The sequence below is a fragment of the Mobiluncus curtisii subsp. curtisii ATCC 35241 genome (assembly GCF_000146285.1).
Lineage (GTDB): Bacteria > Actinomycetota > Actinomycetes > Actinomycetales > Actinomycetaceae > Mobiluncus > Mobiluncus curtisii.
In genome coordinates, this window is record NZ_GL385912.1 from 1,127,368 (window position 1) to 1,183,975 (window position 56,608).

Consider the following 56,608-nt stretch of genomic DNA (forward strand, 5'->3'; position numbering starts at 1 on the left):
CTGCGGCTGCTTCACCACCCAGGTCATCGATACCGAGGGTGAGGGTTCCGGATTTGAATTCCTTGACGATCTCACTCGGCCCGTCATCGGCATACAGGATCGCTTCAGCAACCTCAACACTCAGTTCTGCGGAGATCGCTTTGGCCAGCGGTTTGGGTTTGGCGTAGGTCTCCTCACCCGTATCGGGGTTTTCGGTGATGGTGGCGTAGTAGAGCTTGTCCAAACCAATAGTCGCCATGAGTAATGCTCCTTCATGTGTAGGTGTGGTGGGTTGCGACGTCTATCGCGTAATGGTGGAATCCGGTATCCGCTTCGAAGCCGACATAGCTGCGGGCAGTGATCGTCAGTCCAGTGTCGAGCAGGGCGCGGGTGATGCGGTTGCGCAGGTCGAGATAGTTGCTGCGAGTGAAGAGTGCGAGGCGAACTTCCTCAACCTCTATACTGGGTTGGTTATCGGCGAACACGTCGAACATGTCTGTCAGCGGGGTTGCCACCAGATACGTATCTGGTGCTGGCGTTGCCGTATAGAGACCGACTTCGAACGGCATCCCGAGCTTGTCAGCGATGTTCGTGAGTTGTTCGAGGAGTGCGGTCATGGTTTAACCTGCTCAATCCGCGTGGTGAGCGCCGCCTTCATGGCTTCGATTGCACCACGCCGGGTTTGCGACCTAGTGGGTGCAAGGAACGGGCGTGCGGGCTGGTTGGAGCGTCCGTGTTCGAGGACGTTGGCGATCAACGCATTCGCTCTGCCGTCTCGGCGGTTCTCAGCGAAGCCGACCTTAATGTTGTGATCACCTTTCGCGTTCACCTTCACCGAGCTTGTGCCCAACGCTGCGAGTAGTTGTCCTGTTGACCGCGAGGGATTCTTGGTGGAGCGTCCGATCGCGCTCGTGAGGTTTGCTCGCATGCGCGGCTCCACCACCGCGGCTCCCGCCTCCAACACTTCATCCGCCAAGGTTTCGAGCACGCAGCTGGCAGCGTCAAGGGAATCAATGAACGCGTTGGGCAGGCGGATCTGCACTCTAGCCATGGGCCTCTCCTTCGGGCGTGGTCTGGTGGGCAAGAATCTCCACGTAACGGCCGATCAACTCGACGGCGTCAATCACATACCGCCCGTCTGAGCCGCTGATCTGCATATTCGTGGTCACGGACAGTCCGGGAAAAGATCTGATGCGGAAGAGGACATCGGCCTGTGAGTACGCGGCGCGGTTCACCCACGCTCCGCTGGCGTGCCGAACCTCGATTTGCGCCCGCACTGTTGCTCGTACTTCGTCGCGTGTGGTGGTGAACCCCGCCTTATCGCGGATAACCGTTGGCTGTATAAGGTCGATGATGGTGGTCATGGATCCAAGAGATGCCATCGGTCTACACCTTCCAATCCCTATCTAGGCGTAGCAGGTTGTTGACGGCGTTCCATACCGCCCGCGCCGCATCTGGCTTATCGGACCAGAATCCTGCCGTGGAACCATCACGCGACTCGTAGAAATGAGAAGCGAGCATCACGATGCCCTGCCTGGTTGCCCCAGACATCTCGTGTGTTTCGTAGTGGTTTTCGGGCAAGTGTTGGAAGGAGCAGGCGTAGGAGGTGACCGCATTGATCAGCGCGCCGATCAGCTTGTCGTCATCGTTGAAAGTGATGAGCAGGTTCGCTTTCACCTGATCGATAAGCTCTGTTGTGGTCATTGCGGCCACCTCCTCTCCATGTGCGGGGTTTGTTATGCTCCGGCCTTTTGGGTGAGCAGCTTCACGGCCTCGGGTAGGACGAGTTTGCCGTCCAGTCGCTGCGAGGCTAGGAAGCCGACCTGTCCGGTGGTGACGAACAGTTCGTTGAGGCGTTTGAAGGATCGGCCTTGTCGGTCGGCGATCCAGTAATACGACAAGTCACCGAAAGCCACCGTCGAGGCACCAGCCTTGATTTCAGGCACGAAGGTGCTCGTGTGGACTGGGCGGCCAAGGACAAGGTCTGGGGTTCCTGCTGTCAGGGCGGGTTGCCACAGATATTGGCCGTTGCCGTCCTTGAGCTTGCGGATGGTTTTCACGGTGGAGTCGTTCATCAGCCACACCGCGTTTTTACGATACGGAGCACGCAAACCGTAGTGCAGGTCGATGAGCTCATCAGCGGTAATGTCGCTCGCCTTGCCCGTGGTCACAGCCTTCTCACCGCCCCCGGTCGCTGCGAAGATGCCGGTGGGCTTACCTTTTCCGTCCCCGGTGAGGAAGGCTTCTTCTTCGGCCGCTCCGATACGGCGAGCAAACTCCGCCGCCAGGTACTGCTCGACATTAAACGCGGCGTCGTTGAGCAGCTCCTCGCTGATTTTGAGGAAGGTGCCGAGCTTAAACGCCGACAGCGTGACCTGCGTGAAGGCCTCATCCGACTCGGTATAGGGTTTACCTTCATCGAGCCACCCGGCAGTGCCATGCGTGGAAACGACCGGGATCTTGCGATCCCCTGAAGTGGTTTGAATGACCTTCGCCAAGGAGCGCATGATGTTCTGATCTTCCAGTGAGGAGATCAGGGTGCGTTCAAACTCGTCCGGCACCAGATAGCCGCCCTCAGTATCGACGCCTTCAGACAGTGCGTTGCGGACTTCCATCGGAGAAGCGTTGAGCCGCATCGCGTCCCAAAACGCCCGTTTGTACGAGGCGGTCGCGCGCGGTGCAGTCGGCTTGGCTTCATCATCAGGATCCATGCCGGGCATGGAGGTGAGCGGCGTGTTGGTTGCCTTGGCGAGGTCGGCGTCGCGGCGCAGTGCTCGTTCGGAGCGGGCGATCTCATTGGTGAGACGATCGATCTCGGCTTCCATCTTCGCATACTGCGCATCATCTTCAGCAGACAGACAGCCAGTTGTGGTGTCGCGGCGCTCGTCAAGGAAAGCCTTCGCGCGCTCCCAAACATCTGCGCGCTTGGTGCGAAGGTCAGAAACAGTCATAGAGGTTGTCATAAGTGTTGGTCCTTTCAGTGGGGTTGATTGACTAGTTCGGCGTACAAATCACAAACCCGCCGACCAACAGGCACGGCGGGTTGAATGGCGGGGCGTGGTGGTCGCACCAGCTTCGACGGCGGAGATGTGGCGGTCAGATGTGCGACGAGCTTTTGTTCGGATGCGCGGCGGGAGAACACCACACCAAGATCCGCGTTCTTGGGCGGGAACGGAGGGTGCTTCGGATCTTCATCCTCGTCGTCTTCGTCGGGTTCGTCTGGTGACTCGGCCTCGTCCTCATCGTCATCCGGCTCGTTGTCCGGCTCAATCGCAAACATTGGGTCGCGTTGGTTGGTGAGGAGTTCGTCGGCGAAACCCATGTCGATCGCAGCCCGCGCATCCATCCACGTCTCAGCGTCCATGAGCTTGGACAGCTTCGCCCGACTCATGCCCGTCTTTTCCTGATATGCATTCAGGATTGATTCTTTGACCGAATCAAGCATCGACATGGCGCGTGCGAGTTCGTCCTTATCGCCGACCGCCATGGTGGCCGGGTTATGAATCATCAACATCGACACCGGCGACATGGCAACAGTGGATGCGGCCATTGCGATCACGGACGCGGCCGATGCGGCGATCCCGTCGATATTGACGGTCACGTGGCTTGGGTAGTCGATGAGCATGTTGTAGATCTGCGCCGCAGCCACCACATCACCACCCGGGCTGTTGAGCCAGATCGTCACCGGCCCCGACCCAGCGTTCAACTCGCTGGCGAAGATGCTGGGTGTGATGTCGTCATCGAACCAGGATTCTTCAGCGATCGTGCCGCTAATGCGCAAAACCCGGACTGCATCTGCGTCCGGGTCAGTTGATGGCTCTGGTGTGAGCCAGTTCCAAAAACGTCTCATATCCTCCTCCTTACAGAAGATTCACTCATAGGTTCCTCAGCCGGTTCAGGCTCCGATTCAGACCCGGTTGTCTGCGCGTATGCACCTGCGAGACTGAGCGGGAGCATGTTCCCGTTGACGAGGTAGAGGTCGCCGCCAGCCTCGGGACTGATGCGATCGAGGTTTTCTAGTTCGCGGATATCGTTGGCGCTCATCCAGCCGTTTTGCCTTGCCACCGCATAACCATTCATTCGGGATTCGTAATCCCCACGTAGCAAGCCTTCGAGGTTGAACTTCACATACACGCCAGGTTTTTCACGCGAGCTGAGGAGTGTTTTGGTGATGGCCTGTTCCCACCGGATCACCCACGGGTCCAACGTGTACTTCACAAACTCCAACGACTGCTGCTCAATATTGGAAAACGAGGATTTTTCGAGGTCGCCGATCATGTGCGGGGGTATGCGGAAGATTCGAGCAATTTCGTTGATCTGAAACTTCCTCGTTTCAAGGAATTGAGCTTGTTCTGGGCTGACGGAGATGGGCGTGTATTTCATGCCCTCTTCCAACACGGCGATCTTGTTGCCGTTCCGGGCTCCGCCGAACGTGGACTGCCAGGACTCCCTAACGCGCGCGGGGTCTTTGATCGTTCCCGGATGCTCCAACACACCACCAGGTGCAGCACCGTTAGCAAAAAACGATGCGCCGTAGTCTTCTGTTGCTTGGGCGAGGCCGATGGCATTCTTTGCCATCGCAATCGGGCTATAACCAACCAGCCCGTCAAAGCCCAACCCTGGAATGTGCAGCACCTCGCGCGCCGAGAGTCGCACCGTGTCGAAGCGTCCAGCTGGTTCGTCCCAGGTGCGCTGATACTCGTAATAGAGTCGCCCAGCCTCGTCGCGCCCCACCATCATCCGGTTCGGCATCAACGGATACAAACCAATCACTTCATCTTTACCGTTGCGCAGCACTTGGGCGAACGCATTACCCCAAAGAAGCAAATGCGTCATCAGAGTTTCCCTAAAGACAAAGGATGTCATTTCAGGGTTCGGCTCATCATGCAACAGCCGGTATAAGGGATGGTCGAGCGCCTTCACCTTCGCCCCATCACTGCTCTGCTGGTAAACATGCAACGGCAGACCCGCGATAGCTTCAGCCAAAATCCGCACGCATGAGTAGACGGCGGTCATTTGCATCGCGCTGCGTTCTGTCACCGGACGGCCAGAGCTCGTTGCCCCGAAGAAAAAGCTGTAGCCAGAGCTGATCGCGTGATCGTCAGCGGAGCGGGTGGTGTCGCCACGCAGCCAATTCAGAAAACTCATGCGGTGTCCTTTCACATGTAGAATTGGAATATGAAAGCGCCCTCAAAACAGTCGTGGGCACTGATGAGTGTCCTGCTAGCGGCATTTTGGTTGTTGCCGCTCATTTCCATGTGGATCAGCAGGCTGAGCGATCCCAACGCCAAGTGGTTCATCGCGTTGCTCTTCCTCGCGTTTCCACTACTCACCATCGTTTTGAGCGTTATCGATGGGGCACGCCACGGGTTCGGCTGGTGGTGGCTACTGGCCCCGTTCGCAGGGTTCTTGACCACACTGTTCGTGTACTACAACGATTCAGCCCTCATCTACGGCGTCGCCTACTCGATCTTGGGACTGATCGGCGCAGGCATCGGCGCGTTCATCCATGAGCGTGCTCACAGCACGAGTAGGCCGCGTTCGTCATAAACACTGCCGCTGACGTGCCCGGTGCCGTTTCGGATGGCGCGGTCGAGGGCCATGATTGTTGCGACGACGCCGTCGATCTTCTCGGTGCTCTTTTGTTTGTCGGGTTTGATGTTTCCTGCTGGGTCGGTGCGGACGTGAATGTTGTCTACCATCCACGAAAGCACTGGATGCCCGCCATGTGCCAGTTTTCCCTCTAAAGCGAGTTTCATGAGTTCTTTGGATGGTGGGCTCATGTCTTTGAAGCCTTGCCCAAACGGAACAACCGTGAAACCTGCTTCGTCAAGGTTTTGGCTCATTTGGACTGCGCCCCACCGGTCGAATGCGATCTCGCGGATATCGAAGCGTTCACCGAGTTGCTCGATGAAGGCTTCAATTGCGCCGTAGTGGACGACGTTGCCCTCAGTGGTTTGTAGGAAGCCTTGCTGTTGCCACAGGTCGTAGGGCACGTGATCACGGGCAACCCTTAGTTTGAGGTTGTCTTCGGGTATCCAAAACCATGGCGCGACCGTATATTTGTCATCGTCCCCGTAGGGTGGGAATACGAGAACGAAAGCAGTGATGTCCGTCGTGGAAGCCAAGTCGAGGCCGCCGTAACACACGCGTCCTTCCAAATCTGACAGGTCGACGGGTGCTGAGTTTTGGTTCCAGATGTGCATGGGCATCCACCGCACGCTTTGTTTGACCCATTGGTTGAGGCGAAGTTGGCGGAATGTGTTTTCTTCGGCTGGGTTTTGTTTCGCGCTCGTGCAGGCTTGGCGGACTTTCTCGATCGGGACAGTGATCCCTAAGCTCGGGTTAGCCTTATGCCACACGTCCTCGTCGGTCCAATCATCATCTTGCGCCGCCCCATAGATCACCGGGTAGAACGTGGGGTCGTGCTTTTTGCCATCTAGGATGTCTTGGGCTTTTTGGTGTTGCTCATAACAAATGCTATGCGTGTCGGTACCCGCTGTCGTGATGAGGAAGTACAGGGGTTGGGTGCGCGCGTCGCCTGATCCTTTCGTCATGACGTCGAACAAGGCACGGTTGGGTTGGGTGTGGAGTTCGTCGAAGACAACGCCGGAGATGTTGAACCCGTGCTTCGAATACGCCTCCGCGCTCAGCACCTGGTAGAAGGAGTTGGTGGGCTTGTAGATGATCCGCTTCTGCGAGGCAAGAATCTTGACGCGTTTGGACAGCGCTGGACTCATGCGAATCATGTCCGCTGCGACCTCAAACACAATGGATGCTTGCTGGCGATCAGCCGCGCACCCATACACTTCAGCGCGTTCTTCACCATCCCCGCAGGTGAGTAGTAGCGCAATTGCGGCGGCGAGCTCACTTTTGCCCATCTTTTTGGGTATCTCGACGTAGGCGGTGGTGAATTGGCGGTAGCCGTCTTCTTTGACAGTGCCGAACAGGTCGCGGATGATTTGCTCTTGCCAGTCGATGAGCTGGAAGGGCTTGCCTGACCAGCGGCCTTTGGTGTGCTTTAAGGCTTGGATGAACGCGACCGCGAAGTCGGCTTTACGCTTGTCGTAGCGTGAGCCTGTGGCCATGAATCGGGTCGGCGTGTAGGTGTCGAGAGTGCGCATCACGCCCTTCAGGCTCCTTCCTGTGCTGGTTAGTTGGTGTGGGCAAGCGCCCAGGCGATGGCGTGGCCGGCGTCTTCGAACAGTTCCTCAGCCTCAGCAACCAGGGCGAGTTCGCATTCAATGAAACTGCGGGCGTCCGATCCCCAGCCAGGGATGGGCTGCTCGGCGAGTTTGTAGACGCGGGCGTCGTTTCCGATCCGGCCTTTGCCCAGGTGCCGGTATGCCGAGGCGAGGACGAAGTCTCCGTAGGCGATAACCGTGCCGTAGCTGTCGGTCGCGATCTGCAGCTGCTCCATCGTGACCTTGCTGGTATTCATGACCTCGCTCCTTTATTTCTTGTTCGATCATGTACATACAGCCATAGGTGTGCGCGGTTATCCAGTCGCTTTTCGCCGGTTCTCCGCAAGGAACTCAGTGGTCGGATTTGGGCAGGGTTTTCCATGCTGCGTTGCCTTCCAGATTCGCTAGCAGGACTCGGCGCACGTGCTTGTAGTTGTCGCCGATCATGCCCAGGCGCAGCAACCAGCAGCGCATCGCATACTTGTCATTTCCACCTGTCTTGGCAGGCTTCGCGGAGACTCTCGTGGCGGTTTTCGCGTGCTCGATCATGAGCTGAATCAGCACGCTGACCGCTTCAATCACCTCCGCATCTGGGAGCTGGTCAAACCAGGCAAACTCAACGGTCCCTTCCGCCTCATCGATCGCCATGGGCGTAGCAGGAATAACCAGTGCCTTAGCGATGAGTGCTCCCTTGGAGGCGAGCAGGGCGTCGAGCTTCGCGCCTGTGGCCTCGTCCCACCTGGTCGTGGGGAATGTGAGCGTGAGTCCGTAAACCTCACCCGCAGGCGCAAACCCGGCCGCGCTCGCGGCGTCGGTTATCGCGTCGCCGTCTGCGTTGTCTGGGAGGTGGAGCACCCAGTCCCGATCCAACCGCGCCTCACCAATCAGATAGTCAAAGGTGGGCATGCCAGCATACCTGGCTTTCACGCCAAGATGTTCCGCGATGACTTCGGCGAGTTTCTTACGCCCAGCCTTGTTCGGGGTAAACTCGATCGTGGTCATCGGGTCACCTGTTCAAACCAAGAATCAACCAGTCGCAGATAGCCATGCGGGTCGTGTTCGATCGCACCGGCAACCAGGGAGAAGTTCCACTTTCGTGCAATGTCGAGGGCTTCTTCAATGTCCCAGATGTTGATGCCTGCCTCCAGCATCTCGCTGATCTCGATATGTAGATCACTCATGACCATCCTCCATCTCATGTTTCCCCCTTGTCGGGGTTTGTTTGGTCATGTACATACAGCCATAGGTGCGAGTGCTTATCCAGTCCCTGCGCGAGCAAAATTCTTCAGTCTTTCAAGGACGTGGCGAGCAACGGGCAAAGCGATCGCGTTACCCCACAACTTGTACTGGGCACTATCACTGGTTGGATTCTCCAACCAAGTAGTGACTTGGCGTGCGGTTCGTGGTTTCACGCCGCGCGCCAAGTTCCAGGTAGCCCAAATGCCCGTCCAATACTCGATGTCCTCGCTTGTCGGATCCTCGATAGCAAGACCGTCACACCAATCGTCAGGAAACCCCTGCAACCGGGCACACTCGACCGGCGTCAACCGCCTGGGGCACAGCGACGAGCTGGCGACCATGGGCGGATCGGTGTAATCCGTGGCCAGCAGCGCACCTGCCTGATCCTTGGTGACGCGGGTGAAATAGTCGGCCTTGGATGCGGCATAGACGGGCTCCAAGATGACCATGCCGCCCTGATTGCAGGTCGGCTCCCCGCCTTTCAAGTCGAGGGTTTTCGACACTTCCGCTTCGTAGCCGTAGTGGCCGCCACCGCTGCGGGACTGGTGGATCGAATTCAGGCCAAACACCCTGCGTTCTTCTGGGGCGTCGAGGAGGATGGGGACGTTGGTGGGTGAGTTGCCCATCCGGGCAGTCAGCGTCTGCACCACCCCCGAGGAGTTAACGGTCAACCTCGAGTCCTGCGGATGATGATCCAACAACATCACCGAGCTGCTACGGCCTCCAAGGCTTGCTTCAGGGGTGTGGGCATGGTCTTGTTCTTGCGTGCCGCACGATTCAGGATTCCTTGGCAAGCTCGCGGGCTCAAAAAGAATCTCGGGTGCGGATCGGCCTGCAAAATCTGCGACAAGGTAGATGCGGCGGCGTCGTTGGGCGAGGCCGAAATGTTGCGCATCGAGTACACGCCATGCCAGTGAGAATCCCTCACCCATGACACATCCCGCGTACGGCCATCCACCCTCAGGGACAGGCATATCAGGCGTGCTCGGGTCGACGATGCGCGTGAGCGTGGTAAGGACGGTGGCGAAATCGGATCCTTTGTGTGAGGAGAACGCGCCAGGGACATTCTCCCAGATCGCGTAGCGTGGAAACATTCCATGGGTTGCTTTCCTCATCTGGTCAATAATTCGTACAGCATGAAAGAACAGACCCGAGCGTTCACCCGCCAGGCCTGCTTGTTTACCTGCAACGGATAGGTCTTGGCAGGGAGAACCAAACGTGATCACATCCACCGCATCAACATCAGCCCCGTTGACCGTGGTCACATCACCCACATGAGTGAGCTGCGGCAGACGGCGGGTCGTAACGAGAATCGGGAATGGCTCGATTTCACTCGCCCACACAGGACGAATACCCGCCTGAATACCTGCGAGAGGGAAACCACCCGAGCCATCAAACAAGGAACCCAACGTCAACTCACTCACGGTTCACCCCCCTCAACATCGCGCACCAAATCCAAATACGCGTATTCCTTGCCGCCTCGCAGGCAAGTAATCCCGGCAGCGTCCCCTGTATGTTCGGCATAACGGCGCAAAATAACGCTCGCGTATTTCTCATCAAGCTCCATGCAATAGCAGATGCGGTCGGTTGCCTCAGCTGCCATGAGTGTGGAGCCTGAGCCTGCGAAGGTGTCGAGCACGATCGCGTTGGCCTGCGTGGAGTTCCCGATCGGATACGCCAACAAATCCAGCGGCTTGCTGGTCGGGTGGTCAGCATTACGGCGGGGCTTGGCGAAGTTCCAGATCGTGGTTTGTTTCCGGTCGGCGTACCACTTGTGCTTACCCGTCTTCACCCACCCGAATAGCACCGGCTCGTGCTGCCACTGATACGGGGAACGTCCCAATACGAGGGAATCTTTAACCCAAATACAACAGCCCGACAGGTAAAAGCCTGCCTCAACGAAGGCGCGGCGGAAGTTCAAGCCTTCAGTGTCAGCGTGGAACACATACGCGGACGCGCCCTTCTCACACACGCCCACCATGTTCGAAAACGCTGATAGCAGGAAATCGTAGAACTTATCGCCATCCATCTTGTCGTTCTTGATGGACAATCCGGATCCTGATTCGAAGGCGACGTTATATGGCGGATCAGTCAACACAAGATTCGCACGTTTACCATCCATCAACAACTCGACGTCCTCGACGCTGGTGGCGTCGCCGCACACGAGTCGGTGACGGCCAAGCGTCCAGATATCCCCACGCTCCACGAACGCGGATGCTTCGAGTGCGGCGGTAAGGTCGAAGTCGTCGTCCTCAACCTCGTTCTCATCCAAGGAGCCGATCAACTGCTGGATTTCGGCGTCGTCGAAACCGGTGAGTTCAGCATCGAAATCCGAAGCATCGAGGTCGGCGATGAGGAGGGCAAGTCTGTCGTTGTCCCATTCGCCGCTGATCTTGTTGAGCGCGATGTTGAGTGCTTTCTCGCGGGTCTCATCGAGCTCAACAACGATCACGTCCACGTCCGTGTGGCCGAGATCTTCGAGCACCTTCAAACGCTGGTGTCCACCGACGATGTTGCCAGTGGTGGAGTTCCAGATGACGGGTTCGACGTAGCCGAACTCGGTCAAGGATCGCTTGAGCTTCTCGTATTCGGCATCGCCAGGCTGGAGGTCTTTACGCGGATTGTAGTCAGCGGGCTTGAGTTCACTGATGGGCATTGGTTTCATGAGCATGTGTGGTCACCGCCTTCTTTAATGCGTCGACGTGAGCGAACGAGTTCTCCCAGTGCAAACCGGCATGGCCGAAGTGTCCGTAGGTCGAGTAGCGGGTGTAGCCGGGTGCTCGCAACCCCAAAGCGTCAATGATCGCTCCTGGGCGTAGCGGAAACACCTCACGCGCAGCCTCGGTCAGGATCTTGTCGGAGTATTCACCACTGCCGAGCGTGTCGATGGTGAAGGCGACCGGATCAGCCTTCCCAATCGCATAGGAAATCGCGACCTGGCATTCCTGCGCAAGACCGGAGTCGACGATAGTCTTGGCTATCAGACGCGCCATATACGCACCCGAGCGGTCAACCTTGGACGCGTCCTTACCCGAGAACGCCCCACCACCATGTGGGGCGAGACCGCCGTAAGTGTCGACCATCAGCTTGCGACCAGTGAGCCCCGTGTCTGCCTTTGAACCACCCACCGTAAACAAGCCCGAGGGATTCACCAGAATCTCGGTGTCAGCGCTAATTGGCAGATACGGCTTACACGCGGGTGCGACGATCAGTGTTTTGACCTCAGCCGCAAGCTCGTCCAGAGTCTTCGTAGCGTCGTGTTGGATCGACACCACCACGGTTTCGACTGCTACGGGTTGTCCGGCGGCGTCGTAGCGAACCGTCACCTGCGCCTTACCATCGGACTTGATACCGCTGATCGTGCCGTCCTTGCGGGCGTCATCAAGACGCCCACAGATCTCATGCGAGAGTACGAGCGGCAATGGCAAACGCTGCGGGGTTTCGTTGGTGGCGTATCCGTAGACGGTGCCTTGATCGCCAGCGCCCTGCAACGCAAACTCACTCGTGTCTCCGAAGCGAGCCTCCAAGGACTTGGAAACTCCTGCGTTGATGTCTGGGGATTGGCGGCGTGTCCAGACGAAAACGAGGAACTTCCACGGCACATAACCCGCCTTCACCAGCGCGTAACGCACCGACTCACGAATACGCGGACGAACCTTCGAAGTGATCTCGCCAGTCACAATGATCCTGCGGCCAGATGCCATCACTTCTACTGCAACGCGGGCAGCAGGATCCTCGTAGAGGATATCGTCAAGGATCGTGTCAGCGATCAAATCACAGAGCTTATCGGGATGGCCGATACACACGGCCTCAGCAGTCTTCGTAACAGACATACACACTCACTTTCCAAAGAATCGGGACATAGAAAAGTGCCCACCCATCTCGGGCAGGCACACGAGAATCAAAGGGGTGTTAGGAGCGGGCTTGCAGCAGGCGCTCCATCACGTCATCACCCGGCGCCGAACCTGAGTAGTCGCTGGTGCAGGTGGCGCGCACTATCTCGTAAATCTCGTACCAGTACACGTTCGCTTGCTTCCCGAAAGACTGGGACATAGCAACGAAAGGGGATGCGATCGCAGCCCCTGTGGTTGGGTGTTTGCCGAGCAAGCCGAACTTGGAGATCGCCTGTTCACACTGCACATAACGCGCGAACGCCTGCGCATAGGATTCGATCAAGCGCGGTGCGACGAACTGGGAACAGCCACGTTGATCGAGCCATTGCCATGTTTCTCGGTAGACGAGGTCAGCGCCGAGGGGTTTACCATCACGCTGAATCTCCGACAGATACTCGGCAGGCTCCGGCATCACCTCACCAGCAAGCACCGCACCATCCCCGATATCTGAGCCTTCAAAGTCAAACGGCTCACCCAGCGGATCATCAAGCCGCGTGGCTGGGCGGCCAGCTGCGAGCTTCGCATTCAGCGGATCGGGTTTCGCACCTGCCCGCACACGGCGGCCACCCCGGTTCGTTCCGTCTTTCGCCATAGGTTTTCATCTGCTTTCCTGCTGTGAGACAATTAGTGGCGTGCCGAGACCGAAGACGAAAACTGAACTATTGGATGCCGCCGAGGCGCAGTATGCGAAACTGGACAGCCTCATTGAGGGCATGAGTTCCGACGATCAGCATACGAATTTTGATCCCAGCATCACTCAAATCGGTAAAGAAGCCCACTGGGCGCGGGACAAAAACCTGCGCGACGTCCTTGCCCACCTGCACGAGTGGCAGCGCATGTTGCTTGGCTTCGTCGACGCCAACCGCCAGGGTCAGCCTCGACCGTTTCTTCCGTTTCCTCACACGTGGCGAACCACGCCAACGCTCAACCAAGAGATTTGGACTCAATATCAGGGCACTGAGCTTGAGGCTATCCGCGAGAACCTCGCTGACAGCCACACCGCAGTAGTGGCTCTCATCGGCGAGTTCACCAACGAGGAGTTATTCACCAAGGCGCATTTCCCGTGGACGGGCACAACCTCGCTCGGCTCCTACTGCGTGTCAGCCACATCAAGCCACTACGAATGGGCAATCAAAAAGCTCCGTGCATTCACCAGAAAGCCGCCAGAACAACCCCATAACCAAGCCGCCCCCCAGTAGCTTCTTACCACGCTGTACACCACAGACAGATACTCGGGAGCCTCTGGTATAGGCGCTCCCGTGCGCCTTTTCGTGACTGTCGGGTTCAACGCACCAGGCCTCGTGCCTGCATTCACGCAACATCCGCCCGATCAGCGCTATCCTTAGCAATGCAGGGAAACCCTTCTTGTAGAATGAGAACTTATTGGGGCATACAACTCCTGATGCCGTTGCCGTATCAAAATGTGTAGCGAAAAGTTGAAGGGACTGGTCATCAAAAAAATATCTGTGTTTCTTGTATCCGCTCTGGCATATTTTGTCGGCGCGTGGCTTTTCGCCGCCATCTTTCTACGGTGCAAGGATCAGGATCAGAGATTTTTTGTGGTCTTCTTATTGATGCCACTCATGTATGTGTGTTTCACGATTCTTCTTCTGCTTTTTAATAAGCATTTCATCGGTATTCAATCTGCCCGCGCGTTGCAACTTTCAGCAGGAGCCTTTATCGGACTCTCAGCTTTTCTCTTTTCACTCGATGGTGTCGGCTCGTTAGTTCATAGTGATTCTTTTTCTCAACTGCTGAGCCAGTTTTCCGTTCCCGCCATCGGCGCTCTTGTTGCTGGTGGTGTAGCGCTTGGGTTTAGCGTTTTTACCCAAGCGCCACACCAAGGAAAAGACCAAATCAATTATCGGTAGATGAATTCAGCTAGCTTTCGGCAAGCTGTCAAACGAATCTCTTCCTTGACGTATCCAGCCAGGAACCATCCTAAAACGGCGCTATCCAAGTCGGCATATTCACTTATTTTCTGATATGCCTCAGTGGAATTATTCGCCCCCAAGCTCCAGCCAATCTGCTTGAATCTGTTGGCAAGTTTGCTGGAATTGTTGTAGTACTCTCGCAATGTTGCTGACAGAAGATGAGCGTTGGAGTCGTTGCCGTTTTCTAGCGTGTTAGCGATAACGATGGCATCTCCGTCACAGCAGAGATCGTCACGGTTACAGTTGTTTCCTACCGATTCCCATTTTCCCTTGTCGTTTTTCTTGTCAAGTACTAGCCCCTTCAAGCCAGGATGCTGACGGTAATCGTTACCTTGACCGATTAGAGCTGTGGCCACCTGATCCAGGTTCGCACTGGGATTCCACTCAAGTGTTTTCTGAATATTCTCCATGGCAGTAGCTAGGTCTCCGGCCCAGCCAGTCCACGCATCAGGGATAACATTCCAGTTGGTGTATCCAAGTGTTGTTGCCGCCAGATGCGCCAGATCAACCGATTCTCCGGTCTTGTCGGTCATGGATTGCCGCCACGTGTTATCAATATAGCGATTCAAGGCAGCGATGATCTTCTTGCCTACAGCGTCCTTCTCGAGTACGCTCGCGTCAGCACTCCTGAAACTTTCGGCAGACACGGACCAATTCACCGCAGATCCACTACCACCGTCACGCAGGTAGGCTTTTGCTAAATAGTTGAGGATGCAACGCCAAGTCGGAACGGCAATCCGCGTTCCCGCACCATGAGAACCCGCAACGTAGTCTTTTCCAACCTTGCCACTGGCACGAAGTTCTTCGAAGCGTTTCTCTAAATGCCAGATCAGATCAATCGGAGCCAGCTTGGTGTAATCAATGCTGGTGTCGGGCGCAGCGCCACCGGCACTCGAAGGAGCAACATGATCAACTGCCGCTGCTTGTCCTGAATAGGCGACCCTGTCTAGGTCAAAACCAGCACCCTTGTAGTCACTGATTTCAGTGAACTGGTCATAGTTCCAATCGTCAGGAATAGGGAAGCCAAGGTTGCCAGAAAATCCTGTAGACATGTCCGAGACGAACGCGCTTCCAGCGTAGCCGGCTTTAATGATGCGGCTACAAATGTTACGCGAGGCGTAGATGCCTACTTTGTATCCGCCTCCCAGGCTTCCACGCACACCCTGGAAATACGGAAGAATGTGACTTGTGACCTCGGGGTCGGTCGCGTCGAAATCAACTGCGAAATAGATATACGTTCCCGGAATGCCAAGTCTTTGGGCTGCTTGCCTTGCGAGCGTCGCGTGCCGAGCGCCGTTTTCCCGCGTGAAATGTCGAAGCTTGGTTGAGTACTCCTGGAAAATCGGGAAGAACTTCATTCCTCCGTTGGTGATGCGTTCAAGTTCTCCGGGGCGAATTGCTTTGAAATAGTCAGACGGATCTTTTGAATCCTGATTCGGCTCAGTCAGGTAACGCCCCACAATCTCATAGCCGTTCGCCTTAAGTAGGTTGAGTCGCTCAGCCGTAATCTCGAAGCGTGTATCGCATGCTTTGCAGGCGCGATTCGGATCACCTTTCGAGGTCAACAGGCTCATCCATGTAGTCGAGTCGACCACCCCGCTTCGTGGGAGCTGATACTTTGCTTGGAATTGCGGAACGAACGTTGACAGTGCGGTTTGTGCAGAAGGATAGATATCGGGAGAAATCCGGTTACACACTAGAGCAACCTGAGCTAGCCAAGCCCACTTCGGTAAACTTGCCGCATTGCTGGGTGTAACTATTGTTAGACGCGCTTTGGTGCCATTGCCGAAATTACCTGTGGCTTCCGCAGGGCTAAATCCTTCAATGGCTTGCAAGACCTGAATCAGAGCAGTGTTCATTTCCCGACCGTAGAGTCCATCGGTTGGGATGATTCCGGTATAAGCGCGATACTGTTGGTTGATTTGTTGCTGTGCTTGCCGAATCGCTGAAATGCCCCCATAAGAGCGAAGCAGGACGAATTGCTGCATTGACAACAGCGCTTTCATGACGTCGAGCGTCACAGTGGAATCTCCACCAATGCCCATGTCGCTCTTAAGCTGTTTGATGGCCTTTCCAGTTCCGCTATAGAAATGCGTAGTGATATCGCTGGCACCAGCAGAATATCCCTTACACCACAAAGCACCTTGGATAATGCCGTACACATTAGAAGTCTCCTGCGCACCGTCATCCTGCTGGTGGATGCCGTTAGGCCACCGAGACTGGAAGCGACTGATAGTTCCCGGTCCGAAATTGTTCGCCGTTGTCGTAATACCCAGCTCGATTTGCAGGGCCCGAATCAAAGCGTTGACCGTGCCCCAGCCGGTATATCCGTCCTCTACGACTGAACCGAATCCAGCCTTGCTCCTATAGGTGCGATTGAGCCATTGCTGTGTTTTTAGCACCATTTGATCTGTCATGATTCCTCCTTTTTAGAAACCAGTTTGTTAACTCAAGACAGGCGAACACCTGCCAGAGAGGGATCCAGAACACCGGATGAGAAGCTCCGAGTTTTTTGCCCTCACCTGTACGTCCCTGGGAAACCCAAATCCGGACGGACAAAGCGCAAGAAAACCGAGCAACACTCAGCGGGATTTCACCCCTCACTGGTACTGCCGACGAAGCCCGAAGTGTTAATACCTTGTTTGATTCGGGGACTTTGCGCACGGTTGGCCCCGCCCGCTGACCTCTGACAAGGCATGAGAGATTCGAAGGCCCCAACCCCTCACCAGCGCCGCGAGGTTGCCCCGTGTTCGGCAAACGCCAGGCGGGTAGGCATCTTTGAGGTTCCAGATGATCGTCGCGCCAGCGGGCAACGTGTGGGCTCGTCAGTAGGCGTAGACACGAGGTTGTTGCCTCCACCGGTCATCATCGAGCGCGGTCTGGCGCGAGTGGCAGGGCTTGCACAGGCTTCGGAGGTTGTTGAAGTTGTGGGTGCCGCAGTGTTCGAGCGGGAGAATGTGGTGAACCTCTTGTACTGGCGTGTAGCGTCCGGCCTCTAGGCAGTCTTCGCAGAGCGGGTGGGCGGCGATGTAGGCGGCGCGAATCTTGCGCCAGCGCGCGCCGTAGCGGCGGTTGATCTTCGGATCCCGTTGATACTTCCGATACCGGGCGTCTTCTGCCTTCGCGTGCTGCTCGCAGAAACGTTCGTGGGTGAGTTCGGGGCAGCCGGGGTGGGAGCACGGGGAGGCGGGTTTGACTGGCATCGCTGGCTCCTTCCCCGAACATGGTGAAGCCCCAAGTTCCCGTGTGGGTTCTTGGGGCTTCTCCTAGTTTTCAACCACTTACATGTTCTCACACCGATATGCGGTTTTCTATCGCATGTTTCGGATACCGGCTAACGCTAGAGCTGTCCATACAAGGCGGTGGCGAACCTGTCGAGGGCCCGGTTCTTGCGCCGATAGACCGTGTCACGCTCGACGTAGAAATGATCGGCGATCATCGACACCTTCTCATCTTGCGTCCCCTCGCTGAGGAAGAAGCCTTCGAGGATGAAGCGGTCGTCTTCAGCGATGACTTCCCACGCAGGCAAGAACCAGTCCATGTACTGGCGAGCCTGCAGGTAGCGAGCCTTGTACGCATCGATTCGCTCAATGCTCGCCACGATCCGATTCTCCGAAGCGTGGAGGTCGCCTGATGGTGGTGTGCCGTCCATGCGTGGGGATGCTGGGCTTGCCGCGTCAGCATAAGCCGCCTTGATCTGCTCGTCGGTACTCTCGATGATCTGTTCCATCACCGCATAATCCTGCAGAGCGGCGATCGCGGCTTTCCTTGTGTCGAGGTATTTGGTCATCACATGCATGAGCTTGTCCTTTCAGTGGTTGTAATTTCTGCTGCGACCGCGTCAATCAACGCAGCCTGCGTAGCGTCTTTCGCATCAAGAGCTTTGAGAACGGTTTCATCGAGCGTCCCTTCAGCAACAAGATTCGTGATCGTCACAGGTTCGGATTGCCCTTGCCGATACAGGCGCGCATTCGTCTGCTGGTAAAGCTCCAGGCTCCACGTCAGCGAGAACCACACCAACAGATGCCCACCTGCCTGCAGGTTCAGACCGTGACCCGCAGATGCGGGGTGAATCAGCCCAAGCGCAATCTCGCCCCTGTTCCACGCCTCGATATCGGCCGAGGTTTTCAGTTCGCGAGCCTGTGGGAAACGAGCGGTGATGCGCTTGCGGTCGTGAGTGAACCAATACGCCACCAATAACGGGCTGCCGTTGGCTGCCTCATACAGGTCTTCTAGAGCGTCAAGTTTCCGATCATGCACGGGAGCCCACTGACCGTCGCCGGTGTAGATCGCACCCGATGCCAACTGCAGCAACTTGCCCGACAACGCAGCAGCATTCGCAGCATCAATCGTCGCCCCATCAAGGTCGAGGACGAGGTCAGCTTTGAGCTGCTCGTAGATCTTGCGCTCTTTCGGCTCCAACGTGACGAGCGTGGTTGTCACCGTCAATTCCGGTAATTGCAGGTGGTCGGTGGTTCTCATCGACAACGTCATGTCACCAATCGCCCCATAGATCTCATCCTCAGCACCCGCGCGGGGCTTATAGGTGAACACCTGCATCCCGTTGCGCTTATCCGGAACGAACCAACGATCGCGATAACGAGTGATAAACCTGCCCAAACGCTCGCCGCCGTCGAGAAGACGGAATTGCGCCCACACATCCATCAGCCCGTTCGACGTTGGCGTTCCGGTCAGGCCAACCCAGCGCTTAACGTGCGGCCGCATTTTCACCAATGCCGTGAACCGCTTTGCCCGGTGGTTTTTGAAGCTGGAGAGTTCGTCGATGACGACCATGTCGAACGGCCAGCTCCCCCCGAGTTGGCTAATGAGCCATGGGATGTTTTCACGGTTGATGATGGTCACCATCGCAGACGCCGCGAGAGCGTTCAGCCGGTCTTGTTTGGTGCCAACAGCGACCGCGACGGTGAGCCCGTCAAGGTGATCCCACTTCGCTATTTCGGCGGGCCAGGTATCGCGGGCTACCCGCAGTGGTGCGATGACTAGGACTCGGTGGATGGTGAAGTAGTCGAGCATGAGCTGCCAGATCGCCGTCAACGTGATCACCGATTTGCCCAAACCCATCCCAAGGAAGATTGCGGCCTCGTGGTGGTCGATGATGAACTGGGTCGCCTGGCGTTGGTAGTTATGCGGCTGATAGTGCATCAAGCACCTCCTGTATGCCGTCAATCGAATCAACAACCAGAGCGGTGAAACCTTGCTGGCGGAGTTGGTTCATCCGGCGCACCTGGATTGGCCTGGGTTGTTTACCTGGTGCTTTGAGCTCAACGAAAACTACGCGGTTTCTCATCAGGCATATCCGGTCAGGTACACCCGTGGTTCCAGGGCAGACAAGCTTCCAGCACAAGCCGCCAGAGGCTTCAATGGCTTTCTTCAGTTGGTGTTCTATGGTTCGTTCGTTCATGGTCACTCCTTGAATGGTTTCTCAAGGGGTGCAGAGTGGTGCAGGGTATTTCCTAACCTTTTACATAGAGAAAAACACCATGTAATTTCACATGCGTAAGGTAGGAAAACGGGTTGCACCGGTCTGCACCCTCATAACTTTCAGCTGTTGAATTCGCTGGTCAGGGCCAGCCCGTAGACGCGGATACCGGACTTGGTTTTCTTGCGCTCGAATCCTGCTTGTTCGCATGCGGCGTTGAAGTCGACCATCGGGCGCGCCCATCCTGAGGTGTTTTGCGCCCACGCCCGATACGTCTGATAGAGGTCACCAGCCCTCTCCGATAATCCGTCCTCGACGTCGCACGAGTCCTCAAGGAACTGCGAGAACCAGTCGTTATCCTCCTTATATGCTTGCGAGGCTTGAACCACCTGAGGCGGCGGAGTGAGCTTGTATCCCTCACTGTGAATGAGGCGCGCTCCCTCCATGATCCAGGAAAGGATTGCTCCGCCAGCGTGTTCGTAGAGGTGGTCGGCGTAGTTCTTCACATCCGTGTCGCCTTCGATGGTGGCGTTGAACGGGATGACGATCAGACGCCGCCAGATGCCTGCGTCCATGGCTCCCACACGCGGCAAATGGTTCGTGTACAAGACCAGCGTGTGGGAGGGGGTGAAGGCGAAGGGGTCCTTAAACTTTTTCTCTGCCGAGATCTGATCGGTCGAAGCCAGCTGTTTGACGTTCGAGGTTGATAGGCGCATGCCTTCTTCGGTTTCAGCCGCGATCAAGAGACGTTTGCCTCTGGCTTCGGCGAGTTCGGGTTTGACGTTGCGACGCACCCCGACTGTGAGCGCGTCGGCTGAGATCGTGCCCGAATACGTCCCCAACACGCGGGCGATGGTGTTCCAGAACGTGGATTTGCCGTTTCGCCCGTCCCCGTAAGCGATGACGAGCGCTTCGACGAAAACCTGTCCGATCGCCGCCAACCCCACAATGCGCTGCACGTAACCAATCAACTCGACGTCTCCTTGGAAGAAGACGTCAAGCGCGTCGGCCCAGATCTGTGCACCCTCATCGCTGGGGCCGACAGCGGTCTGCTTAGTCAGCAGATCGGCGGGATTGTGCTCGTGGCTACTACTGTCGCGTAGATCCCAGGTACCTGCCGGGGTGTTGAGCTGGTAGGGGTCGACGTCGAGGTCACGGACACGTACCTGCAAGATCGGCCCGGCTTCTTTCAACGTGGCCGTGATATTGCGTGACAAACGCCTGGAGAGAACGAACTTGTGATAGCTTTTGGATTCATCCCACGCCTTGAATGCTGCGACTTGGGCGGGGTTGAGTTTTGCTAGGCCGCGGGCTTTCGATGAAGCCGATGCCATCACCACGTCAGCACCGGTAGAAACCATGTCTTGCCATGTTGTGGCGATAAGGTGTTGTGCTTCTTCAAGTTGACGAGAAGTCAGTTCTTGAACCACTCCTTGTGCGGACAGGTCGTTCTCATCCCACACGCCATGGTCGTAGACAAGCCACTTGGTAGCCAGTGAGTAGCGGATCTTGTTCGCATACTCGCCAGCCAATGTGTCTGCCTGACCGACATCGGAAAAATCATCCGGACGTAAACCTGCTAACGCCTCATACGCCTCTGGTGGCAGATAGCTCGGGTCGGAGGCGACCTTCGAAGCGAACCTGCATGCCGAGTTCCAGATCGTCTGCAGTTCGCCCTCGTTGAGCGGTGGTTCGCAGAGGTTGGCTTTGCGGTCGAAGAGGTCTCGTGCTTGATCGGTCTGCCCGTAGCGGATGAGGACCCGCCCGGCGAAGCGAGAGAGCGTGGCATTACGGGAGCCTTCACCAATGACCAATGTTGAGGCGTCGAAGGCGGCGAACACGTCGATCTCGTCAGCCGCGTCCAGCCATGCATCGAGCAACTGGTCGCCCTCATGCGCCGTCACCACAGCGTTCGACGCCCCGTAGATGAAGCGTCCTGCGTCCAGGGCATTGCGATCAAAGAAACCAAAGCGCGATGCCAGGCGATGCTTCAATCCCGCGTATTCGTCCGCGTTCGTGATCGTGTGGATTGGGAAGTAGACGTGGAAACGTGGCCGGGCGGAGAGCACGCCCTTCGCCTTCATGTGGTTGCGGGAGGTGGCGGTCATGAACTCCACACCAGACATCAACTCGCCGAGCTTCTCAGGCGTGATCCAGTCGGTGTGGGTTTCTGTATGGTCGTTATCGATATCCATCACCACGCAATCCGAAGACATGAACGCTGCAGTTGAGCGGCGGTCATTCACGTAGGTGGCTGCCACGTGATCAAAGCCAGCGACCACGCTTAGGGATGCCGCGTCAATGACCTGATGTGGGTTCGGGTAGTGGTTATTGTTCTGCACACCGGTAACCGCGGCAGCGAACAAGGTGAAGGGCGTGGTCATGGGGTGACCTCCTTGAAATCAGAATCGAAGTACTTAATCGGCAACTCGAGGTCTCGCGCCCAGCCGATCTCCAGGCGCATACCAGGGCTAACGTGACCCACGTATGCCCACAGGGCTTCGCATTTAGCGAGCAACACCCTGTTGAAGAACATCGCCAACTCGCGCTGATCGGGATCGGCGTCATCCATGAACTGCGGATAGTGCAGATGCGGGGCGAACGGGATCTTGCCTGCCGCTACTGCGAGCTCGCAGAATTGGCGGGCGAGCTCAACGTTCGCTTGCACGTCGCCCGAATACGGTGAGCAGATATAAACCAAGGGCCGGTAGCCGAACTGTTCGCGCTGCAGCTTCTTGAGCGCGTGGTAGCTCGTTAAGTCCAGATAGCCTTCGGTGTTTTTCTTCGAAAACCCAATATCGAGTGTCGTGGCGCTCATGCTTGCACCTGACCTTCACGCTCAATCACCGGAAGGATGCCGAGCTTGTTCTTGAGCAGGTCGTAGATGAACAAGCGCCCCTTCTGGGTCCAGTACATGTGGGTGCGGGTCTGGCCTTCGTCGTATTCGTGAGTCTTGGACTGGGTGTAGCCCTGCTCGGCGTACTTCGCGTAGAGGAACCACCGGCCCGACTGATGGAACTGCACGTGAGCATCACGCAGGATTCGGTTGAGCTTCTTCGCGGAGAGTCCGTAGTCCTTCGCAATCGCCGTCGTCGTCAACAACGAATCGGACTGCAGCACGACGTCGTAGTACGAGACTTTCGGTGCCGCCTCCAACAGGGATTGCTCTGCGGCGAGGCGCTTGGCTCGCTCGGCCCGCAGAGTGGCGATGGCATGCTCCAGGAACTCATCGTCAGCGAGTAGTTCGTCGTATGCGTACATGCCGTGGCGGCGAATCGTCGGCAACACCTCATCGAACACCCAGGCTTCGAACTTCTGTGCTGCCGGGAGTTTTGAAGAAATGATGAGGCGGTAGAGGTCGCCCTCGGTAATGAAGCGGACCTGCTGGATTCCGCCAGCGGTCTCAAGGGGGTGGTAATTTGCCACCCCCTTGCAGTGCAGCTTCACCGCGTTCGTCGGATCCTGGTAGCCGAGCGCGGTGGCGACATCCTTGCCGCAGAAAAGGATCTGACCATCATTGGTGATAGTGCGGATGGTGCCGAACACGTCGTTGGTGAATGTTTGAATCTGGTTTCCCATGGCGGGGTTCCTTCCCGAGACCCCGTCGAGAAAAAGTCGTGCCGGTCGGCACAAGGGTTAAGGGCCTCACCCCACTGCCGACGAACCAGAAAGTGTTAAATCACGGGTACTCAATCGCTTCTCGTTCTGGCACGATTGGTGTTGAAGCCCCGGTGGAGCGCTATCTGTTAGAGCAATCTGGCAGGTATTCTCGCCGGGGCATAGACAAATTTCTCGAGTGCTCTGTGTGGAAGAACCATCATTCTCTTGCTACAGCGGTGCCGACACGGTGGTCTTTTAGACAACATGACCGGTTCCGCTGCCCGCCTCGGTGGGAGCACAGGGTCGGTTCTCGTTTCTTAGCGGTCTTGGATAAGCTTTCTTCTCTGATGGTGATACTTCGCCGAGTTCTTGATTCTGTCGCTGTTTTCGCGGTATAGTGATTACCACTAGTACCGGCTCGCTTGTATCGGTTTCCGAGACAGGTCAGAGCCGGTCTTCATGTTTTTGGAAGCAGGTGGGCTGGTGGTCGACAAACCGTGGGTCAGTATCGATGAGCAAATCAATATCCTCACTCGTCGTGGCCTATTGGATGCCGGTGATTACCGCCGCGAGTTATCTACTGTCGGCTATTACCGGCTTTCGGGATACTCCTACCCGCTGCGCCAGCCAGCTCCCGAAGGCTCACCTCGGCGGCGTTTAGATCGTTTCGTTCCCGGCACACGTATGCATCACGCGATTGAGCTGTACGAGTTTGACGAACAACTGCGTCTTGCTGTGTGGCGGGCGCTATGCAAGCTGGAGGTGTGCCTGCGAGTTGACGTGGGGCACGTGCTGGGTGAGATCGATCCGTTCATTCACCTCGACCTCGAACGGATTTGGCCGTCAGGCGCAATGCATCGCCGCGCAGTACTGTTCACGCAGAAGCTAGCCCAAACGCAGTCGCGCTCTACAGAAGATTTCGTCACGCATTACAACCAGACCCACGACGGCCGTTTGCCGGTGTGGGTGGCCACCGAGATCCTCGAATTCGGACAACTCGTGACCCTGTTTTCGTTGGCTCCCTTCGAACAGCGTCGTCGCATTGCTGACAAGTACTTGGCACGTGCCGACGAGTTGGAATCATGGATGCGCACTGCGAATTTCATTCGTAACATATGCGCCCATCACGCCAGACTATGGAACAAGCGACTCGTCATCCGTCCACTGGTCAAACACCGCCGCAACGACCAAACGCTATCGGCCGTGACACATTCTTCAGGACGTATATACACCGCGTTGGTGCTCACCGCGTTCCTCTTGCGACGAGGAAATTTCACCGCTGAAATACAGGCCATCAGCGACGTCCTAGACAGTTTCCCCACCGAAATTCCTGGCGTCGATCTAACGCACATAGGTGCCAGCCCCAGCTGGAAACAAGATCCCATCTGGACAATCAACAGCTAATCCTTACGGTAATAGGCGCACTCATACCCATCCGCATCCAACGGCAAACCTTCGGCCCATGCTGGGAGCGTGGACATGAGCTCGCAAGCACCAGTGGCGGTGAAGCCGGAATTTTCGGGTTCGTCGATGACGATCTCGTCGTGAACATGCATCACAATCTGATGCCCGGCTTTGGCGACTGCGTGCATGCCCGTGACGAGCAGATCACGAGCGATCGCCTGAACGATGTTCTCGGTAAGTTTTCCGCCGTAGGTTTCGAGCTGTCCCCAGCGGCGTGCTGTGGTGGTGCCGGTGTAGGTGATGGAGGTGCCGCCCCACCTGTTCTCGCCCAGACGCGGCTTCACATACGCCAACCGCCTACCCGAGGGCAGCTCAATAAACAAGATTCCGGCTTCGACGCTGAATCGCAGATTCCGTAGCCGGATTGACTGACGAGACGCGATCGCGGCGATAGCTGCTTCTTCGACGCCGGCCCAGAGGGCCACGATGTGTGGGTTGGCGGCTCTCCATGCGTCGACGATGGGTTTGAGTTCGTGCTCGGCGAGTCCCATGGTGAGTGCTCCCATGCGCTCCAAAGCGCCCGTTGAGCCGCCAAAACCACAAGCCAAAACTGCTAATTTTCCTTTCTGCCGAAGCTCACCATTAACGCCATGCTTCTCTACTGGCACTCCGAACATACGGCTCGCGGTTTCGCAATAGAGGTCTTTACCTTCGCGGAAGGCTTGCAGGGTGGTTGTTTCTCCTGCTAGCCAGGCGATGACACGCGCTTCAATTGCAGAGAAATCAGCAACGATAAACCTGTGCCCAGGTGAAGGGATAAACGCGGTGCGGATCAACTGTGAAAGTGTGTCGGGCACGGACTCGTGCAGAAGCTCAAGTGCCTCGAGGTTGCCTGTTCTGACGAGCGTTCGGGCTTGGTCAAGATCAGGCAGATAGTTCCTGGGGAGGTTCTGGACTTGGACGAGGCGTCCGGCGAAACGTCCGGTGCGTCCTGCGCCGTAAAACTGGATCAGCCCACGTGCTCGACCGTCGCTGCCTGCGACGTTTTGCATGGCTTGGTATTTCTTGACGCTTGATTTTGCTAGATCGCCGCGAAGTCCGAGGACTTCTTTCACCGTGCCAGTCGCGGTGTCGAGGGCGGCATCGACCTCGGCCTTTGCCAACGAATCCAGCACGCAGCCACGCGATGCGAGCCATTGTTTGAGTTGGATGGGCGAGTTCGGATTCTCCAACCCAGTCAATGTCTGTGCCCGAGCGAGTGTCGCGTTGCGGTGGTGCTCATCCACCCCGACCGCGTTATCAACCAGCGTGTGGTCGAGAAGAATCCCAGCATCATTAATGCGTTGGTCGAGCGTGTAGGTGTCCCATTCGGACTCCGGCATCGGAAAACAAGCCAGTCTGTCGTGGATGGCAAGCTCGACTTCGACATCACGACGGTTGTAATCAATAAACCTCGCCCACCCGGTCGGGTCAGCTGATGGTGGATTCCTGCGTTTGCCGCCGTTCAGGACTGAGGGTGTGGCGGGTGTGCAGAACTGCTTGATCAGCTTCTTGCCTACTGTGTCTTTTTGGACGTCAAGCTTCAAAACTGTGGCTACTGCATCGAGGCTCATCGGAAGACCAAGGTAGGCCGACCAGATCATGGTGCAACGCCACTGCCTTGGGCCAAGAAACCCATCAGCGAGAAGCTCTGGATGATGAGTGCGTAGCCAGGCAGACAGGCAGACTCGCTCGAAGGCGGCGTTATGCGCCCACTTCACGACGGACGGATCAACTAAAGCCGCCAGAACCTCGTCGGGTATAGATTGTCCGTTGGCGAGATCCACCACCTCGATCGGGCCGCCGTCAATCGAATAGCCGAACAGGAGCAGCTCGAAGTCTGGGTGCTCGGCATACGGGTAAACGCCTGTCTTAGCGAGTTGGGCGAGGCTGAAAGATTCAATATCGCAGAAGAGTGTTCGCATGACGAGGTTCCTTTCACATAGAGGAAAAGTGGAGGGAACCAACAAGATGTGCTGATTCCCTCCACGTGTGGGGATGGTTACTTCAGGAAATCGTCATCAGCGGCGAAGGCACCGAAGTCGGTCTCAGCGGAAACTCGTCCACCGCCAAGGGTTTCTCCGTCGCGGGTCTTTTGGATATTGCCCAGTCCACAGGCGATACCACGGTTGCCGTTTGTGTTGAACGCATAGAAGGACAGGGATACGCGTGCGTAGCAGCCCGAGTACACTTCGGCGCGGTCCAGGATCGGGGCGACGCTCTGATCGACGATCTGCGGAGCGGTCAGGGAGTTGGCGTTGAGGAAGTAGGCGCCCTTGTAGGCTTCGTCGTCACGCTCAATATCCCCATCGCGCAGCGGCAACTTGAGGGCGGCCTTGTTGGGGCGCTTGCCACCAAACTTGGCCGTTCCGGCGTCGATCGCTGCATCCACGGCCTTCTCGATCGCCGCAATCGTGGCAGTATCGGACTTCGGGATAATTAGGGAGACGGAGTACTTCGGTTTGCCTCCCTGGATGGAGTTCGGCTCCCACACGTGTGCGTAGGATAGGCGAACTTCGCCGGTCACAATACGAGTTGTGTTAGTCGTTGACATAATCATTCTTCTTTCTACTAGTTACTTGTTTGGTTGAAAATCGGTGGCTGCACTCACCAGGTCAAGCGCTGGCCGTTTATCGGATGCAAGAACCAACGTGGGTTTGCCTGCAGGTTTGGTCACGAGGTCACCGAGGATCTCGTTGAAGGCGGGTTTGCCCATGAGGCGTTCCATGGCTGTGAGGGTGATGAGCTTGCGATCCCAGATGTCCCTATATCCAGCCGCCTCAGCCGCTGCAGCGACATCGGTTTCGGAGGTGTATTTGCGTATCGACCGTCCGGCTACGAGCTTGAACCCCTCAAAGACCACGCCCTGGTTCACCGCTTGGGAGAGCGCGTATGCTTCGACATCCGCCGCCCAGGTTTTGAGCTGCGGAATCCGGGCCAGCACGTCGGCAATCTCGCTGTCGGACAGTTCTGCTGGCGGGGCGAACTCCAACCTGGCCAGCGCAAGATTGGCTTCAGCTCGCGCCCGACACGTGGGTGCAATCTTGCAGAACTGACACCACGAGCCCGGACAAAACTCACCCTCGCCAGCCGCTGCCAGCTCAGCCTTCGGTTTCACTTCCGCTTCGGCCCAGTGCTCGAGTTCAGTGACGGAGATTTCCCAGGTGTCGACGTTGCCCCGACGTGGCTGGTAGATCGTCACCGCTACGCGCTCGATGTCGTACAGGTCGCCGAAAGTGTGAAGGGCTCCGAGAGCGTAGAGCATCAACTGGGGATTACGCTCAGCCTCAACCAACACACCTTGCCCGTACTTCAGATCAATAATCTGCAAGGTAGGTTCGGCGATGATCACGCAATCCCCGGTGCCAAAACCTCCCGGAACCACATGGCTGAAATCCAGGCGCTGCTCGATGAGCACCTGTGGATCCCCACAGGTCTCCCGAGCCAGCGAGATGTGTTCTTGGACGTAGGCGACGTAGTCGTCAGTCAAGGTTTCCATCTCGTCATCAATCCAAGTTGAGACTGGCCGCTTCGAGCGCTGCTTCAAAGCGCGGCGGAGTTTGTGCTCGGCGAGGGCGTGTGCTGCGGTGCCTTGCTCGGCAGCCGCAGACGTGGATTCTGGCTCATCGGATTCGAGGCGGGCGGAGGGGGTGCAGTTGAGCCACCGGTGAGCACCAGAAGCTGAGAGGAGTGCGTGATCAGACGGTGCCATCAGCAATCTCCTTCGCCCGATCCAGCAGCCACCCGTACTTCGACGGATCCACCGCTGAGAGCTTGTCCGCACCAGCCTCGACGATCAGCTCACGAACCTTTGCCGTGTGACCTTGCGCTGAGAGCTCGGAAAGAAAAGCACGTACTTCTTCCAACGTCACCGTCGGTTCAGGTTCAACCTCTGGCTCGTCCGCAAGTAGTTCTGGCTGGGCGTGCGTGGCTGGGATGGTTCCGAAGGGTTCCTTGATCTGCAGGGCAAGCTCCGGGCGTTCACCAGGCATTCCTGCGTGGTCTTCGAAGCTCTCCTCAACGATCTGCTGAGCCCGCGCAAGCAAATCGGCGAGCGATCGCATCGTCTGGTTTCCATCACGAATGAAGGCGTTAATTTCCGGCATCATCATTTGGATTCACCCGCCTTGAGAGCATCGGCCAGGGCCATGAGGTCGTCATCGGTGTTTTCGGTGATGTCGATCTGCTTGACCGAGTCACCGGGAACGAGAATCATGACTTTGCGCGGGGTACCAAGCAGTAGGCGCATGAGCCGTTCACGCAGCGTCACATTCTTGGTGGCGACGATTCCGGGGTCGTCAGGGATATGCCGGGCAATATGAAGCTTGAGACTATGTCGAGCCATCGGGCTTACCTTTCTTCCTCATTTGTGGGAGCAGCCCGGTTGGCTTCTCCCTTCACCCCACTGCCGACACCGCTCGAAGTGTTAAATCGGGCCTCCTCAACCGCCTGCCGGATCAGCGGTTTTACCTCTGCCACCAGCTGCGATACCCGAGCACGGGTCAACCCCATATCGCGCGCCACCTGCGCCTGATTGAGCTTGTCGGTTGCAAGCAGACGCGTCATCACCTCACGATGCTGAGGATCCAAACCAGCGATAATGTCACGCATCACCTCGAGATCACAAGCACGCTCGACACTATCCTCGCGTTCGATGACCTGGTCTTCAGCGCTGATACCCGGTGAAGCAGGGTCAAGATCGATCTCGAGCATCTGCTCATACGAAAACGGCTTGTTATTCGGGACGCGGCATCCACGTCGAGGACCGCACCCAGCCCCACACGTACATTTCTTCTTACCCTTGCCGCGATCGGCGCGAACCGCCTGATGCGTGGCCGCTTCTTCTGCGTTCCACAACTCGTCCAGAATCTTCTGCGGTGTGCAGGGCTTAACCTGGTCGAGCGGAACACCAGTAGCGGCGGCGCGTTGCTGCCGGTGGGTTGCGATCATGAGAGCGAACTCGCCAGGGTCAATGTCGAAAGTGTCAGTGATGGACTGATTCTTGTTGTTGTCTGCTTCGTGCTTGAAGGTGACCTTCATCGAAGGATCTCCATTTCTCCGGGAATCCCGGTGATTTGGAGACCTGATCTGTTTGGCTCAGATCACTGGTGAGAACTACTTGGAAGACGACAAAGGCGAGCCACCCCACCCGCCCCTCAGCAAAGAGGTTTGGGTGAGGTGACCCGCCGAGCGCTCCCAGAGCAGGTCTCACTAGTGGTTCATTTGTCTACAACCACAGCCAGCACTCGCTGTGGAGGTCGCTCATCCGCCAGATGAGCTCCCGAACAATCACGCTCAGGCTTCGGAGAACGTCAGTGCCGATGGCCACCAGCACTTCCGCCTCCACCCACCCGGCCCGAACTGTGTCGAAACCGAGTGGGCTGTGTACGGCTACTTGCTGCGCTTAGATGGCTTGGTCTGCGCCAACGCTGACGCGGCAACAGACTTCGAGTCCTTGCCATAACGGCCATCGGTCAGAATCTTCGACGCCTTGGACACCACCTTCGCAGACGTCTGCTTACGGTTCCTTCCCATGTGTTTCACCTCCTTCGCCACGATCAGGGCACCCACCACCAGTTGGTGCGTGTTCATGAGCGTTCGCGCGAGTCGGCGTGCGATAATGAGATGACAGTTGTTCGTCTCGTCGGCTCGTGTTTTGCTCACATACTCATCAAACGCTGTGGTTTTGGGACTTCAGATCGTTGAGGGAAGCAAAAACTGGGACTTCTGGGACTAGTTTTGGGACTCGGCATAGAGGAGCGTGACGCATATGGGTTTGCCCGAGTTTTGTCGCGCTGTTTACAAGCGGAAGAGTCCCATCACTAACCAGGCAAAATTCGTCCAAGCCGTATTCCAACACGCTGGCAGTGCAGAGCGGTTAGACGACGAGTACGCACGCAAGATCTTTACCGGGGCAAAACCGATCTCCGAACCGCAATACGAGTCATTTCCTACACAGGTGAGCAAGAAATCGTTGCATGATTTCCTTCTTGCCCACCTGAGGCCCCTCCCAAGCACGAAGCGCACGTTGGATGATCGTTGCCAAGAAGTCGGCAAAGATGCCGGACTGCCCTCAACCCTCACTATCGAACCAGAAGCATTCATTTGGGCACTCACAGATTGGTTCGACGCGATCATCCATGACCCAGACCATTGCGATGTCCTTGAACACTGCTACCGACTTCGCCTTGAAGACCAGGAACCAGAAGAAATAAACCCCGCGCCGCAGCCGCTCTATCAAGGAGATCGCGTCGACGTGACGCAACCGCCCGCACTGCAAAAACACAAGCCAGGATTTTGGGTCGAGTTCACTCACACATGGACACTGCGCAACGTTGGCAGCATCGACTGGACCAGTCGGACACTCATCTGTACGAATCCAACAGACCCGCGACTACGACCCGTCGGCACCACACAGATCGCCATTCCTGACAGCCCACCGGCGACAGCGAAGTTCATCAAGATTTCTTGCACGTTTCGGGCGCAAGGCTATGAAGGTGCTGCCTCAAGCCACTGGGAAATGCGCAACCAGGAAGGCGAGAACTGCTTCCCTCAAGCGACTACAACATTCAATGTCAATGCCACAGTTATTAACCCGGATCTTCACGCGATAAGGCAGGAACGATGAGCGAAGCTGAATTAGAAAACTGGGTCACCATGAAAGAAGCGCAAGCCCACCTCGGGGTGCGCCGGGAAACCATCACGAAATGGATAACAACCCATAATCTCCCTGCCTATAAAGTCGGCAGGGTCTGGAAGTTCAAACTCTCAGAAATCGACGAATGGGTCCGCACCGGTCAAGCCGCAGAAGAACCACATCCCAACAACCCTCACGAGCCTAAGGAGGAACGCTAATGCCAGAACTGAACTGGGTCGGCAAAGACAAGGTGATCACCCACCACCTCGACGTTCCCTACCGCGTCCTCGACCGCCAATACTCATATGACGAGCACGGCCAACACGATGGGGACAACGGCTCACAGAACATGATTATTCATGGTGACAACCTCGAAGCCCTCAAAGCTCTACTACCAAAGTACGAAGGCAAGGTTGACTGCATTTATATCGATCCTCCCTATAACACAGGCAACGAAGGCTGGATCTACAACGACGCCGTCAACGACCCACGAATCAAGAAATGGCTTGGCGAAGTCGTCGGCAAAGAAGGCGAAGACCTCTCCCGCCATGACAAATGGCTATGCATGATGTACCCACGGCTAAGACTTCTCCATCGCCTGCTAGCCAGAAACGGATTGATTGCTGTCTCGATAAGTGACACAGAGCTGTCCAACCTAGGCTGCATCATGGACGAAATCTTTGGCCCTGCAAACCGACTTGCTTGTGCGCCAGTGCGCTCTGAACCAAGTGGAGGGAAAGATAAAACGGCCCTGCGAACAGGGCACGAATACATTTTGTTCTACACCAAGGGTGACCAATCAAGTCTTGTCAAAGAAGAGAAGACAACTGGGAAGCTTGACCTCAAGGACAGCAAGGGCCCGTATCGAAAAGGGCGTGAGTTACGAAAGTGGGGTGCAACTTCCGACCGATCAGATCGACCGACGTTGTGGTTCCCCATTACTGCACCCAATGGTGGAGAAGTATTCCCAATCAAGAATGACGGGTCTGACGGCTACTGGCGTTGGAGTCCTGCTCACGCAGGTATGTCAGAGTTATTGGACAATCCTGAGGCTGCTCACTGGGAGAAAACATCATACGACCCAGGGGTTGTTGTAGATGGAGAGACTGAGCGCTGGGTTCCATACGAGAAAATTCGTGACGTAAAAAAATCATTCGGATGGAATACGTGGCTCGATGGCTATGGAACTAACGCCGACGCGACTGCAGTAATCAAGGCAATCTTTGGAAACAAGAAATTCGACACCCCGAAACCACTATCACTAATCGAATGGATTATCGCCCTGCATGGCAACACAGACGGCATCGTCTTAGACTCATTCGCAGGCTCAGGAACGACCGCACACGCCGTGCTTAATTCAAATATGTACGACGACGCAGATAGAAAATTCATCCTCGTAGAGCTCAGCGACTACGCAGAATCAATCACGGCAGAGCGGGTCAAACGAGTGATCGACGGATACCGCACCGATAAGGATGAAGTGCCCGGAACAGGAGGGTCATTCTCTTTCTACGAGTTAGGCGCGCCACTACTTCTCGCAGGTGACTTGAACCCAGAGGTGCCTCTTGAGCGGGTTCGTGAGTATGTGTGGTTCACCGAGACGGGGCAGCCGTTCTCGAATCCGCCCAGTGCCCATCCGTATTTCTTAGGACGGCATGAGGATGCATCGTTGTTTTTCGTATATGAGCCGGATCGGGCAACGGTTTTGGATCGTGACTATCTGGCTTCGATCCCTCCTGAGTGTGCGGCTAGTTCGTATGTGATTTATGCCGACACGTGTTTGTTGTCGGATGAGGAGCTGCGCTCTCTGAATATCACGTTCAAGAAGATCCCTCGGGATATCACCCGTCTCTAAGGAGTGTTGGTTATGGAGTTGAAGAAGTATCAAAACCGGGTGATCGCCGATCTAGAGGATTACCTCACCCAGCTCAACGAGCAGCCTACGCTGAGCGATGCTTTTAAGGTGTTTTGGGAGTCTCGCCAGATTGAGGTTGGCACCCCGCAGATGCCGGGCTACCAGAATGTGATCGATGGTGTTCCGCACGTGTGTTACAAGGTTCCAACTGGCGGTGGGAAGACGTTTTTGGCGTGTGCGTCGGTGAAGCCGATATTTGAGGCTTTGCCGCCGACGCGGAAACAGGCTGTGGTGTGGCTGGTGCCGTCGGATTCGATTTTGACGCAAACCTTGGCGGCGTTGAAGAATCCGGCCCATCCGTATCGGCAGAAGTTGAACGCTGATTTTGGTGGCCGTGTTGAGGTGTATTCGAAAGAAGAGCTGCTAGCTGGGCAGAATTTCAGCCCGTCGACCGTGGCTGAGCAGCTGTCAGTGATGGTGCTCTCGTATGATTCGTTCCGCTCACGAACAAAGGACGGACGCAAGGCATACCAAGCTAATGGGAATCTCGCCTCGTTCGCGACCGCGTTTGGTGCCCCGGAGCAACCGATCGAGAACGCGGATGAAACAGCACTGTTCCAGGTGATTAACCAGTTGAATCCCGTCGTTATCGTGGATGAGTCGCATCACGCGACGAGCTCGTTGAGTCTGGAGATGCTCACGAATTTCAACCCTGCATTCATTCTTGATCTAACCGCAACCCCGAAGCGGCAAGCGAACGTGATCTCGTATGTGGATGCGCTCTCACTTAAGAACGAGAGCATGGTCAAACTTCCGGTCATCGCATACAACCGGGCGTCACAAAAGGATGTCGTTACGGACGCGATCGACCTGCGCCGTTCACTAGAAATCGCTGCTACACAGCAGTATGAGAATGGTGGCGCTTATATTCGCCCAATCGTGTTGTTTCAGGCTCAGCCAAAGACGAGCGAGGACGCTACATCGTTTGAGCGGCTGCGTGACAAGCTCGTCAAGGCGGGTATTCCTGCCGAGCAGATCGCGATCAAGACCGCCGACGTAAACGAGCTTAAAGGCGTTGACCTGCTCAGCAAGGAGTGCCCGATCAGGTTCATCATCACCGTGAACGCGTTGAAGGAGGGCTGGGACTGCCCCTTCGCCTACATTCTGGCGTCGTTGGCGAACAAGACCAGCCAGGTCGATGTTGAGCAGATCCTTGGCCGTGTTTTGCGCCAACCCCACGCCAGGAAGCAGCCGAACACGTTGTTAAACATGAGCTACGTGCTGACCTCTTCAAACGATTTCGGGACCACGCTCAATCAGATCGTTGCGGGGCTCAACAGTGCCGGATTCTCCAAGCGTGACTTCCGCGCAGCCGATCAAGTCGCTTTCGACTTCACTGGCACGAACCAGCCAAGCAAACCCGCCCCAACGTCCCCAGTCCCAGGGGAAGATATGGACGTTGAAGAGTTCCTGGAGTTCAATGAAGAACAGGTTGCAGCTGATTTAGATGCGCGAGAAGAATCCGCTAGTTCACCAGAGCCTTCGGCGGATCCGACGGTTGCTTCGATGATCGAGCAGGCGGCTCAGCAGGGTGCGGACTATGAGCAGGAGGCCGAAGAAGCCGCACAGATGGGTGAGGGCTTCGTGCCTTCAGATTTGGAGGATGCTGTGGACACGAGCTTCGTCAACCACGAATTCGCTGACGAGATCGAAACCCTTCGCCTTCCCCAATTCGTCATCCAAGAACCCGGATCAGCATTGTTCCCGACCGCTCATGAGGGATACAACGAACTTAAGCACGAGGCACTAGCCGGTGACTTTGACTTAAAGACGAAAGACATCGACATTGACCTGTCGACGGCAGACGAGCAGATGTACAAGATCGACGTGCGAAAAGACTCCGAGGTTCCTAAAGCCTTCCGGATGTCGAGTACCGATCAGAAATTCATGCGCGAACACTTCTCGAAACTGAGCGTCGAAGGACAAAAGCGCAACACGGCAATCGCCATCTACGATCGGATCAAACCGATCAATTCGATCACTGACTCTGACTTGCGCGCATACATTGTGCGGATGGTTGAGGCCTTCGGCACCGAGCAGCTGTTGACCTATCAAGAGCACCCGCATGCGGTAGCAAGCAAGGTCAAACAGAAAATTGACGGCCTTTTGGAAGCGCACAAAGTCAAGAGATTCTATGAGGATATCGAGACCCGCCGCGTTGATGTTCAAGCGTTATACGCGTTTCCGAAAGCGATCCAGCCCATTCATGCCTCCTCCCTGATTGGTGGCTCCCTGTATGAGGCCGAAGACAAGATGAACGGCTTTGAGCTCGAACTCGCTGGTCGCTTCTCCGGCATGAACAATGTTCGCTGGTGGCACCGGATCATTGAACGCAAGGGCTTTTGCCTCAACGGTCCGTTCAACCACTACCCAGATTTCGTCGTGATGACCGCTAGCGGCACCATCGTGGTTGTCGAGTCCAAGGGCGAGCATTTGAAGAACGACGATTCTAACCGCAAGATCAGGCTCGGCCGGGCGTGGGCGAACATGTCTGGCAATGACTACCGCTACTACATGGTCTTCGAAGATGGCGTCACTCCGCCTGACGGGGCGGTCACTTTGTCGGAGCTCGTACGTATCCTCGAAAAGCTGTAGGCGGGAAGGACACCTCTTGGGAGAAGACGAGATGGCACAGGCAACGATCACGCCAACGCTGCGCGGCGACACATTCGCGTCCACGTTCACCGAAGTGGCCCATTCGAACACGTTAGGTCTTCGAAACGACGAACAGTTACGCCTGTTCCATCTGTCTATCCAAAACAACCGCTTCGACCACACAGCCCTCATCAAGTTCCTCAAACGCAACGTTGGGCGCTACGTCTTCTCCCGCGCCGAATACGAAGGCTACAAACAGCGAGACGATCTCGAAGAAGTTGCTCTCGACGCGGTAAACCGGATGCGTTCACAACAAGACGGCATGGGGTTAGGTGAAATCTTGCTCTACGTCCTGCTCGAACAAATCCTCGAAGCACCCAAAGTGATGAGTAAGATCGAGCTCAACCAGGCCCGAGGCCAGATCCACAGCCGCTGTGACGCCATCCACCTACTCACACCAGACGGTCAGCGAACCACCAGCAGCATCGTGTTTGGAACCTCCAGCGTGGTCGGCAACATTGGGGATGCCATCACTGCAGCATTCGACCGCGTTGTAGATATAGAACAGAATCGCTCAGACGAGGTTCAGCTCGCCGAGCAAACTGTGTTCACCAAGACCCTCGACCCAGCAACAGCAAACTACGTCAAAGATCTGCTAATCCCGAAGCCGGGTGGGGCACCCGTGTTCGATACCGCTTATTCGATGTTCCTGGGCTATGACATCGGTCTCGATCCGAAGAACTACAGCAACCAGCAGTATCGGGCTGTGCTCGATCAGAAAATGCAGGGAGATATCGCCGCGCACGCCCAAATGATCGCCAACGAAATCAACACCCGAAACTTGGATAATTACTCGTTCTACATCTATGTTTTGCCACTCAACGAAGTAGACGTTGACGCGGGCGCGATCATGGATGGGCTCGTGGGTGGGCCAGGTGGTAGCCATGTCTGACAAGCAAGTAACCGTCGGCGATCTCGTATTTTCTGACATCGACTCCAACGAATTCCTCAAACAGCTGTACGCCAACCTGCTCTACAACTACGGCTTACATCGGTTGGGGCTGGTGGATCGTCAACCATACGACGTGGATCTTGAAGCAGTACTGCGATTCGCTGACCTGCTGTCGAAATCAACCCACCCCACCAATCGTGACCGGCACAGGGTGTGGGCGCAAGAAATCGCGCTCCTGTGCCACATTCTCTACCCACAAGACGCGCGAACGAAAGCATACGTTCCTGCAATCTTCACCACGCTAGGTAACTACCCAGGCCTGAAGCAGTTGGGTGTGACTTCCGATGCGGGCATCCTCGACGCCGCATTCAACGCCTACCAAGCCGAATACCTCACCGTGCCCGGTGATAAGTCGATGAAGTTTTTCGCGCCGCAAAAGAAGATCTACGACCGCCTGAACGACGGCAAGTTTTCCTTCTCGGCCCCAACGTCACTGGGCAAGTCCTTCATCATGCGCACCTTCATCACCAACCAGATCAAATCCGGGGTGACAGCCAACTTTGCGATCATCGTGCCGTCAAAAGCGCTGATCAACGAGACCCGCTCGAAACTGATCGCTGACCTCGGCGAAGACCTTGAACGGCACAACTATCGAATCGTCAGTGCCGCTGGTGACATCGTGCTCGAAGGCGATCACAACTTCATCTTCGTGCTCACCCCAGAACGCTTGCTTTACCTTCTGATCGGCAAACCTGCAATCGAATTCGAGTACGTCTTTTTCGACGAATCACACAAACTCTCAGGCAAGAACAGCCGCGCCCCGTTCTACTACCAAACCGTGACAATCCTTCAACACCGCCACAGACCACCACACTTCATCTTCGCTTCACCCAACATTCCCAACCCAGAGGTATTCCTAAGGCTGGTTGATCCAAACTCTGACGAAAATGAAACCAACGCGGTCGCAACCCAGTATTCGCCAGTCGCGCAATTCAAATACCTCGTCAACCTGCACGAGAACACCATTTCCAGCTACAACGACCACACCCAAGAATTCACGCACCTAGCCTCACTTCAAGCTCAGGACGCTACCGCACAGGGCGTAACCCGATTTGTTAGTGAATCATCACGAGGTTCAGATCATCGTGGGCAAACCATCGTGTTTCATTCTGCCCGGCATCACGCAGTGCAAGCGGCGCGTGACTATGCCCAGGGTTTGGCAGACCTCAACGATAAAGACTTGGACGCTCTCGCAAAAGACATCGAACGCGACGTCCACGAGGACTACTACCTCAGCGGTCTCATCCGTAGAGGCGTCAGCTACCACATCGGCTACCTCCCGCCAGCGATCCGCGAACGCATCGAAGGCCTGTTCCGCGAAGGCAAAATCTCGACACTATTCTGCACCAGCACGCTCCTCGAAGGAGTCAACCTTCCCGCCGACAACCTCGTCATCACAACCAACAAAATCGGCAGAGCAGGAATGACAGCAGTCGACTTCAAGAACCTGATCGGCCGAGTCGGGCGTATCGAGTTCAACCTCTACGGCAACGTATTCATCATCGTGGGCAACCAACTTGCATCCGAGCAAAAGGCCAAGGAACTCCTACAAGCGAACGTTCCTGTACAGAAGCTATCCGTGCAAACTGACTCACAAATTATCAGCAAGAAAATGAAGCAAGGTGTCGTCAAGGATCTACAGGAAGGTCGCATCGAATTCTCCAAAGGGAATGAGAGCTATGAGCGTTATGATATGAAACGCAAATTCGGTCTCATGCTCTTGCGCGACATCACTACCGGACGTCAAAGCCTGGTGCGTGAAGAATTCTCTGACTATCTTGACGAACAGGCTACCAACAGCATTATTGCTACTTTCTCGCGACGCGAAGGCCAACAAGATGACGATATCAATGTCTCCGTTGACCAGGCAGAAGCGCTGACGCACGCAATCCAAGCTGGACTCCAGTATCCACAACTTTCTCCAAAGGGAAAGTTCAGTTACGACGAGACCCTCGCGTTTCTTCAGCGGCTTGCCTCAATCTTCAAATGGCGAATTTACAATCCCGAGACGTTAGGGAGAACAACCAAGGGAAGTGACCAGCTCGCTATGCTGTCCTGGTACACCGTCCTCCTGTTGCAGTGGATGGAGGGACACGGTTTGCGTTCCATCATGAATCGTGCAATCGAGCATCACCGGAAAACTGGAATTGTGTGGATCAATCGGCAACCGAATCGCTACCTAGATTCGAAAGAACACCGAAACCTTGTTTTTAGTGACACGCTTGAAGCTATTGAGCAAGTAATCCTTTTTGAGCTATCGAATTACTTTCTTAAATTCTCCAACGAATACAAGAAGGTCCACGGAAAAGAGCAGTTCGACAACGACTGGTACGAATACGTCGAGTACGGCACAACGAAACAGGAAACCATCCTTCTCCAACGACTCGGATTCACCCGCGAGAGCGCCACTTACATTCGAATCAACGTCTCCAATGCAATCTTCCTTCACGAAGGAAAACCCCACCTGAACCCGATTCTCCTCGAAAGCTCGAACATCAACGTCCGCAAAGAAGCCAACGAAATCAGATACAACGTGCCAGAAGCCTTCTCGATGCCAGATTTCTTGTTCTAACACCCTCGTCTGATACCCGCTAACGCAAGCACTCGCGCAGACCCCCTTAGGTCGAAACGTGCCCCTGCCGCGCGGACGTTATGGCGACGAGCACCAGATCACCGGACCTCCAGCGAGCCAACGAACAACCCCAGAAACGACAAAACCCCTGCTCAACAGGGGTTCAAGGGCTCAAGCGGCTTTTATCATTTTCGACGTCTAAGTATCTGTTTATGCATCGTCTCAAGTTAATTCTCGAGTCACTTTTTCTGTCTGGAGCTCCACCTAAAACAGTCCACAGGACTGTTTCTTAACGGCTCCGCACCACCACGAGCGGCACACACGCTCCGCGCTGCCGCTCCTCTCTCAGGCGGCTCTGTTTATGCATCGTCTCAAGTTAATTCTCGAGTCACTTTTTCTGTCTGGAGCTCCACCTAAAACAGTCCACAGGACTGTTTCTTAACGGCTCCGCACCACCACGAGCGGCACATACGCTTCGCGCTTCCGCTCGTCTCTCAGGCGGCTCCACATCTTTAGTTGATATTCCAACGAAAGCTCAAGCTAGAGGATAATGAGGATTGGCAATTAACGTTCAATTAACGTTTGGCTAACCACACTAGCCATGACTTTTCGGTATCTAAACGTCCATAACTGGACACTAAAACCATGAATGCCACCACTGGAACTAACACCCCGGTCACGGATTCTCTCTATCCCCCTGGCTCCACACAAGAATCGGTTGCCGTCTTTGGATAATACTTTGCAAGGATTCGCGGGTACTGATGTGGAAGTTGTTGATTACCTCGACTGTCACTGTAGAGAATGAAAATGAACCAAAGTCATTTCAATAGCTGCATATTGGCGCGATGAGAATACTCCAGTTCCACTGCCAACTCGACAACACGATTCTTGGACTCTCGGAAATGTTTCCTCGGGATAAACCAATGCCCTCAAAATACTCGGAACGATAACCAGGACTTACCTGGCGACACATTGTGCAAAACGTGGGTAGGTTATTCAGGTTTATTATGCGTCCAAGCACAATTGTGCTTGGAGAATTGGTTACCACCATGGATTTGAATTATTTATTCCCCAATGCCTAATATATATCTGTTCATTCACTCGTGCTTGGAGGGCATATCATGGCCAAGAAAGTAAAAACCATCCTGATAGACGATATCGACAGTTCAGACGCGGCAGAAACAGTCGCTTTTAGTTTGGATAACGTCAATTATGAAATTGATTTAAATGCAGCCCACGCTAAGGAGCTGCGCGACAGCCTGCAGCGTTGGATTGATGCTGGACGTAAAGTTTCCGGTCGTCGCCGCCGCGGCACTACCCCGGCGGTAAATAACGAAGTTCGCGAACTCAACCGTCGCGTGCGCGCTTGGGCTGGTGAAAAAGGAATCCCGGTCAACGACCGCGGTCGCGTCCCGCAAAAACTCATTGACCAATACCGCGACGCCACCGGCGACAAGTAAGAGATATTCTCACCGAAAACTTCATAACTTGTGAGGACTGACCGTCCAGCATATTGCGAAGGAACTTTATTCACGACGCAATAAACAAATTGCCAGGGCGGCCAGTCCTTCCTTATTCCCCGTAAATCCCATGCGATCAGTCGTGGTCGCCGAAAAAGACACAGGTGCTGCCAAAATGTTTCCCAACGCCGCCTCCGCTTCTGCGTAATGCGGACCGAGACGCGGCTCCTGACCGACGACAGTCACGCTGGCGTTAACCACCACCCAACCGGTCTCGTGCAGCATCCGCATCGCCGCACGCAAAAACACTTCCCCGCTGGCTCCGGCATACTCGGGACGCGATACCCCAAAGTTCGTGCCCAAGTCGCCTAACCCGGCTGCCGCGAGCAGGGCATCGGTCAAAGCATGGGCGGCAACGTCCCCATCCGAATGCCCCTCCAGCGGCGCATGGTCGGGAAAAGACAGGGTCCCCACCCGAAGTGGGCGACCCACCACCGGCGCACCGGCAGCAAAACGATGTGCGTCAAAACCCTGACCTACTCGAAAATCCATGCATAAAATCCTAATTGGAATGTCGGTGGTATTTAACCCTTTTGGGTGGTGTATTCCCCTGACCAGCACTTTAGTCTGAGGATGGTAGCGAATTTTGTTCATCCCCAGCGGATACAAGCTAAGGAGGTCAGCCAATCGTGAGCGATGTACAGCTTAAATGTCCGTCCTGCGGTGCTCCCATTAATTTTGATGTGCCCAGCGGCAAGATGAAATGCGGCTTTTGCGGGGCTGCATTCACGGTCGAGGAAGTTAACCAATTCAACGGTATCTCCCAAGCCAACGCGGAACTCGCTGCCGCGCACGCGCAACAGGTGGGGACCACCGGCGCCGCCGGCGGGGCTGGCACCGCTGCGACCCCGGAAACCCAGATTTCCACCACTCCTGCCGAGGGTCACCCCGGCTGGGTGGAACCCCCGCCCACCTATCTGGACGCAGCGACCGGACAACAAATGGCTCAATTCCAATGTAATTCCTGCGGTGGGGAAATCATCGGCTCACCCGACATGGTCAGTGCCCGGTGCCCCTGGTGCAACAACAACTTCGTGGCGACCGGACAGCTGACCAGCACCCGCGTCCCCGACCGGATGATTCCTTTTGCAATGACCAAAGAACAAGCCTTGGCGGCCTTCAAAGCCGAAATGCGCAAGCTGAAGCTCATTCCCAATGAGTTTAAGCAGGTCAGCGTGGACGACATCCAAGGCGTTTACGTGCCTTACTGGCTGTATGACGCAACGGTCACGGGCGAAGGTAACTACCGGTGCGAAACCATCCGCACCTGGACCGATTCTGATTATGAGTACACCGAGCATCGGGAATTCGACGTGTATCGCAGCGCCAACGTTGCTTTCCTGGATGTGCCGGTGGCGGGCACCACGAAAGTGACCGATAAGCTCACGGAATCCATCGAACCTTTTGACTACACCAAATCGGTCGCGTTTTCTCCCGCCTACCTGACGGGCTTCATGACCAACAAATACGACGTGGAAGCGCAAGACGCCAACCCCCGCGCTTTGGAACGCATGAAAGAATCCACCGAGACGGTGCTGCGGAACTCAATCAGCGGCTATAACTCGGTGTCGACCGTCAGCACCTCAATCCAGCCGGCTTTCGGCGAACTTGAATACGTGTTCTTGCCGTTATGGCTGATGAACGTCGATTTCCAAGGCAAAAACTACAACTATGCGATGAACGGGCAAACCGGCAAGTTCGTGGGCACGTTCCCGGTATCCGAGCGCAAGTACTGGGGCGGACTGTTAGGCATCGCTATCCCCCTCGCCATCATTTTTGGCGCCATCTTTATTCCGTTCCTGATGCCGATATTTTTTGATTGAGGTGATAAATCATGAATATCCGTAAGACAATTCTTTATTCCGTGGGCGCACTAGCGGTGGCTCTGGCTTCGTCGGTTGGTTTCGCCCTGCCCACACCGGCGGTCGCAGAAGTCAGCCCTGCCGCGTTTTCCGTATCGGTTGCGTCGCCTGGGGTACCGGCGACGCAGACTCCGCCCCCCGGCCCGGACGATGCCCCGGAAACCAGCGACGAACCGACTGACTCCGCGGACCTGCCGCAGACCGAATTAGGCGACATCATCAAATTCCCTTATGGAGAGCAGTTTCCCTACGTGGGCGGACAGTCGGACGTAAAATCCGCGACGCCTTTCATCCGCGACCACTCCGAGGTGTTTAGCAAGTCAAAGATTGCCGGCTGGGAAAAGCAAATGACCGCTTTGGCAGACAAGTACGGGATTGCGCCCTATATCGTGACCGTGGACGATTTCCGTTATCAAACTCCGCAAAAGTGGGGAGCGAACTACTACAACCTTAATCAGCTTGGTCTGGGGGAAAAGGACGCCAGCGGGGTGCTCATGGTCATTAACCCCAGCTCGCGTGATTTGTGGTTCCTGGGTCACGGGGACGGTGAGCAAGCATTTACCGTCTATGGCATCGAAAAGCTCTATGACCACGTCAAACAACCCTTGGGCGATGACCACTGGGACGACGGCGTGGATGTCTACCTGACCCAGGTGGCGGATTACCTGGAACAATGGAAAGCCGGCACGCCCTACAGTGCGAGCCACCCGCTGCCCCACCCCATAACCCTGGAGTCAACCGCTGCCGGTGTCGCTGGGGCGGCAGCCCTTGGTGGCGGTGCCGGCACCCTGGTGATGCGCCGAATCAGGAAAAAGCACGATACCGCACATTTACAGTGGGGAGCGATTTATTACGTCGTGCCTGGTTCGGACCAGATCACCGGCTCCAATGATGTCTTTGTGAACGAATACATAACCCACGTCGCACGTCCCAAGAGTAGCGGCAGCTCCGGCCACCACGGCGGCTCGTTCAGGTCTGGGGGTACGTCGTTTAGTTCTGGGGGCGGTAAGTTCTAAGTTCACGGTCCCAAGTCCGGTGGCGTGGCGTACATGGCAGCGCGGTGTGTCCGCTGGCGTCGCGCCCCGCCGGCAGCCGCACCACCCATGAACGAACCTCGTCACCGACCTCGTGAACAGGTGCAATGCGCACTGCGTTGGCAACGTCCTGAATAACCGACCTAAGATTGACTCGTGAGTGAGGTTTCGGCGCCACGGCTAACCCGCAACCAGTTTTTTCGACTGGTTGCGGCGGTGGGCTGCGCAATTCTCGCCGCGGTCATTGCTCAACGGTCCCTCCACACCGTCAAGGGGCAAAACTTTGACGGTCTGACTCGGTTTGCGGTCAGCCGCGGCAAACCGTACCTGTTCGGGGCGGACACGGCAGCGCTGGACACGATTTCTATGGGTGCCCTCATCGCTCTGACCGGGGTGGTTTTTTTGATAGCTGCCGCCCGCAAACGCCGCGAACTGGGAATTCGCGTGCTGGTTTTGGTGGCAGGCGCGAACCTGACCACCCAAATCCTGAAACATTGGATCATCCACCGCCCCGCCTTGGGCGTCGACTATCAAGGATTAGCGAACTCGCTGCCCAGCGGACACACCACGGTAGCGATGACCGCGGCAATTGGAATTGTCATGGTCGTCGTGCCCAAGTGGCGTTCTGTGGCGGTGTTTATCGGCTGGCTCACCGGCAGTTTTGTCGGCATCGCCGTGATGCTCAACCAGTGGCATCGCCTCTCCGACGTGCTCACCGCCATTCTGATCGCGGCGGCGTGGGGCTTGGTGCTGACGCCCCGCGAAGCTACCAATCGTCGTTTTGGTCATACCCATCGCGTTACCCTGTTGGTTTCCCTGGTCGCCGCCCTTCTCGGGGCACTCGGAATAGCTGCGGTATGGCTGCGAATGACCGACGTCCCCCTGTCTGAAGCTGCCTTGCAGGCGACTGCCCGGACCTCACTCGGTCTAGCGACTGCCGGAGCTTCTGTCCTCACCATCCTCGGTCTGAGCGGTCTGGCCTTGGCTATGGTAAACACACAAGCCCGCCATTAAACCGGGTCGGGACGATTTCACCCTTTTGGGTGGTTACTGACACGCAGGACACCGTTAGCCTGAGGGGGTCTGTTCTATCAGGAGGTAACCATGATTGTTTCTATCCCCAGTTTCCCCTCTCTGTTCAGTCGTGTCGGGGCAGGATTCGCGGTGAGTGCCCTGGCTCTAGCCGGTTTAATGGTTCCGCTAGCACAAGGGGCGGAATCGGGTGAGACTCAGACCAATCTCGGCTGTCTCGCTCAGGACCGCTTGGGAGGCCAAAACGCCATCGAAACATCTGGTCTGGTGGCCGCCCAGGCTTATCCGGAGGGCTCCCAAAAATTCCTGGTGGCCTCCGCGCGCAACCCCGTTGACGCTCTGCCAGCCGCAGCCCTAGGTTGGGGTCCCGTACTGCTGACCGATGGCCTCAACTGGGATTTGCACACCCTCGCCACTCTGAACACTGCCTACATTGTCGGAGGACCGGGGGCGGTACCAGCATCGGCAGAAATGTTCTTTGCTGAACATGGGATTGAACACCACCGGATTCAAGGCGTAAACCGCCATCAGACCGCCGCAGCTATTGCGGAGTCCTGGGCTTCTACCAATGGACAACCAGAATACGTGTATGTCACCCGCAATGCTGGTGCTGGTTCTCCGGATGCCGTGGCGGCCGCCGGGGTGCGTAACGGACCGATTTTAACCTTCACCACTCCGGCTAGCCGGCAAGCCGCAGCGGCAAAAATCCACTCTCTGAAACCGCGAGGCGGGGTGGTCATCCTGGGTGGTGCTGGTGTGGTCAGCGATGCCGAAGCCCAGGTCTTGGCCGGTGGTCTGCCCTGGCAACGCCTGGGCGGTCAAGACCGTTACGAAACGTCTTGGGTCATCGCCAACTGGATACTGCAATCTAAATCCCGCTCCCATATCTATCTGGCCAGCGGTCACGCTTTGAAAGATGCCATGGTGGCAGGGGCTTTCAATGACGGGGTTATCTTGTTGACACCACCCGATGGTTCCCGCATTTTCCAGTGGGCTAATGAAATCAACGCCGATGGCATCACGGTTATCGGGGGACGCGGTGTCGTTTCTGACACAGCCGCGCATAACGCGGCTTGTGGCAAGACCCCGGGAGTGGACGAAAAAGTGGTAGCGAACCTGCTGTACCCGTCAACGGAACACGTTTGCACCACAGAAACTTGGGATAGTTTGCACAGCCGGGGATTGATTCCGTCCATGCCCTCTGCGCCCAATGCGTGCTGGATGCCGCGCGACCGGATTAACGAGCAAGTGAAAATCGTTCGACAATCAGATTTTGACCAAGACGGTTTCGGTGATGCTGTGGTCTACCTGTATAGCAACGACGGAACCTCAGTGTACCTGGTTCTATACAACGCTTACGATCCAGCACATCCCTACGTGGCATATCTGTGGGGAGGCAATGGCGACTGGGATTTCCGCATCACGGACGATCCCTTTGCCACGTTTGACCTGATTGCCAACGGCGAGGTGGTCCGCAACCTAGCTGTCATCCGTAACCACGGGGTCCCCGAAATGCTAGAACCGGTTGGTTAGGTGGCGTTGCTATGAATCCCTCGAGAGCTGTAGCTCGGCTTGCGCAGGTGATGGGGCTTCACAAACCCCCCGCCGTCACTTTTCGTTGCAACTCAGCCCAAAGGTTTGTGCGCCCTGATAAAATTGGCAAACCGCAGACGGCAGGACTTTGCCACAGTCACAGACCGGAACCTCCCCGCAAGATTTGGAACGGGCACTGCGCCGTGGCTGGTTTTGCTTGACCACGGATCGGCGCGCGGCTCAATCCCCCGCGGGTCCCTCAGCCCATTACGCCCCCGCCCCCACGCTCACCGCACAAATCGGCATCTGGCAACGCAGCCCCAACGGCATCAACGGAACTTCGCCGCTAGTGGCGCAACCCCCCGGTTTCTTTAGCCCCCTCGACTATCCCTCTACGAACCCGGCTTTTCGGAAACAAATCCACGCCGAAACAGTAACTCACCTGAACAATTACGAGGAATTTATCTGGAATGCCAGCCTCTACAACGACACCTACGGCGGGTCTTGGGGATGGGAAAACACCAACGAAGCCTACGAACTGGGAGGATTCATTGCCCTGCTGGTTTTCCTGAGTTTCTGGGCAGGGTGGCGGTTCTGGACAGCGACTTTCACCTACGTACGCTGGGCGGTGCTGGTGCAAGCGGGGATACTCGCGCTGTGGATTATGGCGCGGATTATCAAACACGCCTCTCTCGGGATTTTCGAGCGTTACACCTGGTACTACTATTACGTCCCGATTTATACGACCTGCGCAATCTTGTTCTTTGTCATGTCCCACTCCAGTCGCGGGCGCCCGCCAGGTTACTGTTTCTTGCGCGCCGCAATTATCGGAGTCGGCGCGACCCTGATTCTGCTGGTATATACCAACGATTTGCACCACCTGGTGTTGCGCTTTGGCACCGGGCAGTCCGGGGTGGATTACAGCTACGGTCCGGGATACTACCTGTATTACACGGCAGCGCTGCTGGTTTTCGCAGCGGTCATCTATGCCGGTTCGTGGTCGCTGCAGGGGTCATTGGTTGCGTCTGGTGGCGGGAATCGGGGTGCTGTTCCTCGCGGTGTTGTTCTATTCCATGGCGTACACGGTGCGAATCCCGCTGGTTCGCGCCACCGAAACCGTCCAAATGTATTGTGTGATTTTCGTGTTGGCGTGGGAGATTCTGTTCTTTATCGGAGCAATTGGGCAAAACCGCGGCTATCTGCGTTTCTTTGAAAAATCCCAGATTCCCATCGAAATTGTTAACCGAGATTGGCTCCCCCATTACCGCACTTCCCACCCCCTCAACCTGGACCAAGGCACTCGTCAGCAGCTGCGGGACGGTCAGGGACCGGTGGTGGTCACAGACACTTCGGTACAGCCGAACCGAACCGTATACTGTCAAACCCGTCCCGTGGACGGCGGTCACGTCCTGTGGGAAACGGACGTCACCGCGGTGCAGGATTTGGAGCGGACCTTGGCGGCACTGCGCGCCCGCGAGACTCACCAAACCGAAATTCTGCGCGCCGAATACGAAGCCACGTTAAACATGGAGGAATCGGCCGATGCCCCCGTCCTCTTTGATCGGCTCGACGACTTGATGAACGCGTCCCTGGGCAGAATTCAAGCCAATACCGCCCGGCTCAATGTGCCGTTGGACGAAAGTGAACGCTCCAATATTTTGCGCAACATTAAGATGGACCTGGGTTACGCCAAACGCGCGGGTCTGTTGACTTTACAGAACTTTGAGAACGAAACTGTTTCGGTCAACGCCCTGACGACGTTTATGAGCCAATCCTGTACCGATTTTTCCTACGCAGGAGCGGTGGCTGGATTGCACGGTCCGACCACCGGCGCTGTGCAGCCCCAATTGGCGCTGTGGTGTTTGGAGGGCTTGCACCGCACTTTGAACCAGCTCATTGGGGCTGCAGAGGTGGCAGTGTTCGTTAACTTCGAAGTCGCCCCAGATGGTAAAACCGCCCGCCTGAACTGGATTGTTGACCTGACCGAGCAGGACCTCCCCCTGTTCGACCCGCTCTTAGCCTGGTCTCGCGCCCAAGTCGAACTGTACGTTGAAGACGCCACCTGCCACCTGAACATGATTATCAGCGCTGGTGAACCCACTTTGGCACCGGAGGTAGCGCATGAGTGACCAACTCTACAATCTCACCTCCGTCCAGATGGGAGCCGCTACCACCCTCATGTGTATCGGCTTATTGGCGGCATGCCTGCTCACCATGGGGCAATGGCTCATTCATCGACGGCGTCTCGCTACGGTGTTCCTGTTCAGCGTGGTGATTTTGCTGGCGTTCTATATGTGGGCCTTCGCCACCGTTTTCATTCATTCCCAGACCGGAATTTTTTGGCTCCAAGACCGTAACTTTGGGTGGTTTGTGGTGGTTTGCTTGGGGCTGGGGGCGATGACGATCGGAACCAACTACCGCTATGCCGAGATACCCCTGCTGGTGACGTTGACCCCGACGATGCCCCCTTTTGTTACTGCCGGGGGAGTCTGGGTGCTGCTCACCTCCGGAGCATTGACGACTTCCTGGCTGTGCGTCCAGGTGTGGCGAGATTGGCAATTGTTACACCGTGATCTCAGCTCTTTCAGCGTCAAAGAGGCCTTGGACCGACTGCAACACGGGATAGCGTTCGCCAAATTCCGGGGTCGCAGCAAGTTTGCCAACGCCGCTATGGAAGGGCTTTTGGGGCGTCTGGGGTTGACATCGTTGACTAACATGGGGACGTTGGAACGCCAACTATGTCAATTCAGGTTTGAGACGAAAAACCACCAAGCGAGTCCTGATCCCCTAAACTGCTGGGAAGAAAACGAAGACGGAACCTCCCGGCTGCGGATTACGGAACCCGATGGGCGGACTTGGGTGTTGACCCAGAGTCGGATTCGAGACGACCGGCGGTCTTGGATTCAACTGCTAGCTGTCGATGTCAGCGACTACATGACACTCAGTTACCAGCTTTCAGCAGAGATTGACGCCCTGCAGGACCGTCAAAAACGCCTGGTCAGGGAGACTTCGCGGCTCGATGAGGCCCTGTCGCGCCGGCTCATTTTGTCTGCCCGGTCCACCATTCACGACACGCTTTCCCAGCGGATTTCTTTCGTTCACCGGTTCTTGGAGGACGAAGTGTCGGACGATGAACGTCTGCATCGCCTCCAAGGCCTGCTCGAGGATTTACCCTCCGACCTGAGCAAAGACCGCGTCACTGCCACCCCCGAAATTTGGCTGGAGACCCTGCAGGATTTAGCCACGGCGGCTGAACTGGAACTGCATATTTCCGGTGACCTGCCACCCCAGGTCAACAAAGCCCGGATGTTTACGGATGTGCTGCGCGAAGCCATCACGAATGTGCTGATTCATACGACTTCTTGCGAAATGGAGGTGCGTCTGGATCAGGACGCCTCCAGCTTCTGGATAGAAGTCTCTAATCCCAGCACCATGGAGACCGCGCTGACCTACGGCACCGGTCTGAGCAACTTGGAATCCCGGCTCGAAGCCCTCGGCGGTTCCCTGTCCGTGTTCACCACCCCACGTTTCACCCTGCGCGCCCGCCTGCCGCGCTGAGCGGGAATCGTTTCCTACCGGTTCGACAATCAGAGTTGGTCGGCGATGCTTGCCAGCAGGGCTTTGGTCGCGAATTGGAACGCCGGAGCGTCGAGCAGCAGCGACACAGACACCACTCCAACAAAAGGCATATCGAAAAAATATCCCGGCTGTGCGGTAATCCCTCGCCGGGCAATCAGCCCGGTGATGAGCGCGTCCTCGTCCACGTGGGCAGGAAATCGCAGCAGCGCATTCCAGCCGCCTTCGGGTTCCAACAGGCTCACGGTGCCACTGGGTTCTGTACGCACAAGGTCTCTCAGGGTGGCGAGGTTCTCGCGGCAGCGTTGCCGGGTGGCACTGGTCGCGGCGGGCACCGCTGCCAAATATTCCGTCAAGCGCTGTGCCAAAACATCGGAAAACGGCAGGTAGGCATCCGCGATTACGTCCAACCGCGCGCGCGCCGCCACCACGTCGCGCTCAGGTCCGGACACTTCCAGCCACGCGATTTTCAACCCCGGCGCACTCAAATTTTTACTCATCCCATCCAGGGCAAAAGTCAGTACTTCCGTGGTTCCTGCCAAACGCCGACGGTCAGCGGGCTGGGTGGGAGCGCCGGGCAGGTCGAAGTCAAAAAATACTTCATCAGCGATGAGCGCTACCCCGCGGTCTGCACAATAGTTCAGGAGCCGTTGACGATCCTCTCCGTGTACATAAGAGCCGGTGGGATTGTTTGGATTGATTGCCACTACCGCGCTGACCTCTCCCGGATTGAGCTCGCTCAGCTCCCACCGGGAACCTACCCAGGTCAGGGGATAGAAATCCACTCCCACGTTTTCCAGCCCGGCAATGGTTTCTACCAGGGGGTATCCCGGCGTCGGGGCAGCGAGCCGGTCACCGGGATCGCTGGTCAACTTCGTCAACCAGGTATAGCCCTGGGAAGTAGAACTCAATAGGTACAGGTTTTCTGGATCAACCTCGCGACCATCACGCTCACCCAGCCAGGCAGCCAGTACCTCGCGGGCGGCGCGGGGTCCCCGCGGGTCTGGTTCATAGGGTGGCAAGCCCGGCGCACCTAACCCCCAGCGGGTCGGATTAGAATCAGCCAAATTCACTTTCAACATGCCGTCCCGTCGGGCCGCACGCTGGGCGAGAGTCACGGCGTTGGGTTCATTCAGTTCCACCCGTTCAGAAAATTTCACGTGTTCTTCGCTCCTCATGATTTAGGCACAGAAATAGAGATACTGTATTGACCTGAATCCAGCCTGGTTTCTAGCTGTCCTCCCAATTGGTTTACTTTTGACTTCATACTCTTCAAACCCAGCCCACTGGGTGTGAATAAGGCATCTTCACGAACTTGGTTAGCGCTAAAGATACGTATTTGCGTCGCTGTGCAGCGCACTAAAATGTATGCTTTAGTATTTGGTTGCCCGTGTTTCATGATGTTCGTAGCGATTTCTTCGACCAGTTCGGTAAGTATTTCAACGGTTTGGAGGGGTTGTATTTCATAGCCGCTCAGGGTGCATTCCGGGATAAACCCTACACTTTGTAACTGGTTTTTAATATGTTCAAGGGTTTGAGGCAGGCTCTTAAATCCTTTACCCCTTACGACTTCTTCGCCGGTTGCATCACGTCCCAAATCCTCTGTAAAGTCCCTTAGTTGGGAGAGAGCCGAGACCGACACTTCACGAATTTTCACGCCTATAGAATCGCTCTCGGAGTCTTTAGCTTTTGGTAGCAGGCGTGAAAGTAAAATCAGTTGTACCAGTTTGTTGGAGAGATTGTCGTGAAGTTGGTTTGCCAAGTTCTCCCGGAGGACTGAAATCCGCAGGCGCTGCGTAGCTTCCTGGGCTTCCTTTTGCGCTCGCAGCTGATTGAAGCCAAAGCCGACCAGTAGGGGAATTAAATACAGAACCATCCCGAATTTGCCGGAAAGCGAGGCTATCGACGAGTGTCCGTAGTAAACGGCGAAAGCTGAGACAGCTCCGAGAATGATTCCGACATAGGGTGGACGCCGAGTAATTAGGAATCCAATCGACACCAGGGAAAGGTAAAAACCAGAGCCTTGCTCCAGCGTTTGCGCAATAGCAACCGCAGCGATAAACCACACGGAAACCAGCACCGCCGCAACGGAGGGAAACCTCAACCCGAAAGCCACAAAGACAATAGAAAGACCAATCATTATGAAGTCCAGGACAGTTTTTGCATTCAATATCAGCGCCAATACCTGCAGCAAGATGCCTATCGTAATCACCAAATAGCGAAGCCAAGGGCTATTTATAGTCATCCGGTACCCCTCAATCGATGATACCTTGGCGTATTCCGTGCGCGACCGCACCTGCACGATCAGCTGCGTCACATTTCTGCAAGATGGATTTGATATGGGTTTTAACAGTGTTTTCGCTAATCTTGAGTCGACTGGCTATCTGAGAATTCGTGCGTGACTCGCTCATAAGCGTCAGTATTTCCTTTTCTCGCGGGGTTAAAACTGTATCGCTTGGTTCGCCAGCGTGACGTTTCACAGCCACAAGAGCCGCGTCATCGGTGAGAACAGAAATCAGTTGCCGGGAACACGTAGGGGAAAAAACCAGCTCGCCAGCAAGGGCCTTCCCCAGGTTTTCAGCGATTAGTGCCGGGTCGTCCTCTTTCACGAAATAGCCTGTGGCTCCGGCGCGAAATGCCTCACGGATTTTGTCAGCCCTGGTTAGTACGGAAATCATAATCACGGCTGATGTTGGGGATAAAACGTGGAGTCTTCGAACCAATTCAATCCCATTCATGCCTGGCATACTAATATCCACTAAAAAAACTTGCGGTTGTGCGGTCTCATCTTGATTCAAGCGCGCTAACGCCTCCGAGGCTGTTCCGGCCGTCCAGGAAACCGTAATCCCATCAACCCGGCCCAACAATGTCTTCATTGCGTCTCGGGCGAATGCATCATCATCGATAATCGCTACGCGCACAAAACCATACTAGCCCACGTCGGGAGGGGCTTACCTCGCTATCCCATCCTGCTATCTCACCCAATCGGGTGAGCCTTGAGGGTGATGTGCAGGGGTTTGACAATCCCTAACCTTGAAAGTATCCGCTTCAAAGAGCTGTATGCGCTTTCTGTTCAGAAAGGAAAATCATTATGAAGTTCGTTAGTAGTATGGTCGCTGGTATCGGAATCACAGCAATGGTTCTTACTAGCGTGTCTCAAGTTACCGCCGTTCCCGCCTCGGCATCACCTCGAAGCCTAACGTCCGTAAACAACACTGCCTCCGTAAACGGTTTCACTTTGTGGACCGGGACTCAGGGAAGAAAGATTCAGCAAATTGGAGGGAGTCTCCGTTTGGTATTAGCACCGGGAGATACCGTTGAAATCACACCAAACGGAATGAACGCTCTATGGAATAACCGAGAGGGTGTCACCTTGGTTTCGTTTGACGCAAAAATCATGTTCTCTTCCGATAAAGCCAGCATTAAATTCGATGAAAACAGCTCTACCCTTTACGCCGTAACACACGATGAAAACAGTGATGGCAGTGGTACTAGGTATGGTTGTGCCAACAAGTGGGTAGCATGGGGATGGACCGTTGCCTGGACAGGTCTCGTCTGTGTCCCCTTCGGGATTGCCACAGGAGGAGTTGGCGGCTTTGCTTGCGGAGCCGCTGGTGGGGCGATCGGAACCGCGATTTCTTGCTAGGAGGCGGCGCAGGATGAAAGATACGTCGAAAATTAAGTTCATGCGGATGGGGGAATCCGCTTCTTTTGGGGCAATGCTGACTTTGATTACGGCTGTGATGTTTACCGTCAAGTCGGTTGACATTCCGATTTGGGCCTGGATTATCGAATTTGTGATATTGAGCGGAATCGCTTTTGTCATCCCACGTCAACCTCACACCGTAACCCCCGAGCAAAAACGGCTCTTGATATTTTCCTCAATTACCGCAGTTTTGCTAATCATTGCCCTGGTTGTCATTATTGCCGTGAGCTAACTTTTCCTCCAGACTTTGCGGGGATGAGCACCCATCATGCTAAGTTAACCGGGGAAAACACACGCTCACGAATACGTTTTGCCAGAGCACTAGACAGACATGTAAACCCGATAATCTCTAAAATCCTCACAATTATCGAGTTGACGTACAGTTCTCGGTTGTATCCAGACGCGCAGCGACACGCACAGCGGCGAATCCCCGCAACCCACAGACCTGGGCAAACACAACATATAGGGGTTCAATTGAGCCATGCGCACAATATATAGTTGATTTATCCAAATACCCCCCTAGAGTATTTTCTTGTGTTCTCCGCACTGGGAGATGAGGAGATGAAAGGAAAACAGATGACTGCGACGAAACCAGAGACGACCCCCGTATTTGAAACCAATCCACGCCACCACATGATTGATCCCTTGGAAACTGTGGATGAGTACCTGAGCCAAGCAGACTGGCGGGTCAACGCCAACGCTAACCAGGGCTACTCAGTCGGCGGACTAATCCTGAATGCGGCGGGCAAGATGGTCGCCAACTACTGGCTGGACAAGGTTTATCCCGCCGCTGCCGGACACGCCCACCGCGACGGCGACTTCCACATTCACGACCTGGATATGTTTGCCGGATACTGTGCCGGCTGGTCGCTGAAACAGCTGCTGCAACAGGGTTTCAACGGGGTCAGCGGGGCGATTGCTTCCAATCCACCGCGGCATTTTTCCTCGGCCTGCGGGCAAATCGTGAACTTCCTGGGCACGCTGCAAAACGAGTGGGCTGGCGCCCAAGCATTCTCTAGCTTTGACACCTATATGGCACCTTTCGTCCGCCTGGACGACATGACGTATGCCGACGTCAAACAGTGTATGCAGGAACTCATCTACAACCTGAACGTACCGAGCCGCTGGGGCAGTCAGTGTCCGTTCACGAACCTCACTTTTGACTGGACCTGCCCACCGGACCTGCGCGACGAAGTACCGCTCGTAGGCGAGGAACTGTGCGACTTTGCCTACGGGGACCTGCAGGCTGAGATGGACATCATCAACCGCGCCTACATGGAGGTCATGACCGAGGGGGACGCGGACGGGCGCGTGTTCACTTTCCCCATTCCGACCTACAACATGACCAGGGATTTCGATTGGGATTCCCCGAACGCCAACCTGCTGTTTGAGATGACGGCAAAATACGGGCTGCCCTATTTCCAGAACTTCATCAACTCGGAGCTGGACCCCGGTCAGATTCGCTCCATGTGCTGTCGATTGCAGCTCGACCTGCGGGAACTGGTCAAGCGCGGTAACGGGCTGTTCGGTTCGGCAGAACAGACGGGGTCTATCGGGGTGGTGACCATCAACCTGGCGCGTTTGGGTTATCTGCACAAGGGCGACGAGGACGGTTTGCGTGCCCGCTTGCGTGAACTCATTGAGTTGGCTTCGGTGACTTTGGAACGCAAGCGCGTCACCATCCAGTACCACATGGACCACGGTCTGTTCCCCTACACGAAACGCTACCTGGGGAATCTGGATAACCACTTCTCGACCATCGGGGTCAACGGCATGAACGAGCTGATTCGCAACTTCACCGATGACGCTTATGACATCACCGATCCGCGTGGGCACGCCCTGGCAGCTCGGATCCTGGACGGGGTGCGCGAACAGATGGTAGAACTGCAAGAAGCCACCGGACACATGTACAACCTGGAGGCGACCCCCGCCGAGGGCACCACGTACCGCTTGGCAAAAGCCGACCGGAAACGTTTCGGGGACAAAATCCTGCAGGCAGGCACGACCGAAAACCCCTACTACACGAACTCTTCGCAGCTGCCTGTCGGATTCACGAACGATCCGTTCCTCGCCGAGGAACTGCAAGAGGAACTGCAAACCAAGTACACCGGCGGCACCGTGCTGCACCTGTACATGGGCGAGGCCGTGTCCAGCGCGGGGGCCTGCAAACAGCTGGTGCGCCGCTCCCTGACCACCTGGCGCACGCCCTACATCACCATCACGCCAACGTTTAGTATCTGCCCGACGCACGGCTACATTTCTGGCGAACACTTCACCTGCCCGCAATGCGAAGCGAAGGGTCGGCACCAGGAATGCGAAGTCTGGACGCGGGTTATGGGCTACTTCCGTCCGGTCCAGTCCTTTAACATCGGCAAGAAGGGCGAGTTTGCCGAACGGCAGTATTTCAATGAGTCCGCAGCGGCGTCCCACGGGGAGCTGCGCTCGCACCTGGCAGAAGCGACCTTGGTTTAGCTCTAAAGACTGAATCTGCTACCCAGGTAATCCGACTGGGTTACCTGGGTCATGCATTTAATCAAGAAGGAGCGCCCATGTCCACAGCAGTTACGGATAGCACCGCGGTCAGCCCGCTCACGGGTTTGGTCATCGCAGGGGTGACGCCGTTTTCTACGGTAGATTGGCCGGGAAAATTGGTGGCATCCGTGTTCCTGCAGGGATGCCCCTGGAACTGCGGATATTGCCAGAATGTTGCCATTATTGACCCGCGGGCGCCTGCCGGTTACCAGGAGGCAGACTTGTGGGAGCTGCTGGGGCGGCGGCGCGGTTTGCTGGACGGGGTGGTGTTTTCCGGAGGGGAGCCGACTCGCCAAGCAGCACTGATGCCCGCCGCCCAGCGGGCGCGTGACCTCGGCTTTCTGTTGGGGCTGCACACCGGGGGAGCCTA

The 56,608-nt window shown here is 56.0% G+C and carries 56 protein-coding genes (1 of these 56 cut by a window edge); 21 read left to right on the top strand and 35 right to left on the bottom strand.

Annotated elements, in window-relative coordinates; translation table 11 throughout:
* The 8 genes from HMPREF0574_RS04940 to HMPREF0574_RS04975 all read right to left on the bottom strand — a co-directional run.
* Positions 1 to 238 (bottom strand): major tail protein (locus HMPREF0574_RS04940; RefSeq protein ID WP_004007605.1); only part of this gene is annotated, 238 nt, incomplete at its 3' end.
* Between the two features lie 13 nt (positions 239 to 251).
* A complete protein-coding gene (locus HMPREF0574_RS04945) occupies positions 252 to 596 on the bottom strand; it encodes a hypothetical protein (RefSeq protein WP_004007606.1) in 345 nt (114 codons plus the stop codon).
* Positions 593 to 1,030, bottom strand: coding sequence for an HK97-gp10 family putative phage morphogenesis protein (locus tag HMPREF0574_RS04950; RefSeq protein ID WP_004007607.1), 438 nt, complete (start codon positions 1,028 to 1,030; stop codon positions 593 to 595). Before HMPREF0574_RS04950 ends, HMPREF0574_RS04945 begins: the two co-directional genes overlap by 4 nt.
* On the bottom strand, positions 1,023 to 1,361 hold the full coding sequence (locus HMPREF0574_RS04955) for a phage head completion protein (protein ID WP_004007608.1): 339 nt from the start codon (positions 1,359 to 1,361) through the stop codon (positions 1,023 to 1,025). Before HMPREF0574_RS04955 ends, HMPREF0574_RS04950 begins: the two co-directional genes overlap by 8 nt.
* Before the next feature lie 4 nt (positions 1,362 to 1,365).
* Positions 1,366 to 1,683, bottom strand: a complete 318-nt coding sequence (locus HMPREF0574_RS04960) for a head-tail connector protein (protein WP_004007609.1) — start codon at positions 1,681 to 1,683, stop codon at positions 1,366 to 1,368.
* A gap of 32 nt (positions 1,684 to 1,715) precedes the next feature.
* Positions 1,716 to 2,942 carry a phage major capsid protein gene (locus HMPREF0574_RS04965; protein WP_036324914.1) on the bottom strand — a complete coding sequence of 409 codons (1,227 nt, stop codon included), beginning with the start codon at positions 2,940 to 2,942 and terminating at the stop codon, positions 1,716 to 1,718.
* 14 nt (positions 2,943 to 2,956) lie between these two features.
* Positions 2,957 to 3,829 (bottom strand): head maturation protease, ClpP-related, encoded by an 873-nt coding sequence (locus HMPREF0574_RS04970; protein WP_004007611.1) that lies wholly within the window; start codon positions 3,827 to 3,829, stop codon positions 2,957 to 2,959.
* Positions 3,826 to 5,127, bottom strand: coding sequence for a phage portal protein (locus tag HMPREF0574_RS04975; RefSeq protein WP_004007612.1), 1,302 nt, complete (start codon positions 5,125 to 5,127; stop codon positions 3,826 to 3,828). Before HMPREF0574_RS04975 ends, HMPREF0574_RS04970 begins: the two co-directional genes overlap by 4 nt.
* 30 nt (positions 5,128 to 5,157) lie before the next feature.
* On the opposite strand from HMPREF0574_RS04975, the gene HMPREF0574_RS04980 reads away from it, so the two are divergent.
* Positions 5,158 to 5,529, top strand: coding sequence for a DUF2651 family protein (locus HMPREF0574_RS04980; RefSeq protein WP_004007613.1), 372 nt, complete (start codon positions 5,158 to 5,160; stop codon positions 5,527 to 5,529).
* On the opposite strand, the gene HMPREF0574_RS04985 is transcribed toward HMPREF0574_RS04980, so the two are convergent.
* The 8 genes from HMPREF0574_RS04985 to HMPREF0574_RS05020 form a co-directional block, all read right to left on the bottom strand.
* The gene (locus HMPREF0574_RS04985; protein WP_004007614.1) at positions 5,499 to 7,103 is read right to left on the bottom strand and encodes a terminase large subunit; all 1,605 of its coding nucleotides are present in this window, start codon (positions 7,101 to 7,103) and stop codon (positions 5,499 to 5,501) included. The two genes, HMPREF0574_RS04980 and HMPREF0574_RS04985, sit on opposite strands and share 31 nt — an antisense overlap.
* Before the next feature lie 29 nt (positions 7,104 to 7,132).
* The gene (locus tag HMPREF0574_RS04990; RefSeq protein ID WP_004007615.1) at positions 7,133 to 7,420 is read right to left on the bottom strand and encodes an Nmad4 family putative nucleotide modification protein; all 288 of its coding nucleotides are present in this window, start codon (positions 7,418 to 7,420) and stop codon (positions 7,133 to 7,135) included.
* A 94-nt stretch (positions 7,421 to 7,514) separates the two neighbouring features.
* Positions 7,515 to 8,165 (bottom strand): hypothetical protein, encoded by a 651-nt coding sequence (locus HMPREF0574_RS04995; RefSeq protein WP_004007616.1) that lies wholly within the window; start codon positions 8,163 to 8,165, stop codon positions 7,515 to 7,517.
* Positions 8,162 to 8,344: a cell division protein gene (locus HMPREF0574_RS05000; protein ID WP_227469325.1), complete on the bottom strand. Its 183-nt coding sequence runs from the start codon at positions 8,342 to 8,344 to the stop codon at positions 8,162 to 8,164. The genes HMPREF0574_RS04995 and HMPREF0574_RS05000 overlap by 4 nt, the downstream gene beginning before the upstream one ends.
* 75 nt (positions 8,345 to 8,419) lie before the next feature.
* Positions 8,420 to 9,826 (bottom strand): DNA cytosine methyltransferase, encoded by a 1,407-nt coding sequence (locus HMPREF0574_RS05005; protein WP_004007618.1) that lies wholly within the window; start codon positions 9,824 to 9,826, stop codon positions 8,420 to 8,422.
* A complete protein-coding gene (locus HMPREF0574_RS05010; RefSeq protein WP_004007619.1) occupies positions 9,823 to 11,073 on the bottom strand; it encodes a site-specific DNA-methyltransferase in 1,251 nt (416 codons plus the stop codon). The genes HMPREF0574_RS05005 and HMPREF0574_RS05010 overlap by 4 nt, the downstream gene beginning before the upstream one ends.
* Positions 11,045 to 12,235 (bottom strand): methionine adenosyltransferase, encoded by a 1,191-nt coding sequence (gene metK, locus HMPREF0574_RS05015; protein WP_004007620.1) that lies wholly within the window; start codon positions 12,233 to 12,235, stop codon positions 11,045 to 11,047. Before metK ends, HMPREF0574_RS05010 begins: the two co-directional genes overlap by 29 nt.
* Positions 12,236 to 12,314: 79 nt before the next feature.
* Entirely contained in the window at positions 12,315 to 12,887 is a 573-nt protein-coding gene (locus HMPREF0574_RS05020) for a P27 family phage terminase small subunit (RefSeq protein WP_004007621.1), read from the bottom strand.
* Between the two features lie 70 nt (positions 12,888 to 12,957).
* Here HMPREF0574_RS05020 and HMPREF0574_RS05025 point away from each other — a divergent pair, with 70 nt between their 5' ends.
* Positions 12,958 to 13,494, top strand: a complete 537-nt coding sequence (locus HMPREF0574_RS05025; RefSeq protein ID WP_240923141.1) for a ClbS/DfsB family four-helix bundle protein — start codon at positions 12,958 to 12,960, stop codon at positions 13,492 to 13,494.
* A 237-nt stretch (positions 13,495 to 13,731) separates the two neighbouring features.
* Positions 13,732 to 14,166 (top strand): hypothetical protein, encoded by a 435-nt coding sequence (locus HMPREF0574_RS05030; protein WP_227469326.1) that lies wholly within the window; start codon positions 13,732 to 13,734, stop codon positions 14,164 to 14,166.
* Here HMPREF0574_RS05030 and HMPREF0574_RS05035 read toward each other — a convergent pair.
* The 8 genes from HMPREF0574_RS05035 to HMPREF0574_RS05070 form a co-directional block, all read right to left on the bottom strand.
* Positions 14,157 to 16,646, bottom strand: coding sequence for a glycoside hydrolase domain-containing protein (locus tag HMPREF0574_RS05035; protein ID WP_004007624.1), 2,490 nt, complete (start codon positions 16,644 to 16,646; stop codon positions 14,157 to 14,159). The two genes, HMPREF0574_RS05030 and HMPREF0574_RS05035, sit on opposite strands and share 10 nt — an antisense overlap.
* Before the next feature lie 408 nt (positions 16,647 to 17,054).
* Complete coding sequence (locus HMPREF0574_RS05040; RefSeq protein WP_004012034.1) at positions 17,055 to 17,432, bottom strand: HNH endonuclease; 378 nt, start codon at positions 17,430 to 17,432, stop codon at positions 17,055 to 17,057.
* A gap of 137 nt (positions 17,433 to 17,569) precedes the next feature.
* A complete protein-coding gene (locus HMPREF0574_RS05045) occupies positions 17,570 to 18,028 on the bottom strand; it encodes a hypothetical protein (RefSeq protein ID WP_004007626.1) in 459 nt (152 codons plus the stop codon).
* Positions 18,019 to 19,392 carry a DEAD/DEAH box helicase gene (locus tag HMPREF0574_RS05050; RefSeq protein WP_004007627.1) on the bottom strand — a complete coding sequence of 458 codons (1,374 nt, stop codon included), beginning with the start codon at positions 19,390 to 19,392 and terminating at the stop codon, positions 18,019 to 18,021. Before HMPREF0574_RS05050 ends, HMPREF0574_RS05045 begins: the two co-directional genes overlap by 10 nt.
* The gene (locus tag HMPREF0574_RS05055) at positions 19,373 to 19,651 is read right to left on the bottom strand and encodes a VRR-NUC domain-containing protein (RefSeq protein ID WP_004007628.1); all 279 of its coding nucleotides are present in this window, start codon (positions 19,649 to 19,651) and stop codon (positions 19,373 to 19,375) included. Before HMPREF0574_RS05055 ends, HMPREF0574_RS05050 begins: the two co-directional genes overlap by 20 nt.
* 140 nt (positions 19,652 to 19,791) lie before the next feature.
* Complete coding sequence (locus HMPREF0574_RS05060; protein WP_004007629.1) at positions 19,792 to 22,053, bottom strand: phage/plasmid primase, P4 family; 2,262 nt, start codon at positions 22,051 to 22,053, stop codon at positions 19,792 to 19,794.
* Entirely contained in the window at positions 22,050 to 22,487 is a 438-nt protein-coding gene (locus HMPREF0574_RS05065; RefSeq protein ID WP_004007630.1) for a DUF7768 domain-containing protein, read from the bottom strand. The genes HMPREF0574_RS05060 and HMPREF0574_RS05065 overlap by 4 nt, the downstream gene beginning before the upstream one ends.
* A complete protein-coding gene (locus tag HMPREF0574_RS05070; protein ID WP_004007631.1) occupies positions 22,484 to 23,248 on the bottom strand; it encodes a phage antirepressor in 765 nt (254 codons plus the stop codon). The genes HMPREF0574_RS05065 and HMPREF0574_RS05070 overlap by 4 nt, the downstream gene beginning before the upstream one ends.
* 480 nt (positions 23,249 to 23,728) lie before the next feature.
* Between HMPREF0574_RS05070 and HMPREF0574_RS05075 the strand changes: the two genes are divergently transcribed.
* Positions 23,729 to 24,673: an Abi family protein gene (locus tag HMPREF0574_RS05075; protein WP_004007632.1), complete on the top strand. Its 945-nt coding sequence runs from the start codon at positions 23,729 to 23,731 to the stop codon at positions 24,671 to 24,673.
* Here HMPREF0574_RS05075 and HMPREF0574_RS05080 read toward each other — a convergent pair.
* From HMPREF0574_RS05080 to HMPREF0574_RS05110, 7 genes are all read right to left on the bottom strand, one after another.
* Positions 24,670 to 26,637 carry a DNA polymerase gene (locus HMPREF0574_RS05080; RefSeq protein ID WP_004007633.1) on the bottom strand — a complete coding sequence of 656 codons (1,968 nt, stop codon included), beginning with the start codon at positions 26,635 to 26,637 and terminating at the stop codon, positions 24,670 to 24,672. The genes HMPREF0574_RS05075 and HMPREF0574_RS05080 overlap by 4 nt on opposite strands.
* Before the next feature lie 77 nt (positions 26,638 to 26,714).
* A complete protein-coding gene (locus tag HMPREF0574_RS05085) occupies positions 26,715 to 27,272 on the bottom strand; it encodes a DUF2815 family protein (protein WP_004007634.1) in 558 nt (185 codons plus the stop codon).
* Between the two features lie 15 nt (positions 27,273 to 27,287).
* Entirely contained in the window at positions 27,288 to 28,424 is a 1,137-nt protein-coding gene (locus HMPREF0574_RS05090; RefSeq protein ID WP_004007635.1) for a DUF2800 domain-containing protein, read from the bottom strand.
* Entirely contained in the window at positions 28,411 to 28,824 is a 414-nt protein-coding gene (locus HMPREF0574_RS05095; protein ID WP_004007636.1) for a hypothetical protein, read from the bottom strand. The genes HMPREF0574_RS05090 and HMPREF0574_RS05095 overlap by 14 nt, the downstream gene beginning before the upstream one ends.
* Positions 28,821 to 29,057: a hypothetical protein gene (locus HMPREF0574_RS05100; protein ID WP_004007637.1), complete on the bottom strand. Its 237-nt coding sequence runs from the start codon at positions 29,055 to 29,057 to the stop codon at positions 28,821 to 28,823. Before HMPREF0574_RS05100 ends, HMPREF0574_RS05095 begins: the two co-directional genes overlap by 4 nt.
* 5 nt (positions 29,058 to 29,062) lie before the next feature.
* Positions 29,063 to 29,752 (bottom strand): sigma factor-like helix-turn-helix DNA-binding protein, encoded by a 690-nt coding sequence (locus tag HMPREF0574_RS05105; protein ID WP_004007638.1) that lies wholly within the window; start codon positions 29,750 to 29,752, stop codon positions 29,063 to 29,065.
* 351 nt (positions 29,753 to 30,103) lie between these two features.
* Positions 30,104 to 30,247 carry a hypothetical protein gene (locus HMPREF0574_RS05110; protein WP_204880339.1) on the bottom strand — a complete coding sequence of 48 codons (144 nt, stop codon included), beginning with the start codon at positions 30,245 to 30,247 and terminating at the stop codon, positions 30,104 to 30,106.
* A gap of 235 nt (positions 30,248 to 30,482) precedes the next feature.
* Here HMPREF0574_RS05110 and HMPREF0574_RS05115 point away from each other — a divergent pair, with 235 nt between their 5' ends.
* The 7 genes from HMPREF0574_RS05115 (at position 30,483) to HMPREF0574_RS05145 (ending at position 40,903) form a co-directional block, all read left to right on the top strand.
* Positions 30,483 to 31,340: an NBR1-Ig-like domain-containing protein gene (locus tag HMPREF0574_RS05115; RefSeq protein ID WP_004007640.1), complete on the top strand. Its 858-nt coding sequence runs from the start codon at positions 30,483 to 30,485 to the stop codon at positions 31,338 to 31,340.
* Positions 31,337 to 31,567 (top strand): helix-turn-helix domain-containing protein, encoded by a 231-nt coding sequence (locus tag HMPREF0574_RS05120; RefSeq protein WP_004007641.1) that lies wholly within the window; start codon positions 31,337 to 31,339, stop codon positions 31,565 to 31,567. Before HMPREF0574_RS05115 ends, HMPREF0574_RS05120 begins: the two co-directional genes overlap by 4 nt.
* On the top strand, positions 31,567 to 33,204 hold the full coding sequence (locus tag HMPREF0574_RS05125) for a site-specific DNA-methyltransferase (protein ID WP_004007642.1): 1,638 nt from the start codon (positions 31,567 to 31,569) through the stop codon (positions 33,202 to 33,204). The genes HMPREF0574_RS05120 and HMPREF0574_RS05125 overlap by 1 nt, the downstream gene beginning before the upstream one ends.
* Positions 33,205 to 33,216: 12 nt before the next feature.
* Positions 33,217 to 35,859 (top strand): DEAD/DEAH box helicase, encoded by a 2,643-nt coding sequence (locus HMPREF0574_RS05130; protein ID WP_004007643.1) that lies wholly within the window; start codon positions 33,217 to 33,219, stop codon positions 35,857 to 35,859.
* A gap of 16 nt (positions 35,860 to 35,875) precedes the next feature.
* Positions 35,876 to 36,811, top strand: a complete 936-nt coding sequence (locus HMPREF0574_RS05135) for a HamA C-terminal domain-containing protein (RefSeq protein ID WP_244854188.1) — start codon at positions 35,876 to 35,878, stop codon at positions 36,809 to 36,811.
* On the top strand, positions 36,804 to 39,443 hold the full coding sequence (locus HMPREF0574_RS05140; protein ID WP_236585806.1) for a DEAD/DEAH box helicase: 2,640 nt from the start codon (positions 36,804 to 36,806) through the stop codon (positions 39,441 to 39,443). The genes HMPREF0574_RS05135 and HMPREF0574_RS05140 overlap by 8 nt, the downstream gene beginning before the upstream one ends.
* A 1,121-nt stretch (positions 39,444 to 40,564) precedes the next feature.
* A complete protein-coding gene (locus HMPREF0574_RS05145) occupies positions 40,565 to 40,903 on the top strand; it encodes a histone-like nucleoid-structuring protein Lsr2 (protein WP_004007647.1) in 339 nt (112 codons plus the stop codon).
* 66 nt (positions 40,904 to 40,969) lie between these two features.
* Here the strand turns inward: HMPREF0574_RS05145 and ispF are convergent, their stop codons facing one another.
* Positions 40,970 to 41,557, bottom strand: a complete 588-nt coding sequence (ispF, locus tag HMPREF0574_RS05150; protein ID WP_004007648.1) for a 2-C-methyl-D-erythritol 2,4-cyclodiphosphate synthase — start codon at positions 41,555 to 41,557, stop codon at positions 40,970 to 40,972.
* 35 nt (positions 41,558 to 41,592) lie between these two features.
* On the opposite strand from ispF, the gene HMPREF0574_RS05155 reads away from it, so the two are divergent.
* The 6 genes from HMPREF0574_RS05155 (at position 41,593) to HMPREF0574_RS05180 (ending at position 49,982) form a co-directional block, all read left to right on the top strand.
* Positions 41,593 to 42,786: a TFIIB-type zinc ribbon-containing protein gene (locus tag HMPREF0574_RS05155; protein ID WP_004007649.1), complete on the top strand. Its 1,194-nt coding sequence runs from the start codon at positions 41,593 to 41,595 to the stop codon at positions 42,784 to 42,786.
* Positions 42,787 to 42,797: 11 nt separating this feature from the next.
* Entirely contained in the window at positions 42,798 to 43,841 is a 1,044-nt protein-coding gene (locus HMPREF0574_RS05160) for a TPM domain-containing protein (RefSeq protein WP_004007650.1), read from the top strand.
* 174 nt (positions 43,842 to 44,015) lie between these two features.
* On the top strand, positions 44,016 to 44,873 hold the full coding sequence (locus HMPREF0574_RS05165; RefSeq protein WP_004007652.1) for a phosphatase PAP2 family protein: 858 nt from the start codon (positions 44,016 to 44,018) through the stop codon (positions 44,871 to 44,873).
* A 90-nt stretch (positions 44,874 to 44,963) separates the two neighbouring features.
* Entirely contained in the window at positions 44,964 to 46,424 is a 1,461-nt protein-coding gene (locus HMPREF0574_RS05170) for a cell wall-binding repeat-containing protein (protein WP_004007653.1), read from the top strand.
* A gap of 1,028 nt (positions 46,425 to 47,452) precedes the next feature.
* A complete protein-coding gene (locus HMPREF0574_RS05175) occupies positions 47,453 to 48,553 on the top strand; it encodes a hypothetical protein (protein WP_004007655.1) in 1,101 nt (366 codons plus the stop codon).
* Entirely contained in the window at positions 48,546 to 49,982 is a 1,437-nt protein-coding gene (locus HMPREF0574_RS05180; RefSeq protein ID WP_004007656.1) for a sensor histidine kinase, read from the top strand. The genes HMPREF0574_RS05175 and HMPREF0574_RS05180 overlap by 8 nt, the downstream gene beginning before the upstream one ends.
* A 29-nt stretch (positions 49,983 to 50,011) precedes the next feature.
* Here HMPREF0574_RS05180 and HMPREF0574_RS05185 read toward each other — a convergent pair whose 3' ends face one another.
* Genes HMPREF0574_RS05185 through HMPREF0574_RS05195 form a run of 3 tightly spaced genes read right to left on the bottom strand, consistent with a single transcriptional unit; the run spans position 50,012 to position 52,921 of the window.
* Positions 50,012 to 51,178: a pyridoxal phosphate-dependent aminotransferase gene (locus tag HMPREF0574_RS05185; RefSeq protein WP_004007657.1), complete on the bottom strand. Its 1,167-nt coding sequence runs from the start codon at positions 51,176 to 51,178 to the stop codon at positions 50,012 to 50,014.
* Positions 51,175 to 52,245: a sensor histidine kinase gene (locus HMPREF0574_RS05190; RefSeq protein WP_004007658.1), complete on the bottom strand. Its 1,071-nt coding sequence runs from the start codon at positions 52,243 to 52,245 to the stop codon at positions 51,175 to 51,177. The genes HMPREF0574_RS05185 and HMPREF0574_RS05190 overlap by 4 nt, the downstream gene beginning before the upstream one ends.
* 10 nt (positions 52,246 to 52,255) lie before the next feature.
* Entirely contained in the window at positions 52,256 to 52,921 is a 666-nt protein-coding gene (locus HMPREF0574_RS05195) for a response regulator (protein WP_004007659.1), read from the bottom strand.
* A 371-nt stretch (positions 52,922 to 53,292) separates the two neighbouring features.
* Between HMPREF0574_RS05195 and HMPREF0574_RS09830 the strand changes: the two genes are divergently transcribed.
* The 4 genes from HMPREF0574_RS09830 to HMPREF0574_RS05215 form a co-directional block, all read left to right on the top strand.
* Positions 53,293 to 53,646 (top strand): hypothetical protein, encoded by a 354-nt coding sequence (locus tag HMPREF0574_RS09830; RefSeq protein WP_236585804.1) that lies wholly within the window; start codon positions 53,293 to 53,295, stop codon positions 53,644 to 53,646.
* Between the two features lie 13 nt (positions 53,647 to 53,659).
* Positions 53,660 to 53,938, top strand: a complete 279-nt coding sequence (locus tag HMPREF0574_RS05205; protein WP_004007661.1) for a hypothetical protein — start codon at positions 53,660 to 53,662, stop codon at positions 53,936 to 53,938.
* A 344-nt stretch (positions 53,939 to 54,282) separates the two neighbouring features.
* Positions 54,283 to 56,178, top strand: a complete 1,896-nt coding sequence (locus HMPREF0574_RS05210) for a ribonucleoside triphosphate reductase (RefSeq protein WP_050748349.1) — start codon at positions 54,283 to 54,285, stop codon at positions 56,176 to 56,178.
* A 77-nt stretch (positions 56,179 to 56,255) separates the two neighbouring features.
* Positions 56,256 to 56,608, top strand: the 5' portion of a protein-coding gene (locus HMPREF0574_RS05215; protein WP_004007663.1) for an anaerobic ribonucleoside-triphosphate reductase activating protein. The gene runs 448 nt beyond the window's last position; only the first 353 of its 801 coding nucleotides appear in the window; it begins with the start codon at positions 56,256 to 56,258; the stop codon falls past the right edge of the window.

Excerpts from the sequence above, each read along its gene's own strand:
- HMPREF0574_RS04945 (WP_004007606.1), bottom strand. The coding sequence starts at position 596 with ATGACCGCACTCCTCGAACAACTCACGAACATCGCTGACAAGCTCGGG.
- HMPREF0574_RS04950 (WP_004007607.1), bottom strand. The coding sequence starts at position 1,030 with ATGGCTAGAGTGCAGATCCGCCTGCCCAACGCGTTCATTGATTCCCTT.
- HMPREF0574_RS04955 (WP_004007608.1), bottom strand. The coding sequence starts at position 1,361 with ATGGCATCTCTTGGATCCATGACCACCATCATCGACCTTATACAGCCA.
- HMPREF0574_RS04960 (WP_004007609.1), bottom strand. The coding sequence starts at position 1,683 with ATGACCACAACAGAGCTTATCGATCAGGTGAAAGCGAACCTGCTCATC.
- HMPREF0574_RS04965 (WP_036324914.1), bottom strand. The coding sequence starts at position 2,942 with ATGACAACCTCTATGACTGTTTCTGACCTTCGCACCAAGCGCGCAGAT.
- HMPREF0574_RS04970 (WP_004007611.1), bottom strand. The coding sequence starts at position 3,829 with ATGAGACGTTTTTGGAACTGGCTCACACCAGAGCCATCAACTGACCCG.
- HMPREF0574_RS04975 (WP_004007612.1), bottom strand. The coding sequence starts at position 5,127 with ATGAGTTTTCTGAATTGGCTGCGTGGCGACACCACCCGCTCCGCTGAC.
- HMPREF0574_RS04980 (WP_004007613.1), top strand. The coding sequence starts at position 5,158 with ATGAAAGCGCCCTCAAAACAGTCGTGGGCACTGATGAGTGTCCTGCTA.
- HMPREF0574_RS04985 (WP_004007614.1), bottom strand. The coding sequence starts at position 7,103 with ATGCGCACTCTCGACACCTACACGCCGACCCGATTCATGGCCACAGGC.
- HMPREF0574_RS04990 (WP_004007615.1), bottom strand. The coding sequence starts at position 7,420 with ATGAATACCAGCAAGGTCACGATGGAGCAGCTGCAGATCGCGACCGAC.
- HMPREF0574_RS04995 (WP_004007616.1), bottom strand. The coding sequence starts at position 8,165 with ATGACCACGATCGAGTTTACCCCGAACAAGGCTGGGCGTAAGAAACTC.
- HMPREF0574_RS05000 (WP_227469325.1), bottom strand. The coding sequence starts at position 8,344 with ATGAGTGATCTACATATCGAGATCAGCGAGATGCTGGAGGCAGGCATC.
- HMPREF0574_RS05010 (WP_004007619.1), bottom strand. The coding sequence starts at position 11,073 with ATGCTCATGAAACCAATGCCCATCAGTGAACTCAAGCCCGCTGACTAC.
- metK (WP_004007620.1), bottom strand. The coding sequence starts at position 12,235 with ATGTCTGTTACGAAGACTGCTGAGGCCGTGTGTATCGGCCATCCCGAT.
- HMPREF0574_RS05020 (WP_004007621.1), bottom strand. The coding sequence starts at position 12,887 with ATGGCGAAAGACGGAACGAACCGGGGTGGCCGCCGTGTGCGGGCAGGT.
- HMPREF0574_RS05035 (WP_004007624.1), bottom strand. The coding sequence starts at position 16,646 with ATGACAGATCAAATGGTGCTAAAAACACAGCAATGGCTCAATCGCACC.
- HMPREF0574_RS05040 (WP_004012034.1), bottom strand. The coding sequence starts at position 17,432 with ATGCCAGTCAAACCCGCCTCCCCGTGCTCCCACCCCGGCTGCCCCGAA.
- HMPREF0574_RS05045 (WP_004007626.1), bottom strand. The coding sequence starts at position 18,028 with ATGCATGTGATGACCAAATACCTCGACACAAGGAAAGCCGCGATCGCC.
- HMPREF0574_RS05050 (WP_004007627.1), bottom strand. The coding sequence starts at position 19,392 with ATGCACTATCAGCCGCATAACTACCAACGCCAGGCGACCCAGTTCATC.
- HMPREF0574_RS05055 (WP_004007628.1), bottom strand. The coding sequence starts at position 19,651 with ATGAACGAACGAACCATAGAACACCAACTGAAGAAAGCCATTGAAGCC.
- HMPREF0574_RS05060 (WP_004007629.1), bottom strand. The coding sequence starts at position 22,053 with ATGACCACGCCCTTCACCTTGTTCGCTGCCGCGGTTACCGGTGTGCAG.
- HMPREF0574_RS05065 (WP_004007630.1), bottom strand. The coding sequence starts at position 22,487 with ATGAGCGCCACGACACTCGATATTGGGTTTTCGAAGAAAAACACCGAA.
- HMPREF0574_RS05070 (WP_004007631.1), bottom strand. The coding sequence starts at position 23,248 with ATGGGAAACCAGATTCAAACATTCACCAACGACGTGTTCGGCACCATC.
- HMPREF0574_RS05075 (WP_004007632.1), top strand. The coding sequence starts at position 23,729 with ATGTTTTTGGAAGCAGGTGGGCTGGTGGTCGACAAACCGTGGGTCAGT.
- HMPREF0574_RS05080 (WP_004007633.1), bottom strand. The coding sequence starts at position 26,637 with ATGCGAACACTCTTCTGCGATATTGAATCTTTCAGCCTCGCCCAACTC.
- HMPREF0574_RS05085 (WP_004007634.1), bottom strand. The coding sequence starts at position 27,272 with ATGATTATGTCAACGACTAACACAACTCGTATTGTGACCGGCGAAGTT.
- HMPREF0574_RS05090 (WP_004007635.1), bottom strand. The coding sequence starts at position 28,424 with ATGGCACCGTCTGATCACGCACTCCTCTCAGCTTCTGGTGCTCACCGG.
- HMPREF0574_RS05095 (WP_004007636.1), bottom strand. The coding sequence starts at position 28,824 with ATGATGATGCCGGAAATTAACGCCTTCATTCGTGATGGAAACCAGACG.
- HMPREF0574_RS05100 (WP_004007637.1), bottom strand. The coding sequence starts at position 29,057 with ATGGCTCGACATAGTCTCAAGCTTCATATTGCCCGGCATATCCCTGAC.
- HMPREF0574_RS05105 (WP_004007638.1), bottom strand. The coding sequence starts at position 29,752 with ATGAAGGTCACCTTCAAGCACGAAGCAGACAACAACAAGAATCAGTCC.
- HMPREF0574_RS05110 (WP_204880339.1), bottom strand. The coding sequence starts at position 30,247 with ATGGGAAGGAACCGTAAGCAGACGTCTGCGAAGGTGGTGTCCAAGGCG.
- HMPREF0574_RS05115 (WP_004007640.1), top strand. The coding sequence starts at position 30,483 with ATGGGTTTGCCCGAGTTTTGTCGCGCTGTTTACAAGCGGAAGAGTCCC.
- HMPREF0574_RS05120 (WP_004007641.1), top strand. The coding sequence starts at position 31,337 with ATGAGCGAAGCTGAATTAGAAAACTGGGTCACCATGAAAGAAGCGCAA.
- HMPREF0574_RS05125 (WP_004007642.1), top strand. The coding sequence starts at position 31,567 with ATGCCAGAACTGAACTGGGTCGGCAAAGACAAGGTGATCACCCACCAC.
- HMPREF0574_RS05130 (WP_004007643.1), top strand. The coding sequence starts at position 33,217 with ATGGAGTTGAAGAAGTATCAAAACCGGGTGATCGCCGATCTAGAGGAT.
- HMPREF0574_RS05140 (WP_236585806.1), top strand. The coding sequence starts at position 36,804 with ATGTCTGACAAGCAAGTAACCGTCGGCGATCTCGTATTTTCTGACATC.
- HMPREF0574_RS05145 (WP_004007647.1), top strand. The coding sequence starts at position 40,565 with ATGGCCAAGAAAGTAAAAACCATCCTGATAGACGATATCGACAGTTCA.
- ispF (WP_004007648.1), bottom strand. The coding sequence starts at position 41,557 with ATGAACAAAATTCGCTACCATCCTCAGACTAAAGTGCTGGTCAGGGGA.
- HMPREF0574_RS05160 (WP_004007650.1), top strand. The coding sequence starts at position 42,798 with ATGAATATCCGTAAGACAATTCTTTATTCCGTGGGCGCACTAGCGGTG.
- HMPREF0574_RS05170 (WP_004007653.1), top strand. The coding sequence starts at position 44,964 with ATGATTGTTTCTATCCCCAGTTTCCCCTCTCTGTTCAGTCGTGTCGGG.
- HMPREF0574_RS05180 (WP_004007656.1), top strand. The coding sequence starts at position 48,546 with ATGAGTGACCAACTCTACAATCTCACCTCCGTCCAGATGGGAGCCGCT.
- HMPREF0574_RS05185 (WP_004007657.1), bottom strand. The coding sequence starts at position 51,178 with ATGAGGAGCGAAGAACACGTGAAATTTTCTGAACGGGTGGAACTGAAT.
- HMPREF0574_RS05190 (WP_004007658.1), bottom strand. The coding sequence starts at position 52,245 with ATGACTATAAATAGCCCTTGGCTTCGCTATTTGGTGATTACGATAGGC.
- HMPREF0574_RS05205 (WP_004007661.1), top strand. The coding sequence starts at position 53,660 with ATGAAAGATACGTCGAAAATTAAGTTCATGCGGATGGGGGAATCCGCT.
- HMPREF0574_RS05210 (WP_050748349.1), top strand. The coding sequence starts at position 54,283 with ATGACTGCGACGAAACCAGAGACGACCCCCGTATTTGAAACCAATCCA.